This is a genomic window from Azospirillum agricola (assembly GCF_020005195.1).
GTDB classification, from domain to species: domain Bacteria; phylum Pseudomonadota; class Alphaproteobacteria; order Azospirillales; family Azospirillaceae; genus Azospirillum; species Azospirillum agricola.
In genome coordinates, this window is sequence record NZ_JAIFZR010000005.1 from 1,125,001 (window position 1) to 1,179,397 (window position 54,397).

Annotated in this window: 53 protein-coding genes, 1 tRNA gene, 2 rRNA genes and 1 pseudogene (2 of these 57 running past the window's edge); 23 read left to right on the top strand and 34 right to left on the bottom strand. The window is 69.7% G+C overall.

Annotated elements, in window-relative coordinates:
- The 3 genes from JN22_RS20275 to JN22_RS20285 all read left to right on the top strand — a co-directional run.
- Positions 1 to 741, top strand: a 23S ribosomal RNA gene (locus tag JN22_RS20275); it begins 2,002 nt to the left of the window's first position.
- A 151-nt stretch (positions 742 to 892) separates the two neighbouring features.
- Positions 893 to 1,008 (top strand): 5S ribosomal RNA (rrf, locus tag JN22_RS20280).
- Positions 1,009 to 1,099: 91 nt separating this feature from the next.
- Positions 1,100 to 1,176, top strand: a tRNA-Met gene (locus JN22_RS20285).
- Positions 1,177 to 1,230: 54 nt separating this feature from the next.
- Here JN22_RS20285 and JN22_RS20290 read toward each other — a convergent pair.
- Positions 1,231 to 2,172 (bottom strand): annotated as a pseudogene (locus JN22_RS20290) (IS256 family transposase); the annotation flags it as partial.
- A 192-nt stretch (positions 2,173 to 2,364) separates the two neighbouring features.
- Between JN22_RS20290 and JN22_RS20295 the strand changes: the two are divergent.
- Complete coding sequence (locus JN22_RS20295) at positions 2,365 to 2,934, top strand: GGDEF domain-containing protein (RefSeq protein WP_211099674.1); 570 nt, start codon at positions 2,365 to 2,367, stop codon at positions 2,932 to 2,934.
- Positions 2,935 to 2,962: 28 nt separating this feature from the next.
- Here the strand turns inward: JN22_RS20295 and JN22_RS20300 are convergent, their stop codons facing one another.
- The 3 genes from JN22_RS20300 to JN22_RS20310 all read right to left on the bottom strand — a co-directional run bounded on the left by JN22_RS20300 (position 2,963) and on the right by JN22_RS20310 (position 7,215).
- Positions 2,963 to 3,589 (bottom strand): LysE family translocator, encoded by a 627-nt coding sequence (locus JN22_RS20300; protein ID WP_085555659.1) that lies wholly within the window; start codon positions 3,587 to 3,589, stop codon positions 2,963 to 2,965.
- A gap of 88 nt (positions 3,590 to 3,677) precedes the next feature.
- Positions 3,678 to 5,699, bottom strand: coding sequence for an adenylate/guanylate cyclase domain-containing protein (locus tag JN22_RS20305; protein WP_223677810.1), 2,022 nt, complete (start codon positions 5,697 to 5,699; stop codon positions 3,678 to 3,680).
- Positions 5,700 to 5,748: 49 nt separating this feature from the next.
- On the bottom strand, positions 5,749 to 7,215 hold the full coding sequence (locus JN22_RS20310; protein ID WP_085555660.1) for a M48 family metalloprotease: 1,467 nt from the start codon (positions 7,213 to 7,215) through the stop codon (positions 5,749 to 5,751).
- 65 nt (positions 7,216 to 7,280) lie between these two features.
- Between JN22_RS20310 and JN22_RS20315 the strand changes: the two genes are divergently transcribed.
- The 3 genes from JN22_RS20315 to pip all read left to right on the top strand — a co-directional run bounded on the left by JN22_RS20315 (position 7,281) and on the right by pip (position 10,006).
- Complete coding sequence (locus JN22_RS20315) at positions 7,281 to 8,126, top strand: thermonuclease family protein (RefSeq protein ID WP_085555661.1); 846 nt, start codon at positions 7,281 to 7,283, stop codon at positions 8,124 to 8,126.
- Positions 8,123 to 8,959: a c-type cytochrome gene (locus JN22_RS20320; RefSeq protein WP_085555662.1), complete on the top strand. Its 837-nt coding sequence runs from the start codon at positions 8,123 to 8,125 to the stop codon at positions 8,957 to 8,959. Before JN22_RS20315 ends, JN22_RS20320 begins: the two co-directional genes overlap by 4 nt.
- 96 nt (positions 8,960 to 9,055) lie before the next feature.
- On the top strand, positions 9,056 to 10,006 hold the full coding sequence (gene pip / locus JN22_RS20325) for a prolyl aminopeptidase (RefSeq protein ID WP_085555663.1): 951 nt from the start codon (positions 9,056 to 9,058) through the stop codon (positions 10,004 to 10,006).
- Here the strand turns inward: pip and JN22_RS20330 are convergent.
- The gene (locus JN22_RS20330) at positions 9,990 to 10,874 is read right to left on the bottom strand and encodes a LysR family transcriptional regulator (RefSeq protein WP_085555664.1); all 885 of its coding nucleotides are present in this window, start codon (positions 10,872 to 10,874) and stop codon (positions 9,990 to 9,992) included. The two genes, pip and JN22_RS20330, sit on opposite strands and share 17 nt — an antisense overlap.
- Positions 10,875 to 11,026: 152 nt before the next feature.
- Between JN22_RS20330 and blaOXA the strand changes: the two genes are divergently transcribed.
- The 6 genes from blaOXA to JN22_RS20360 all read left to right on the top strand — a co-directional run bounded on the left by blaOXA (position 11,027) and on the right by JN22_RS20360 (position 17,078).
- On the top strand, positions 11,027 to 11,830 hold the full coding sequence (gene blaOXA / locus JN22_RS20335) for a class D beta-lactamase (protein ID WP_085555665.1): 804 nt from the start codon (positions 11,027 to 11,029) through the stop codon (positions 11,828 to 11,830).
- Positions 11,831 to 12,098: 268 nt separating this feature from the next.
- Entirely contained in the window at positions 12,099 to 12,299 is a 201-nt protein-coding gene (gene rpmI / locus JN22_RS20340) for a 50S ribosomal protein L35 (protein WP_085555666.1), read from the top strand.
- Between the two features lie 20 nt (positions 12,300 to 12,319).
- Positions 12,320 to 12,691 (top strand): 50S ribosomal protein L20, encoded by a 372-nt coding sequence (gene rplT, locus JN22_RS20345; RefSeq protein WP_085555667.1) that lies wholly within the window; start codon positions 12,320 to 12,322, stop codon positions 12,689 to 12,691.
- A 126-nt stretch (positions 12,692 to 12,817) separates the two neighbouring features.
- A complete protein-coding gene (gene pheS / locus JN22_RS20350) occupies positions 12,818 to 13,885 on the top strand; it encodes a phenylalanine--tRNA ligase subunit alpha (protein ID WP_085555668.1) in 1,068 nt (355 codons plus the stop codon).
- A gap of 12 nt (positions 13,886 to 13,897) precedes the next feature.
- On the top strand, positions 13,898 to 16,309 hold the full coding sequence (pheT, locus tag JN22_RS20355; protein WP_085555669.1) for a phenylalanine--tRNA ligase subunit beta: 2,412 nt from the start codon (positions 13,898 to 13,900) through the stop codon (positions 16,307 to 16,309).
- A gap of 418 nt (positions 16,310 to 16,727) precedes the next feature.
- Positions 16,728 to 17,078, top strand: a complete 351-nt coding sequence (locus tag JN22_RS20360) for a response regulator (RefSeq protein ID WP_223677811.1) — start codon at positions 16,728 to 16,730, stop codon at positions 17,076 to 17,078.
- 34 nt (positions 17,079 to 17,112) lie between these two features.
- On the opposite strand, the gene JN22_RS20365 is transcribed toward JN22_RS20360, so the two are convergent.
- From JN22_RS20365 to JN22_RS20375, 3 genes are all read right to left on the bottom strand, one after another.
- The gene (locus JN22_RS20365; protein ID WP_085555671.1) at positions 17,113 to 18,786 is read right to left on the bottom strand and encodes a DUF3369 domain-containing protein; all 1,674 of its coding nucleotides are present in this window, start codon (positions 18,784 to 18,786) and stop codon (positions 17,113 to 17,115) included.
- Between the two features lie 72 nt (positions 18,787 to 18,858).
- Positions 18,859 to 19,803, bottom strand: coding sequence for an SH3 domain-containing protein (locus JN22_RS20370; protein ID WP_085555672.1), 945 nt, complete (start codon positions 19,801 to 19,803; stop codon positions 18,859 to 18,861).
- Positions 19,800 to 20,693 carry a LysR substrate-binding domain-containing protein gene (locus JN22_RS20375; protein ID WP_223677812.1) on the bottom strand — a complete coding sequence of 298 codons (894 nt, stop codon included), beginning with the start codon at positions 20,691 to 20,693 and terminating at the stop codon, positions 19,800 to 19,802. Before JN22_RS20375 ends, JN22_RS20370 begins: the two co-directional genes overlap by 4 nt.
- 118 nt (positions 20,694 to 20,811) lie before the next feature.
- Here JN22_RS20375 and JN22_RS20380 point away from each other — a divergent pair, with 118 nt between their 5' ends.
- The 3 genes from JN22_RS20380 (at position 20,812) to JN22_RS20390 (ending at position 22,485) form a co-directional block, all read left to right on the top strand.
- A complete protein-coding gene (locus JN22_RS20380; protein WP_085555673.1) occupies positions 20,812 to 21,096 on the top strand; it encodes a hypothetical protein in 285 nt (94 codons plus the stop codon).
- 55 nt (positions 21,097 to 21,151) lie between these two features.
- Entirely contained in the window at positions 21,152 to 22,240 is a 1,089-nt protein-coding gene (locus JN22_RS20385) for an asparaginase domain-containing protein (protein WP_085555674.1), read from the top strand.
- Between the two features lie 116 nt (positions 22,241 to 22,356).
- Positions 22,357 to 22,485: a DUF1289 domain-containing protein gene (locus JN22_RS20390; RefSeq protein WP_085555675.1), complete on the top strand. Its 129-nt coding sequence runs from the start codon at positions 22,357 to 22,359 to the stop codon at positions 22,483 to 22,485.
- 362 nt (positions 22,486 to 22,847) lie between these two features.
- Here the strand turns inward: JN22_RS20390 and JN22_RS20395 are convergent, their stop codons facing one another.
- The gene (locus tag JN22_RS20395) at positions 22,848 to 23,300 is read right to left on the bottom strand and encodes a hypothetical protein (RefSeq protein ID WP_085555676.1); all 453 of its coding nucleotides are present in this window, start codon (positions 23,298 to 23,300) and stop codon (positions 22,848 to 22,850) included.
- Between the two features lie 112 nt (positions 23,301 to 23,412).
- Positions 23,413 to 23,637, bottom strand: a complete 225-nt coding sequence (locus tag JN22_RS20400; protein WP_143268369.1) for a hypothetical protein — start codon at positions 23,635 to 23,637, stop codon at positions 23,413 to 23,415.
- 151 nt (positions 23,638 to 23,788) lie between these two features.
- Here JN22_RS20400 and JN22_RS20405 point away from each other — a divergent pair, with 151 nt between their 5' ends.
- Complete coding sequence (locus tag JN22_RS20405) at positions 23,789 to 24,040, top strand: ribbon-helix-helix domain-containing protein (RefSeq protein WP_085555677.1); 252 nt, start codon at positions 23,789 to 23,791, stop codon at positions 24,038 to 24,040.
- 83 nt (positions 24,041 to 24,123) lie between these two features.
- On the opposite strand, the gene JN22_RS20410 is transcribed toward JN22_RS20405, so the two are convergent.
- The 4 genes from JN22_RS20410 to glgC form a co-directional block, all read right to left on the bottom strand.
- Positions 24,124 to 25,305, bottom strand: coding sequence for a YsnF/AvaK domain-containing protein (locus JN22_RS20410; protein ID WP_085555678.1), 1,182 nt, complete (start codon positions 25,303 to 25,305; stop codon positions 24,124 to 24,126).
- Positions 25,306 to 25,505: 200 nt separating this feature from the next.
- Entirely contained in the window at positions 25,506 to 27,308 is a 1,803-nt protein-coding gene (gene lepA, locus JN22_RS20415) for a translation elongation factor 4 (protein ID WP_085555679.1), read from the bottom strand.
- Between the two features lie 316 nt (positions 27,309 to 27,624).
- On the bottom strand, positions 27,625 to 29,097 hold the full coding sequence (gene glgA / locus JN22_RS20420) for a glycogen synthase GlgA (protein ID WP_085555680.1): 1,473 nt from the start codon (positions 29,095 to 29,097) through the stop codon (positions 27,625 to 27,627).
- Between the two features lie 112 nt (positions 29,098 to 29,209).
- A complete protein-coding gene (glgC, locus tag JN22_RS20425) occupies positions 29,210 to 30,481 on the bottom strand; it encodes a glucose-1-phosphate adenylyltransferase (RefSeq protein WP_085555681.1) in 1,272 nt (423 codons plus the stop codon).
- 597 nt (positions 30,482 to 31,078) lie between these two features.
- Between glgC and JN22_RS20430 the strand changes: the two genes are divergently transcribed.
- Positions 31,079 to 32,398, top strand: a complete 1,320-nt coding sequence (locus JN22_RS20430; RefSeq protein WP_085555682.1) for an ammonium transporter — start codon at positions 31,079 to 31,081, stop codon at positions 32,396 to 32,398.
- Positions 32,399 to 32,511: 113 nt separating this feature from the next.
- On the opposite strand, the gene JN22_RS20435 is transcribed toward JN22_RS20430, so the two are convergent.
- The 3 genes from JN22_RS20435 to JN22_RS20445 all read right to left on the bottom strand — a co-directional run bounded on the left by JN22_RS20435 (position 32,512) and on the right by JN22_RS20445 (position 36,010).
- On the bottom strand, positions 32,512 to 33,735 hold the full coding sequence (locus JN22_RS20435; RefSeq protein WP_085555683.1) for a class I SAM-dependent methyltransferase: 1,224 nt from the start codon (positions 33,733 to 33,735) through the stop codon (positions 32,512 to 32,514).
- A gap of 161 nt (positions 33,736 to 33,896) precedes the next feature.
- Positions 33,897 to 34,799, bottom strand: coding sequence for an AraC family transcriptional regulator (locus JN22_RS20440; RefSeq protein ID WP_085555684.1), 903 nt, complete (start codon positions 34,797 to 34,799; stop codon positions 33,897 to 33,899).
- A 95-nt stretch (positions 34,800 to 34,894) separates the two neighbouring features.
- The gene (locus JN22_RS20445; RefSeq protein WP_085555685.1) at positions 34,895 to 36,010 is read right to left on the bottom strand and encodes an asparaginase; all 1,116 of its coding nucleotides are present in this window, start codon (positions 36,008 to 36,010) and stop codon (positions 34,895 to 34,897) included.
- An 80-nt stretch (positions 36,011 to 36,090) separates the two neighbouring features.
- On the opposite strand from JN22_RS20445, the gene JN22_RS20450 reads away from it, so the two are divergent.
- The gene (locus JN22_RS20450; RefSeq protein ID WP_085555686.1) at positions 36,091 to 36,672 is read left to right on the top strand and encodes an RNA methyltransferase; all 582 of its coding nucleotides are present in this window, start codon (positions 36,091 to 36,093) and stop codon (positions 36,670 to 36,672) included.
- A 28-nt stretch (positions 36,673 to 36,700) separates the two neighbouring features.
- Here JN22_RS20450 and JN22_RS20455 read toward each other — a convergent pair whose 3' ends face one another.
- The 6 genes from JN22_RS20455 to JN22_RS20480 form a co-directional block, all read right to left on the bottom strand.
- On the bottom strand, positions 36,701 to 37,918 hold the full coding sequence (locus JN22_RS20455; protein WP_085555687.1) for an ABC transporter substrate-binding protein: 1,218 nt from the start codon (positions 37,916 to 37,918) through the stop codon (positions 36,701 to 36,703).
- 217 nt (positions 37,919 to 38,135) lie between these two features.
- On the bottom strand, positions 38,136 to 38,642 hold the full coding sequence (locus JN22_RS20460; protein ID WP_223677813.1) for a 3'-5' exonuclease family protein: 507 nt from the start codon (positions 38,640 to 38,642) through the stop codon (positions 38,136 to 38,138).
- A 10-nt stretch (positions 38,643 to 38,652) separates the two neighbouring features.
- Complete coding sequence (locus JN22_RS20465) at positions 38,653 to 40,521, bottom strand: DUF294 nucleotidyltransferase-like domain-containing protein (protein WP_223677814.1); 1,869 nt, start codon at positions 40,519 to 40,521, stop codon at positions 38,653 to 38,655.
- Positions 40,522 to 40,687: 166 nt separating this feature from the next.
- Entirely contained in the window at positions 40,688 to 42,397 is a 1,710-nt protein-coding gene (locus tag JN22_RS20470) for a cation acetate symporter (RefSeq protein WP_085555688.1), read from the bottom strand.
- Positions 42,397 to 42,699 (bottom strand): DUF485 domain-containing protein, encoded by a 303-nt coding sequence (locus tag JN22_RS20475; RefSeq protein WP_085555689.1) that lies wholly within the window; start codon positions 42,697 to 42,699, stop codon positions 42,397 to 42,399. The genes JN22_RS20470 and JN22_RS20475 overlap by 1 nt, the downstream gene beginning before the upstream one ends.
- A gap of 269 nt (positions 42,700 to 42,968) precedes the next feature.
- A complete protein-coding gene (locus JN22_RS20480; RefSeq protein WP_085555690.1) occupies positions 42,969 to 43,538 on the bottom strand; it encodes a DUF1178 family protein in 570 nt (189 codons plus the stop codon).
- Positions 43,539 to 43,711: 173 nt separating this feature from the next.
- Between JN22_RS20480 and JN22_RS20485 the strand changes: the two genes are divergently transcribed.
- Positions 43,712 to 44,332: a methyltransferase domain-containing protein gene (locus JN22_RS20485; RefSeq protein WP_085555691.1), complete on the top strand. Its 621-nt coding sequence runs from the start codon at positions 43,712 to 43,714 to the stop codon at positions 44,330 to 44,332.
- Between the two features lie 14 nt (positions 44,333 to 44,346).
- Here JN22_RS20485 and JN22_RS20490 read toward each other — a convergent pair whose 3' ends face one another.
- From JN22_RS20490 to JN22_RS20505, 4 genes are all read right to left on the bottom strand, one after another.
- Positions 44,347 to 45,183, bottom strand: a complete 837-nt coding sequence (locus JN22_RS20490; protein WP_085555692.1) for a carbon-nitrogen hydrolase family protein — start codon at positions 45,181 to 45,183, stop codon at positions 44,347 to 44,349.
- On the bottom strand, positions 45,180 to 45,443 hold the full coding sequence (grxC, locus tag JN22_RS20495) for a glutaredoxin 3 (protein WP_085555693.1): 264 nt from the start codon (positions 45,441 to 45,443) through the stop codon (positions 45,180 to 45,182). The genes JN22_RS20490 and grxC overlap by 4 nt, the downstream gene beginning before the upstream one ends.
- A gap of 138 nt (positions 45,444 to 45,581) precedes the next feature.
- Complete coding sequence (locus tag JN22_RS20500; RefSeq protein WP_223677815.1) at positions 45,582 to 46,340, bottom strand: ComF family protein; 759 nt, start codon at positions 46,338 to 46,340, stop codon at positions 45,582 to 45,584.
- A gap of 19 nt (positions 46,341 to 46,359) precedes the next feature.
- On the bottom strand, positions 46,360 to 46,626 hold the full coding sequence (locus tag JN22_RS20505; RefSeq protein WP_085555694.1) for a flagellar biosynthetic protein FliQ: 267 nt from the start codon (positions 46,624 to 46,626) through the stop codon (positions 46,360 to 46,362).
- Between the two features lie 89 nt (positions 46,627 to 46,715).
- Here JN22_RS20505 and JN22_RS20510 point away from each other — a divergent pair, with 89 nt between their 5' ends.
- Positions 46,716 to 47,603 carry a methyltransferase domain-containing protein gene (locus tag JN22_RS20510; protein WP_085555695.1) on the top strand — a complete coding sequence of 296 codons (888 nt, stop codon included), beginning with the start codon at positions 46,716 to 46,718 and terminating at the stop codon, positions 47,601 to 47,603.
- Positions 47,604 to 47,734: 131 nt separating this feature from the next.
- Here JN22_RS20510 and catB read toward each other — a convergent pair whose 3' ends face one another.
- From catB to JN22_RS20530, 4 genes are all read right to left on the bottom strand, one after another.
- A complete protein-coding gene (gene catB, locus JN22_RS20515) occupies positions 47,735 to 48,370 on the bottom strand; it encodes a type B chloramphenicol O-acetyltransferase (protein ID WP_085555696.1) in 636 nt (211 codons plus the stop codon).
- A 235-nt stretch (positions 48,371 to 48,605) separates the two neighbouring features.
- On the bottom strand, positions 48,606 to 49,376 hold the full coding sequence (locus JN22_RS20520; protein ID WP_085555697.1) for a sulfite exporter TauE/SafE family protein: 771 nt from the start codon (positions 49,374 to 49,376) through the stop codon (positions 48,606 to 48,608).
- A 129-nt stretch (positions 49,377 to 49,505) separates the two neighbouring features.
- Positions 49,506 to 50,141 (bottom strand): hypothetical protein, encoded by a 636-nt coding sequence (locus JN22_RS20525; RefSeq protein ID WP_085555698.1) that lies wholly within the window; start codon positions 50,139 to 50,141, stop codon positions 49,506 to 49,508.
- An 85-nt stretch (positions 50,142 to 50,226) separates the two neighbouring features.
- Positions 50,227 to 50,376, bottom strand: a complete 150-nt coding sequence (locus JN22_RS20530; RefSeq protein WP_179166197.1) for a hypothetical protein — start codon at positions 50,374 to 50,376, stop codon at positions 50,227 to 50,229.
- A gap of 115 nt (positions 50,377 to 50,491) precedes the next feature.
- On the opposite strand from JN22_RS20530, the gene JN22_RS20535 reads away from it, so the two are divergent.
- Entirely contained in the window at positions 50,492 to 51,055 is a 564-nt protein-coding gene (locus tag JN22_RS20535; protein ID WP_085555699.1) for an ankyrin repeat domain-containing protein, read from the top strand.
- A 19-nt stretch (positions 51,056 to 51,074) separates the two neighbouring features.
- On the top strand, positions 51,075 to 52,055 hold the full coding sequence (locus JN22_RS20540) for a cobalamin biosynthesis protein CobD/CbiB (RefSeq protein WP_085555700.1): 981 nt from the start codon (positions 51,075 to 51,077) through the stop codon (positions 52,053 to 52,055).
- Between the two features lie 150 nt (positions 52,056 to 52,205).
- Here the strand turns inward: JN22_RS20540 and JN22_RS20545 are convergent, their stop codons facing one another.
- The 3 genes from JN22_RS20545 to htpX form a co-directional block, all read right to left on the bottom strand.
- Entirely contained in the window at positions 52,206 to 52,922 is a 717-nt protein-coding gene (locus tag JN22_RS20545; RefSeq protein ID WP_085555701.1) for a hypothetical protein, read from the bottom strand.
- A gap of 17 nt (positions 52,923 to 52,939) precedes the next feature.
- Complete coding sequence (locus JN22_RS20550; protein ID WP_085555702.1) at positions 52,940 to 53,872, bottom strand: DHH family phosphoesterase; 933 nt, start codon at positions 53,870 to 53,872, stop codon at positions 52,940 to 52,942.
- Positions 53,873 to 53,967: 95 nt separating this feature from the next.
- A protein-coding gene (gene htpX / locus JN22_RS20555) for a zinc metalloprotease HtpX (protein ID WP_085555703.1) crosses the window boundary here: on the bottom strand, positions 53,968 to 54,397 show its final stretch. It continues 491 nt past the right edge of the window; 430 of the gene's 921 nt are visible here — the last part of the coding sequence; the start codon falls outside the window, past its right edge — the gene reads right to left on this strand; the stop codon is at positions 53,968 to 53,970.

A 54,397-nucleotide genomic window follows, 5' to 3' on the forward strand; every position in this document is an offset into this window, starting at 1 on the left:
AGCTCGTGTGGAGCCAACCTTGAAATACCACCCTTGAGGTCTCTGGCATCTAACCGCGGCCCGTTATCCGGGTCCGGGACCCTGCATGGCGGGTAGTTTGACTGGGGCGGTCGCCTCCCAAAGTGTAACGGAGGCGCGCGATGGTGGGCTCAGAGCGGTCGGAAATCGCTCGTCGAGTGCAATGGCATAAGCCCGCCTGACTGCAAGACTGACAAGTCGAGCAGAGACGAAAGTCGGCCATAGTGATCCGGTGGTTCCATGTGGACGGGCCATCGCTCAACGGATAAAAGGTACGCCGGGGATAACAGGCTGATGACGCCCAAGAGTCCATATCGACGGCGTCGTTTGGCACCTCGATGTCGGCTCATCACATCCTGGGGCTGGAGCAGGTCCCAAGGGTTCGGCTGTTCGCCGATTAAAGTGGTACGTGAGCTGGGTTTAGAACGTCGTGAGACAGTTCGGTCCCTATCTGCCGTGGGTGTAGGAGTTTTGCGAGGATCTGTCCCTAGTACGAGAGGACCGGGATGGACGCACCTCTGGTGCACCGGTTGTCACGCCAGTGGCATGGCCGGGTAGCTAAGTGCGGACGGGATAACCGCTGAAAGCATCTAAGCGGGAAACCCACCTCTAAACCAGACCTCCCTTGAGAGCCGTGACAGACCATCACGTCGATAGGAGGCGTGTGGAAGGGCGGCAACGCCCGAAGCTAAGCCTTACTAATCGCTCGATTGGCTTGATCCCTCACCGACAAAGCGCGCCGCGCGCAGCGGCAAGCCCGCTTCAAGCCCAGACGGCAAACGCCGTTTCGATCCTCAAAACACGTCACTTGCACGACAGCGCGAACGCGAAACGCTCCGGTTGGACGAGACGTCCGGTTCCTGTGCCTCGGTGACCTGGTGGTCATGGCGAGGTGACAAACACCCGATCCCATCCCGAACTCGGCCGTGAAAAGCCTCTGCGCCGATGGTACTGCGTCTTAAGGCGTGGGAGAGTAGGTCGCCGCCAGGTCTCCAAGGCACAGGGTCAAAACCAGACATCACAAAACTCTCCAAACCAAACGCTTCCGAAAACGCGCGCCATCTTCACGCACACCGGCAACCGCGGGGTGGAGCAGCCCGGTAGCTCGTCAGGCTCATAACCTGAAGGCCGCAGGTTCAAATCCTGCCCCCGCAACCAAACCAAAGCCCCTGAAAGCAACAAGCTTTCAGGGGCTTTTTCTTGTTTCTATCCAGAGAGCACGTCGAACTCGGCCTCGTCCATCAAGGCGGCCAGTTTGGAGAAGCGCGGCCGCAGGCTGTCGGCGACGTGTCGCCACTGCTCGTGGGCGGCCTGGGCGGTCTCCTGGGCAAAGGCGGTGCGGATGGTGGCGGCGACCATCGTCTGGTGCGCCTTGCCGACGCAGGCCAGGAGGTTCCTCATGCAATGAACACGACACCGTTGGAGTGTCGCGCCCAGCACCTTGGAAGCGGCGGCCTTCAGCCCGAGATGAGCATCGGCGATCACCAGTTTCACTCCGCGCAGCCCCCGGCGCGTCAAGGAGCGCAGGAACTCGCTCCAGAAGATTTCGGCTTCCGACAGCCCGAGACCGAGCCCCAGCACCTCGCGCCGGCCATCGGTGGTGACGCCGATGGCGAGTATGGCGGCAACCGAGACGATGCGGCCGTCCTGGCGCACTTTGACATAGGTGGCGTCCAGCCACACAAAGGGCCAGTCACCCTCCAGCGGCCGGTTCAAAAACGCCTGGACGCGCTCGTCGATGTCCTGGCACAGGCGGCTGACCTGGCTCTTCGAGATGCCGGTCATGCCCATCGCCTTGACCAAGTCATCGACGTTGCGCGTCGAGATGCCCTGCACGTAGGCCTCCTGGATCACCGCGACCAGCGCCTTCTCCGCCGTGCGCCGTGGCTCCAGGAAGGCCGGGAAGTAGGAGCCGCGCCGAAGCTTGGGGATCCGAAGGTCGATGGCCCCGGCGCGGGTTTCCCAGCTCCGCTCGCGATACCCGTTGCGCTTGGTCTGCCGCTCGTCCGTGCGCTCGCCGTAACCGGCGCCGCACAAGGTTTCGACCTCCAGTTCCATCAGCCGCTGGGCGGCGAAACCGACCATCTCGCGCAGGAAGTCAGCGTCGGCGCTCTTCCCAATCAGGTCCTGAAGAGCGATCCTGTCCTCGGTCATCGTGGTCTCCGTCACAGTTGATGGTCGTCAAGCAACCTCAACTTACCGAAGACACACGGTGACCGCCTGCTTCCGAACGGCTGGCCCGCCTGCGCCAGCTAGGGGGGAGCGCTCCGGCGGGCCAGCCTCACGTTCGGACACCACTCACCGGGACGCGACCAGCACATCCAGCGGGAGCAGCTGCTGGAACAGTTGCAGAAGGCGAACGCGGCGCTGGAGGCGGAATCCTCCACCGATGCCCTGACGGGGCTGCCGAACCGGCGCTTCGCCCTCATGGCGCTGGGGCGCATGTTCACCCTGGCGGAGAGGACGGGGCAGCGGGTGCTGATCGCCTTCATCGATCTCGACGAGTTCAAGAGCATCAACGACACCTACGGGCATGACGCCGGCGATGCGTTCCTCATCGAGGTCGGGCATCGCCTGTCCGGCGGGCTGCGCACCGGTGACGTGCTCGGGCGGCTCGGGGGCGACGAGTTCATCGTCGTCGGTCTGGTGCCGTCGGGCGAGATGGCGGGAGCGTCGGTGGCCGAGGCGACGCGTCGGAGGCTGGCGTCCCTGATCGAAGGCGAGTTCGCTCTCGGCCCGTGCAGCTTCGCGTATCCGGGGGCGAGCTTCGGCGTGCTCCACGCCGACCCCGTCTCGACATCGCCCGAGCAGGCGCTGCGCGACGCCGATGCGCTGATGTATGCCGACAAGCGGGAACGGCGCCGGGAGGTCGATCGCTTCCGGGCGCGGATCGCGGGGGTGCGCGAACGCGCGTAGCCTGTCCGGGAGGTGGTGGGACCGGGCGTCAGACCCGGTTTGCCGTCGCCATCAGCCCGCCGATGCCGACGAAGGTGCCGCCGGTGACGCGGTTGAACCAGCGCCCATGGCGGCCGAGCCAGGGGGTGATGCGCTGGGCCATGCCGGCCAGCACCAGTTCGTAACAGAATTCCGTCAGGGCGAAGGTGCCGCCGAGAACGGCGAATTGCAGCCAGAATGACGCGCCCGGAACCATGAACTGGGGCAGGAAGGCGGCGAAGAAGATCATCGCCTTCGGGTTCGACGCGGCGACCAGGAAGCCCTGGGCGAACAGCCGCAGCGGGCTGGCGTGCCTCGCGGTTCCCGCATCGGCGTCGGCGCTGACGGTTGCGCCCGGCGCCCGCCACAAGCGGATGCCGAGATAGACCAGATAGGCGGCGCCGATCCATTTGGCGATGGTGAAGGCGGTTTCGGAGGCAGCCAGCAGCGCGCCCATGCCGGCCAGCGACGCCGCGACCAGCACCAGGAAACCGCAGACGCCGCCGAGCACCGTGAAGACGGTGCGGGCGAAGCCGAAACGCACGCCATGGGTCAGCGACAGCAGGCCGTTCGGTCCCGGCGTCAGCGACAGGCCGATGGCCGCGAGCGCGTAGACGATCCAGAGTTCGAGCGTCACGGCGGTATCCTCATCCGATGGGCAAGGGGAAAGGGCTTGGACGCGCACTATGGCACCGGCGCGCCCGGGCCGCCATCCCGCAGCTGGGCTACCGTGCCGAGGGGGGAAATCCGGCGGTTTCGGAGAGCCCGGCGTCCGCCGTGTCCGCCGCAGGCCTGTTCATTCCCGCTGCGTCGGCACCGGCCGCGACCAGCCGCCACAGCTCGGTCATCCCGGTGCGGCCGCGCAGGGAACGCCCGCCCTGGCGCACCAGCGGGGCCGCGCCGCCGCCCTTGGCCGCGGTGACGCCGCTGGTCAGGATAATCACCTCCGCCTCGCCCTGGAGGGCGGCGGACAACTCCTCGATGCGCGCCGCGACGTTCACCGTGTCGCCGATGATGGTGTAGTTCATCCGGTTGTCCGAGCCGATGTTGCCGACCACCACCGGGCCGCTGTGCAGCCCGATCCGCATCTGGATCGGCGCCTGCCCGGCGGCGGCCCGGCGCCGGTTGTCGGCGCACACCGCGTGGTGGATGGCCTGGGCGGCGCGCAACGCGCGGGCGGCGTGGTCCTCCTGTGCTTCCGGCGCGCCCCAGAAGGCCATCAGCGAATCGCCGATGAACTTGTCCACCGTGCCGCCCTCCGCCTCGATGCAGGCGGCGAGCAGGGTGAAATGCTCGTTCAGCAAGGCGGCGGTGTCGGCGGCGGCCATGCGCTCGGCCATGCGGGAAAAGCCGCGGATGTCGGTGAACATCACCGTCACCTCGCGCTGCACCGAGGCCAACCCGCCTCCACCGGCGTCGCCGGGCAGCCCCTCGCGCTGGCGCATCAGCCGCAGGACCAGGGCCTTGGGGACGTAGGTCTCGAACCAGCGCAGGCCGGCGACCATGGCGTTGAAGGCGCTCGCGGCGCGGGCCATCTCGCGCAGACGGGAATCGGGGAGTTCCGGGATGGTGCGGAACTCGAAGGCGCGGACGCGGTCGGCGGCCTCGGCCAGCCGTGCGACCTGCCGGCTGATCTTGCGCCCGACGTACAGCGCCACCCCGACCGAGACCAGCAGGATGGCGAGCCCGACCAGTCCGGTCTTGTAGAGCCGGCGGACCTCGCCGTTCATCTCGCTTTCACGAAAACCGATGCCGATGATCCAGTCCTGCTGGCCGTAGCCGGACATGGCGCGCATCAGGAACAGGTAATCGTCGCCCATGACGCTGACGGCCTTGCCTTCGACCCGCTTCTTCAGCGCCTGCACCGGCGTGCCGCTGGTCCACAGCGCCGCCAGGGCCGGGTCGTCGACCTGGTCGGTGCGCGGCAGGGGGGGGCCGTCCGGCTTGTTGGAGAAGTCGAAGCTGCGGCCGACCAGCGCCGGATGGGCCAGCACATGGGAGTGATCGTAGAGGACGAAGGCGTTCAGCCCCTGCTCGACATAGAGCAGAGACAGGAAGCGTGACAGGTCTCCGAGCGACACCGCGACCGCGAGCTGCCCCAGATAGCGACCGTCGCGCCGCACCGGCTGGTAGAGCGAAACGAAGCTGTTCGACGCCTCCTTCGACCAGCGCGGATCGACCCAGGTGGCGGCGCTGCGGTTGGGGCCGTCCAGAACCTCCGGCGGGATGTCGGGTTCCCCCTGCATGTCGAAAGGACCGGCGACCAGCCCGCCGTTCAGCCGCCCGGCCCGCAGGCCGGTCAGGTCGGGGCGGAGGAAGGCGACGCCGGTCACATCGGGTGCCGCCGCCAGGGCGCCGCGCAGCGTCATGAGCATCGCGTTCGAGTCGGCGGGGTCGAGGTCGGCGCGCTCGATCAGGTTGGCGAGGAAGCGTGCCATGTCACGCGCCGGGTCGAGCTGGTGGCGGACCCGCACCTCGACCCCGGCCAGAGCCAGATCGGCCTTGTCGTTCAGCAGGGCGAAGGTGTTGGTTCCGGCGCTGACCAGCCCCAGCACCAGCACGCTGGCCACCGCCAGCAGCATCAGCGAGCCGAAACCGGCGACCAGAACCGCCGCGATGGGCAGCCGCAGCCGTTTGCGGGCGGCCCGGCCGGCTCCCGCTCCGGCCGCCATCCTGGCTGCCCGCGCGCTGTCCGCCGGGGGTGCTGTTGGGGCGTCGACCATGGCCGGCAGGGTACCCAGGCGCACCGGCGGGAGCAACCGTCGCGCGACGCGAAATCTGTAACAGGGAAACCCGTCAGCGGCTCTCGATCAGCTTCACCGCCTGTCCGGGAGCCAGAGGCGTTCCCGGTGGCAGATCATTGATGATCCGGAACAGTTCTTCCGCATAGGGCTCCTGCGGCATGCGGCGGACGAACGTCTCGACGCTGTCGCCCGGCCGGACGGCGACGACCCGGAGGCGGCGTGGTTGAAGCTGCGCCGCCTCCTGCCGGGTCAGCCGGTGGAAGCTGTTGGCGGTGGCCTGGAAATCGCGGTCGGCGCGCGCCAGCCCGCCGGCCGGGGCCAGGAAGGTGAAGCGATAGAATGTATCGTTATCGAAACGGATGGCGACCAGCCGGATGTCGGCGGCTTCCCCGCCGGTTTCCCCACGGGTCACGGCGGTCGCGGCGGGCAGGCCGCCGATGGTGGTCGCCTGGAGGCCCTGGAGGCTGGCGCCCTTGCCCCAGACCCGCGCCAGATAATCGGCCGGGTCGCGGACGCCGCCCGCCGGGCCGCCGTCGAAGGCGAGCGCGGCGCCGCTCTTGCTCTTGGCGATGACCTGATCGGCTCCGTTCAACAGGCTGTATCCTTCCGGAACCGAAAAGGAGATGCCGAGGCCGGGATGGGCGAAGGTCCGGCCACGGACGAAGCCGTTCTCCGGGCTGTCGCCGTAGATCATGCCGTCGATGGCGGCGAGGTAGGGCTCGCGCGGCCGGGCGCCGCCGGGCGGGCGGGCGCGGGCCAGGTCGGCGGCGTGGCGGACTCGGTCCTCGGTCTGCGGGTGGCTGGCGAAGAAGTCGAAGCCGCCGTCGGTCCTCCGGCCTTCCCGCAGGCCCGCGTACTGGCTGTCGCGGCGCAGCGTCTCCAGGAAGGTCGCCATGGCGAAGGGATCGTAGCCGGCGCGCTCCAGCGTGGCGACGCCCAGCTCGTCGGCCTCGGTCTCCTGCTCGCGCGAGTAGCTGGCGACCAGCGCGGTGCCGCCGAGCCCGGCGAGCTGGGCGACCGTTTCGTCGCCGAACAGAAGACCGGCTCCGGCGGCCAGCAGCCCGGCGATGGTTTCGCGGGTCTGGCGTTGGGCGGAGTGATGGGCGGTGACGTGGCCGATCTCGTGGGCCAGCACGCCGGCGACCTCGGCCTCGTCCTTGGCGAGCGCCAGCAGGCCGCGGGTGACGTAGATGTAGCCGCCGGGCAGGGCGAAGGCGTTGACAACCTCGCTGTCCAGCACGGTGAAGGTCCAGGGATCGCGAGCGCGTTCGGTGGTGGCGGCCAGCCGGCGGCCGAGCTGGTCGATGTAGCCCTGGAGCCGGGCGTCCTTCACGGCGCCGCCGAACTGCGCCAGGATCTTCGGGTGCTCCTGGGCGCCGACGGCCTGTTCGTTGCCGTCGAACAGGCCGGCCTGGGCGGGGGATGGCGGGGCCGCGACCAGCCACAGCGCGGCCATGCCGGCGGCCAGGGTGCTGGCGATGGAACGGCGGAGGTTGCGGTTGGATTGGAAGCTCGGCATACCGATCAGAACCCCGCCGTGCGGCGGTTGTTCCCACCCGACTCCGTGGCTCCCGATCGACCGCCATGCGCCGCTTCTGCCTGCTCGCGCTCAGCCTGTTGCTGGCGGCCGCCGCGCCGGTGGAGCGCTGGCGCGTGACCGCTGTTCTCGACGGCGACACGCTGGAGCTGGAGGACGGGCGCCGGATCCGGCTCGCCGGCATCGAGGCCGCCAAGCCGCCGCGCAACGCGCCTTCCGACGAGGAACGGCGCTGGCCGCTGGCCGAGGCGGCGGCGGCGGCCCTGTCGGAGCTGGCGCTCGGCCGGCTGGTGACGACGCATGGCGAGACCGCGCCGGACCGGCACGGCCGGACGATGGCGCATCTGCTGCGCGACGACGGGCTGTGGCTCCAGGCGGAGATGCTGGCGCGCGGCCATGCCCGCGTCCACACGCGGCCGGACGCGCGGGCCTACGCCCGCGAGATGCTGGCGACGGAGGACGGCGCGCGCGGCGCGCGGCGCGGGCTGTGGCGGACCCGCGTCTACGCCGTGCGCGATGCCGATCCCGGAACGCTGGCGCGCGACCGCGACAGCTTCCAGATCGTCGAGGGGCGTGTGCTGCGCGTCTCCAAGACCGGCGGCGAGGCGTATCTCGATTTCGGCGAGGACTGGCGCACCGACGTGACGGTCCACATTTCGCGCCCGGTGATGCGCGATTTCGCCAAGGCCGGCATCGATCCGCTGTCCTACGAGGGGCGGCGCGTCCGCGTTCGCGGCTGGATCGGCCTGCGCAGCGGCCCCATGATCGACATCACCCACCCGGAGCAGATCGAGCGGCTGGAGGGCGGCGCGGCGCCGGCGCGGCCTTCCGTGCCGCGCGCGGGCGCCGGTGCCGCCACGGACGAGGACGTCGAAGAGGAGGATTCCGAATGAACATACGCTTGCTGGCTGCCTGCTGGCTGCTCCTCGCGGCGATGGTCCCGGCCCCGGCATCGGCCGGCGGGCCGGAGCTGACCGTCGCCGTCGGCGGGATCGAGCGGAGGTTCGACCGCGACGCTCTGCTGGCCCGCCCCGACGCGGTGACGGTGGACATTCCGGCTGACGTCTCCTACGGCCGTCCGATGCGCTACCGCGCGGTGCCGCTGGCCAGCCTGATCGGTCTCGACCGTTTTCCGGCCGACGCGGTGCTGGAGGGGGTGGCGAGCGACGGCTTCGCCGCGACCCTGCCGCCGGAGCTGTGCCTGCAAACCGACGACCGGGGGTCGGTCGCCTTCCTGGCGGTGGAACCGGCCGACCGGCCCTGGCCGCAACTGCCCGGCAAGACGGTGTCGGCCGGCCCCTTCTATCTGGTCTGGGTGCGGCCGGAGGCGTCGGGCGTCCGCAGCGAGCAGTGGCCCTACCAGCTCGCCCGCCTCGTCAGTGTCGACGACCCGCTGAAGCGCTGGCCGCAGCTCGCGGTGGACGCCGCGTTGCCCGCCGACTCGCCCGCCCGTGCCGGGCAGGCGGTGTTCGTCACGCAATGCATGGCCTGCCACCGGCTGAGCGGCGCCGGGAGCGCCGAGGTCGGGCCGGACCTGAACCGGCCGATGAACCCGACCGAGTATCTGACCCCGGCCGGGCTGGCCCGGCTGATCCGCGACCCGCGTTCGGTGCGGAGCTGGCCGGAGCAGAGGATGCCCGGCTTCGACCCGGCGATGCTGAGCGACGCCGACCTGGAGCGGGTGGTCGCCTATCTCGGGCACATGGCCGGACGGAAGGCCCCGTAAGCGCCGCGGTCCGGGCGTCCGTTGAGGGCTTTCCACTCTGGCGCAAGGTGCGGCCGGTCCTCTACACTCGATCACCGCATCACAGGACCGACCACCATGCCCCGCAGCGAATTCTACCCGCCCATCGACCCGTACCAGACCGGCACGCTGGCCGTGGACGGCCTCCACACGGTCTATTGGGAGCAGGCGGGCAACCCGCGCGGGGTGCCGGTGATGTTCCTGCATGGCGGGCCGGGGGCGGGCGCCTCGCCGACCCACCGCCGCTTCTTCGACCCGGCCCATTACCGCGTCGTGGTGATGGACCAGCGCGGCGCCGGCCGCTCCACCCCGCTCGGCGAGATCCGCGAGAACACCACCGAGCGGCTGGTCGAGGACATCGAGACGCTGCGCCGCCATCTGGGGATCGAGCGCTGGCATCTGTTCGGCGGCTCCTGGGGCTCGACCCTGGCGCTGGCCTACGCCCAGACCCATCCGGAGCGCTGCCTGGGGCTGATCCTGCGCGGCATCTTTCTGATGCGGAAGAGCGAGATCGACTGGTTCCTCTATTCGATGCGCGTGCTGTTCCCGGAGGCCTGGGCCGCCTTCACCGCCCACATCCCGGAGGCCGAGCGCGGCGATCTGCTGGAGGCCTACTGGAGGCGGCTCGACTCGCCCGACCGGCTGGTGCGCATGGCGGCGGCGCGGGTGTGGAGCGTCTATGAGGGGAGCTGCTCGTCGCTGCTGCCCTCGCCCGAGCTGATCGCGGCGAGCGGCGAGGACACCCACGCGCTGGGGCTGGCGCGGATCGAGGCGCATTACTTCCGCTCCAACCGTTTCGAGCCGGAGGACAAGCTGCTGCGCGACGTCCACCGCATCCGCCACATCCCCGGCATCATCGTGCAGGGGCGCTACGACGTGGTCTGTCCGCCCATTTCGGCCGACGAGCTGCACCGGGCCTGGCCGGAGGCCGATTACCGGATCATTCCCGACGCCGGCCATTCGGCGATGGAGCCGGGCATCCGCGCGGCGCTGGTGCAGGCGACGGAGCGCTTCAAGGAGTACCGTTGACCCCGTTGGCCTGGGCCAGCATCCAGGCGCGGAAGGCACGCATCGCGGGCGTGACGTGGCGGGATTTCAGCCAGGTCAGCCAATAGGCGCCCAGCGACACCTCGACGGCGAAGGGGCGGACGATCCGCCCCGCCTCCAGCGGGCGGGCGAACATCAGCGGCGGCGCCAGCGCGACGCCGTCGCCCTCGATCGCCGTCTCCACCATCATCCAGGACGAATCGAACACGGTTCCCCGGATCGGCGGCGCCTCCAGCCCGGCCGCCGCGAACCAGCGCGGCCATTCGTCGGAGCGGTAGGAGCGCAGCAGCGTCTCCCCCAGCAGATCGGCCGGGCCGGTCAGCCGCCCGGCGATGGCCGGCGCGCAGAGCGGCGACAGCGGGGCGTCGAACAGCGGCTCCGCCTCCATTCCGTGCCACGCCCCGTCGCCGAAGCGGATGGCGCAGTCGAGCCCCTCGGCGGCGATGTCGACCCGGTTGTTGTTGGTCATCAGCCGCAGGTCGATGAAGGGGTGCGCCCCGGTGAAGCCGCGCAGCCGGGGCAGCAGCCAGCCGACCGCGAAGGTCCCCACCGCGCCCACCGTCAGCACCTCGCGGACATGCCCGGTCTCGAAACGTTCCAGCAGGTCGCCGATGCGGTCGAAGGAGTCGCGCAGCACCGGCAGCAGCGCCAGCCCTTCGTCGGTCAGGGCGAGGCCGCGCGGCAGGCGGCGGAACAGCACCGCGCCCAGCCGCTGCTCCAGCGTCTTCACCTGATGGCTGACCGCCGCCTGGGTGACGCACAGCTCGATGGCGGCCTTGGTGAAGCTGAGGTGGCGGGCGGAGGCCTCGAAGGCCCGCAGGGCGTTCAGCGGCAGATGGGGGCGGACCATGCTCCGATCCAAATTTTTCTAGGGGCTCGCCCGATTTATCATCGTTTGCCGCTGCCCATCCAGCCCCGTATCCCTGTGCCGGGCCACCAGCGAGGAGAAAAAAGGTGATCGACCGGCGTCAACTCACAAAGGGAATTTGCATCGGGCTGGGGATGGGGGCGTTGGGAGCGCCGCTTGGCGCGCTGGCGGCCGAGGCCACCCGCAAGTCGGCCAAGGCCGTCGACAGGATCGTCTGCTCGGTGGTGCTCGACGCGGCGTCGGGGGCCGTGCTGTTCCGCGAGGGGCCGTGCGGGACGCGCTTCAGCCCGGCCTCGACCTTCAAGGTTCCGCTGGCGCTGATGGGCTATGATTCCGGCATCCTGGAGGACGAGCACCGCCCGGTCTGGGACTACCGGCCGGAGTTCAACGCCACCGACCGCGAGAAGAAGACCACCGACCCGACGATCTGGGAACGCGACTCCATCGTCTGGTATTCGCAGGAGATCACGCGCCGGCTCGGCATGAAGCGCTTCCAGGGCTACATCGACCGTTTCGACTACGGCAACCGCGACCTGACCGGCGATCCCGCCAGGAAGGACGGCCTGACCAGGTCCTGGCTGATGTCGTCGCTGGCGGTGTCGCCCGACGAGCAGGCTCGGCTGCTGAAGCGGCTGCTGGACGGCGCCCTGCCGGTGTCGGAGCGGGCGCAGCGGATGACGATGGCGATCCTGCCGCAATTCGCCGCCGCCGACGGCTGGGCGGTGCGCGGCAAGACCGGCAGCGGCTGGCTGCGCAACGCCTCGGGCGTCAAGGATCCGACCCTCCAACTGGGCTGGTTCGTCGGCTGGGCCGAGCGCGAGGGCCAGCGCGTCGTCTTCGCCCGGCTGGAATCCGGCGCCATCCAGTCCGACAAGTTCGCCGGCCTAGTCGTGCGCGAGGCGCTGCTCGCCGGGTTGCCGGGGATGATCGCCCGCTGACGGGGATCGGTGGCCGGAGCGGTATCCGACACGGATGAACACGGATGCCGGCTTCGCCGGTGCACGGATGAACGGGATCAGGACGAAACAAAATCCGTGTTCATCCGTGGATATCCGTGTTCATCCGCGTCTCCGGACGATGCCTCTTGTGATCGGCGATCCTAAAGCGTATAAGGCGACCCTTCCACGGGCGGCGAGGCTGGACCGCAAGGCCCAGGGCATGCCCAACCGTCCGCTGGAAGTCGACCCTATCCGATAGGAACCCAAAATGCCCAAGCTGAAGACCAAGAGCGGCGCCAAGAAGCGTTTCAAGGTGACCGCGACCGGCAAGGTCCGCGCCCAGGCGGCCTTCAAGCGCCACTGCCTCGAGCAGAAGTCTCCGACCATGAAGCGCAACGCGCGCGGCATGATGACCCTGTGCGACGCCAACGCGCGCACGGTGTTGAAGAACTGGCTGCGCAACGCCTGATACTGGGAAGGATCTGACTTATGGCTCGTGTTAAGCGCGGCGTCACCACGCACGCCCGTCACCGCAAGATTCTGAAGCTCGCCAAGGGCTACCGGGGTCGCAACTCCAAGAACTTCCGCATTGCGATCGAGAAGGTCGAAAAGGCGCTTCGTTACGCCTACCGCGACCGCCGCAACAAGAAGCGCGATTTCCGCGGCCTGTGGATCCAGCGCATCAACGCCGGCGTCCGTCAGTACGGCCTGACCTACTCGCGCTTCATCAACGGCATCAAGCTCGCCGGCATCGAGATCGACCGCAAGGTTCTCTCCGATCTGGCCGCGCGCGAGCCGGAGGCCTTTAAGACCTTGGTGGATCAGGCCCAGGCCGCGCTCGCCTCCAAGGCCGCCGCGTAAGGCATCCGCGATCGCGCGGACGCTTTCCACAAGGCGCCAGATGACAAGAAGGGAGCCGGGCCGCTGGGTCCGGCTCCCTTTTTTGTGTTTTTTGCTCTTCCGTCCCCACGTTTGCCGGGAACCGCCATGCTCGACGCGCTGAAAGACGAACTCCTGTCGATGGTCAACGCCGCCGCCGATCTGCCGGCGCTGGACGAGGTGCGCGTCAACGCGCTCGGCAAGAAGGGGCGCATCACCGGCTTCATGAAGGAACTCGGCGGCCTCGGCCCCGAGGAGCGCAAGGAGCGCGGCCAGGCGCTGAACGCGCTGAAGGACGAGATCGCCGCGGCGCTCGACGCCCGCAAGGCCGACCTCGCCGCCGCCCACCTGAAGGCGCGGCTCGAGGCCGAGCGCGTGGACGTCACCCTGCCGGTGCGTCCGGAGACCGAGGGCCGCATCCACCCGATCAGCCAGACCATGGACGAGATGGTCGCCATCTTCGCCGAGATGGGCTTCGCGGTCGCGGAAGGGCCGGACATCGAGGACGACTTCCACAACTTCACGGCCCTGAACTTCCCGCCCGGCCACCCGGCGCGCGACATGCACGACACCTTCTATCTGCCGGATGCCGGCGATAAGAGGATGCTGCTGCGCACCCACACCAGCCCGGTGCAGGTCCGCACCATGCTGAACCAGAAGCCGCCGATCCGTATCATCGCGCCGGGCCGGACCTACCGCTCCGACTACGACATGACCCACACCCCGATGTTCCACCAGATCGAGGGGCTGGTCATCGACGAGGCGACCAACATGGGGCACCTGAAGGGCTGCCTCGTGGAGTTCTGCCGCGCCTTCTTCGACGTGGACGACCTGCCGCTGCGCTTCCGTCCCAGCTTCTTCCCCTTCACCGAACCCTCGGCGGAGGTCGACATCGGCTGCTCGCGCCGGGGGGGCGAGCTGAAGCTCGGCAATTACGGCGACTGGCTGGAGATCCTCGGCTGCGGCATGGTGCACCCCAACGTGCTGGAAGCTTGCGGCATCGACAGCACAAAGTACCAGGGCTTCGCCTTCGGCATGGGGGTGGAGCGCGTGGCGATGCTGAAATACGGCATCCCCGACCTGCGCACCTTCTTCGAAGCCGATCTGCGCTGGCTGAAGCATTACGGCTTCGTGCCGCTCGACATCCCCAACATCGCCCAAGGCCTGACGCGGTAAGGAGCCAAAGCCATGAAGTTCACGCTGTCCTGGCTGAAGGACCATCTCGACACCGACGCCACGCTCGACCGGATCACCGAGACGCTGACCGCTCTCGGGCTGGAGGTCGAAGGCGTCCACGACCGCTCCAAGGAGCTGGCTCCCTTCCGCGTCGCCCACGTCGTCTCGGCGGAGAAGCACCCGGACGCCGACAAGCTGCGCGTGCTGGTCGTCGACACCGGCACCGAGAAGCTCCAGGTCGTCTGCGGCGCCCCCAACGCGCGCGCCGGCCTGAAGGGCGTCTTCGCCGCCGAGGGCGCCTACATCCCCGGCTCCGACATCACGCTGAAGAAGGGCGTCATCCGCGGCGTCGAATCCAATGGCATGATGTGCTCCAAGCGCGAGCTGAAGCTGTCCGACGAGCATGACGGCATCATCGAGCTGCCCGAGGACGCGCCGGTCGGCGCCAGCTTCGCCGAGTATGCCGGGCTGAACGACCCGGTCATCGACATCAACCTGACGCCCGACCGCGCCGACTGCGCCGGCGTGCGCGGCATCGCCCGCGATCTGGCGGCGGCCGGGCTCGGCACGTTGAAGCCGCAGACCGGGGGGCGCATCGACGCCACGCCGGTGCCGGGCGCCTTCCCCAGCCCGATCGGCGTGACCATCGAGGCGCCGGACGCCTGCCCGATGTATGTCGGCCGCACCATCCGCGGCGTGAGGAATGGCCCGTCGCCGCAGTGGATGCAGGACAAGCTGACCGCCATCGGCCTGCGCCCGATCTCGGCGCTGGTCGACGTGACCAACTACATCACCTTTGACCTGTCGCGCCCGCTGCACGCCTTCGACGCCGACAAGGTGACGGGCGGCATCGTCGTGCGCATGGCGCGGGAGGGCGAGACGCTGGTCGCGCTGAACGGCAAGGAGTACGCGCTCGACCCCGCCATGACGGTCATCGCCGACCATGAGAAGGCCGAGGCGCTGGCCGGCATCATCGGCGGCGAGGCGTCGGGCTGCACCGAGACGACCACCACCCTGTTCCTCGAAGCGGCGATCTTCGACACCGTGCGCACCGCGCAGACCGGCCGCCGGCTCGGCGTCGAGTCGGACGCGCGCTACCGGCTGGAACGCGGCGTCGATCCGGCGGCCGTCGTCTCCGGCGTCGAGCGCGCCACCCGCCTGATCCTGGAGATCTGCGGCGGCGAGGCGTCGGAGCTGGTGATCGCCGGCGCCGAGCCGGCGTGGCGCCGCACCCTGACCCTGCGCCCCGGCCGGGTGAAGAGCCTGGGGGGCGTCGATCTGGAGCAGGGCGAACAGGTCCGCATCCTGACCGATCTCGGCTTCACCATCGAGGGCGAGGACGACAACGGCACCCTGCATGTCGGCGTCCCCTCCTGGCGCGCCGACGTTCATGGCGAGGCGGATCTGGTGGAGGAGGTGCTGCGCGTCCACGGCTTCGACGCCATCCCGGCGACGCCGCTGCCGCGCGAGACCGTGCTGGCCCGCCCGGCCCTGACGCTGAGGCAGCGCCGCGTCGCGCTGGCCAAGCGCGCGCTGGCGTCGCGCGGCCTGTCGGAGGCGGTGACCTGGTCCTTCCTGGCGTCGCCGGTCGCGGCGCTGTTCGGGGCGGAGAATGAGGGGCTGCGGCTGGTCAACCCGATCAGCAGCGACCTCGACGTCATGCGCCCGTCGATCCTGCCCAACCTGATCCAGGCCGCCGGCCGCAACGCCGACCGTGGCATCGCCGACGTCCGGCTGTTCGAGGTCGGCGCCGCCTTCCGCAGCCCGGCCCCCGACGGCCAGGACACGGTCGCCGCCGGCATCCGCGCCGGCAACGCCGTGCCGCGCCATTGGGCCGAGAAGGCGCGCGTCGTCGATGTCTTCGACGCCAAGGCCGACGCCCTGGCGGTGCTGGAAGCGGCCGGCGCCCCGACCGCCAACCTCCAGGTCACCACCGACGCGCCGGGCTGGTACCACCCCGGCCGTTCGGGCGTGCTGCGGCTCGGCCCCACGGTGATGGCCCGCTTCGGCGAGATCCACCCGTCGGTGCTGGAGACGCTGGGCGTCAAGGGGCCGGTCGTCGGTTTCGAGGTGATGCTCGACGCCGTGCCGCTGCCCAAGAAGAAGGGCGGCACCGCCAAGCCGATGGTGCAGCTGCCGGCCTTCCAGCCGGTCGAGCGCGACTTCGCCTTCCTGGTCGGCCGGCAGGTCGAGGCCGACAAGATCCTGCGCGCGGTGAAGGCCGCCGACAAGGCGCTGGTCAAGGACGTCGCCGTGTTCGACGTCTACCAGGGGCCGGGCGTCGGCGAGGGGCAGAAGTCCGTCGCGGTGTCCGTCACCTACCAGCCGACCACCGCCACCCTGACCGACGAGGCGATCGAGGCGGTCGGGCAAAAGATTGTCGCGGCGGTGGTGAAGGCGACGGGCGGCTCTTTGCGCGCCTGACCCGTCTATCCATTTGTTTGCAAAAGGCCTCTGCTTCGGCGGAGGCCTTTTTTTATGCCGCTTTCAGTTGCAAAGTCCTTGTTCCTGAGAATGCACGCATATGCAATTTTTCGGAATTGAGAGTCTTTGCCATGAGATTATAAGGGATGATGCTTGAAGTTTTGCGAATTGGCATAAAGGACGTTCTGAATCCTTGGATTAAAATTTCCAAACCTTTGATATATTTTTTCTTCCAAACGTACGAATCAGTCAATATCACGAAAAAGCCACAGCCATTGGTCTGATTGCTCATCTTTCCTTGTTTTAGCCTAAAAAGTGTCGAATGGATCGGGGGAACCGGACGATGGCGGACGACGCGGAAGAGCGGGCGGCGGGTGACGGTGATTCTCGCGCGGATTTACCGTCTTTGGTTGTCGTGGTGGACGATGACCGGGCGATCGTCGAGGGTCTGTCCCTGCTTCTCGACGGCTGGGGCTACGAGGTGTTGGCGGCCCTGAGCTTCGACGCGCTGGAGCACGCGCTGCCGGGCTTGCACCGTCCGCCGGGGCTGATCATCGCCGACCATTTCCTGCCCGCCGGACGCACCGGGGCCGAGGCGGTCGAGCGGCTGCGCGAATTTACCGGAATCCAGGTGCCTGCGATCATCCTGACCGGCGACACCACGCCCGAGCGCCAGGACGAGGCACGCCAGCACCGCTGCACGCTGCTGCACAAGCCGGTGCAGGTCGCTCCCCTGCGCGACGCGGTGGAGCGGCTGGCCCGCCACTGAGCGCCCCGTCCAAGTCCTGGCCGTGCCGGAGCGGTCAGGACGCCGCCAGATCCGGCGCGATGATCAGGAAGGCATCGACCACGGCGGGGTCGAAGCGGCTGCCCGCCTGCTCCCGAATCTCGGCAACGGCCCGCTCATGGCCCAGCGCGGCGCGGTAGGGCCGGTCGCGGGTCATCGCGTCGTAGGCGTCGGCCACCGCGACGATGCGGGCGGCGACCGGGATCGCCTCCCCGCTCAGCCGGTCGGGATAGCCGGTGCCGTCCCAGTTCTCGTGATGCCAGCGCGCCACCTCGGCGCCCAGATGCAGGTGGGTGTGGCCCTCGGCCAGACGGCTGGCGCGGTCCAGCAGCAGGGATCCGGCGATGGTGTGCCGCTGCATGGCGGTGCGCTCCGCCTCGGTCAGGGGGCCCGGTTTGCCCAGTATGGCCGGATCGATGGTGGCGTTGCCGACATCGTGCAGCACCGCCGCCAGCCCGATGATCGCCAGGAAGGCGTCGTCGACGAGGCCGGGGAAGCGGTTCTCCTCCTGGAGGCGCCGGGCGATGCGTTCCGTGATGGTGGCGATGCGCAGCGAGCGGGCGAAACGGGACTCGTCGCCCGCTCCGCCGTCCTCCGGCCCGCCGTCCCCCTCCCAGTCCGGCTCCCCGCCCCGCTGGCGCTCGGCCAGGTCGGCGAGCGCCGCCAGCGTGCCCTGCTGGGCGCGGTGGAGTTGCTCGTAGAGGTGCAGGTTGTCGAAGCCGACGGAGATCCGGCCGCAGAACACCTCGATCAGTTCGCGGTCGAGGTCGGACAGCGGCCGGTCGGAGCGCAGATAGACCACGTTCTCGCGGTCGTTGGGGGTGCGGATGTAGAGGGTGCAGTGGTCGGCGGCGTACTGGTTGGCGCGGCTTTCCAGGCAGGCCACCACCGCCGCCAGGACCGCGGGTTCGACATGCTCGCAGGCCGGCTCGTTGATGACCGTCTCGAAGCGGCCGGACCCGGCCAGCACATACAGCCCGTCGCTGGCGGCGCCCAGCACGGACCCGCGCTGCACGCAGAGGATGGCGTCGGGGCCGACGGCCAGCAGGCCGGAGAGTTGCGTCAACACCCCCGCCGCGAACAGCTTCATCGAACGCGCCTGGAACAGGGAGGAGGACGCCTCGATGATCTTCTCCAGGCCGCGGCGGTTGGCCTCGATGGCCATGATGTCCTCGTAGGACCGCAGCGCCGCGACCGTGGTGGTGAAGAGCTGCTGGGCGGTGAGCTGCGTCTTCGCCTTGTAGTCGTTGATGTCGTAGTCGAGGATGACCGCCCGCTCCGGCGCCTGCCCCGGCTGGCCGGTGCGCAGGATGATGCGGACGTGGCGGTTCTTCAGCTCCTCGCGGATGTGGTGGACGAGCTGGAGGCCGGCGTCCTCGGTCTCCATCACCACGTCCAGCAGGATCATGGCGATGTCGGTCTCGCGCGCCAGGATCTCCCGCGCCTCCGCCGCCGAATGGGCGGAGATGAAGTGCGCCGGGCGCCCCTTGTAGGAGAAGTCGGACAGCACGAGCTTGGTGATCGAGTGGACTTCCGGCTCGTCGTCGACGATCAGCATCTTCCAGCGGTTGCCGATGCCCGGCGGCGCCGTTCTCGGTTCATCCGTGGAGGAGGCACCGTCCCCATCGTCCAGGAAGAAGAGATCGTCGTCGCTGGCGTCATCGGGGGCAGGCGTGTCGGCGTGGGGCATGACGAACCGTCCGGAGGGCAGGGCCGCAACACAATGGCCACCAAACCTTAAGGAATCATGGTTTAACGAGTCTCAAAACGTGTCCAACTCGATCACCGTGCAATCCAGCCCACGCTGCGCCAAGGTGCCGCAGGCGGTGTCGACCTGCAAGCGTGTGAAAGGGCCGACCCCGATGTCGTAGAGCGTGCGGGCGCCCTTGAAGACCGGCCAGACCATCGGCGGCAGATCGCGGTAGGCGCTGCCGGGACCGGCGGTGAACTCCTGCCAGGCGCGCAGCCCCTCGCCGTAGCTGACATACTCGCCGAGCTTGGCGGCGTAGAGCATCCCCGGCTCGATCGGCGGCATGCCGGGCAGCGGGTAGGGGGCGACCACCCCGACCAGCCCGTCCACCGGCGCCGTCGCGCGGGTTCCGGCGGGAAGCGCCAGCGTCGCCTGCCCGCTGGCGACGCTGATGACGCCGACGACGTCGCCCTTGCGCAAGGTGAAGCCGCGCCGCTTCTTGTTGCTGAGGAACTCGGTGGCGCCGACCGGCTTGGCGGCGACGACGTAGCCCTGGGCGGGAACCTGCGCCGCCTTGTCCCACGCCTCGCGCGGGACGACGGCGGCGGTTCGGCCGCTGGTCGCCGGTTCGGCCGGCTTGCCGGCGGCGGGCCTGGCCGGGCGCGGCCCCTCGCCGCCGACGGCGGGGCGGCCGGTGACCATCAGGGCCGGGTCCAGGCTGTCGGCCGGGACATAGCCGATCGGCTGGCCGCCGATGGCGACCTCGGTCCAGTAGGTGCCGCGCGGCGTGCCCAGCGCGTTCAGCGCCTTGCCCTGCTTCAGGGTCATGACGATGCGGGCGTCCTCGTTGGGGCCGATCCGCACCTCGATGTCGCGGTTCAGGATGACCTCGCCGGTCAGCGGGGCGCCGGTGGCGACCGGGCTCTGCGCCCACGCCGCTGGGGAGGCCGCCAGGGAGGCCGCCAGGAACAGGACGGCCAGCAGGGCGATTCGCGGGAGCGCCGCGCGGCGTCTCATCGCGCGGTCTCCCCCACCAGATCGTGGATGGCGTCGGCCAGCAGCCGGACCGGCTTCGCCAGTTGGCCGGGGGCCCGGTGCAGGGCGATGTGGATGTCGGGCAGCTCGGGAAAGCCGTCGGCCGGGCCGATCCGCCGCAGCGAGGGCGGCACCGTGCATTCCTCCATCGCCGTCACCCCCAGCCCGCCGAGGATGGCGCCGTGCACGGCGACGACGCTCTTGCTGGTGAAGGCGACGCGCCAGTCGCGGCCGATGCGGTCGAGCGCGTCGACGGCGAGGTCGCGCACGACGCAGCCCTTGGGAAACAGCGCCAGCGGCAGGGGATCGCACTGTTCCACCGGCCGCACCCCGGGCGCCATGGCCGGGTCGAGCGGCGGCGCCACCCAGGCGACCGGCTCGCGCCGCACCAGTTCGCCGGCGCGGTCGTCGGAGCGGCGGGTGACCAGCGCCAGATCGTAGCGGCCCTTGTCGATCTCGGCGACCAGATCGGGGCTGTTGTCGCAGACCACCTCGACCATCACATCGGGGTAGCTGGCGTTGAAGCGGGCCAGCACCTCGGGCAGCAGCATGGTGGCGTAGTCGTCGGGCGTGCCGATGCGCACGCTGGCGACGGTGGTGGTCCGGCGCATCAGCGCCATCACCTCGTCGTTCAGGGTCAGCATGCGCCGGGCGTAGGCCAGCAGCACCTCGCCGTCGCGGGTCAGGCGGACGCCGTGGGTGTCACGCTCGAACACGCGCTTGGCGACGGTGTCCTCCAGCCGGCGGACCTGCTGGCTGACCGCCGCCTGGGTGCGGCCGAGCCGTTCGCCCGCGCGGGTGAAGCTGAGCTGTTCGGCGACGGCGACGAAGGCGCGCAGCAGGTCGGTGTCGAGATTCGCGAGCATGGCCATGGGACCGGAAGTTGCCTCCCATTCAAGCAGAGGCGCCCGGCCGCCGCAACGGCTGGTCATCACGAATCGTAATGACCTCATAATGCCTATTCGTTTCCAAGGGAATGCGCGCCGCCCCATGTTCCGTCTCCAAGACATCCCCAAGACCTGCGAGACGATCATGCTGCTGACCATGGCCCTGACCAGCGTGGTGCTGGAGGCCGCCCGCCTCGACCGCCCGCGCGACCGCCCGCGCGACCGCCCCGCGCGCCCGGCGGCCGAGCGGGAACCCTTCCGGCTGGCCTACGCGCCCGCCATCGCCCCGCGCGCGGAGCCCGGCCCCTCCATGGCCTTCTGTTCGATGGTGTCCCCGGCACCGGCCGCTTCCGCCCGGCTGCACGGCCGCGTGCTTGTTGAGGACTGAAACGCTCCGTCGTATCGTTCGCGCTCGCGACGGGCGAGCGGCAAGGGGGCGAACGATGGCGAAGGTCCATGTCCTGTACACCGGCGGCACCATCGGCTGCGTTCCCGACGCCCAGGGGGCGCTGGCCCCGGTTCCCGGTCCGGAGTTCGAACGGCTCGTCCTCTCGATGCCCGGCCTGTCCGGACACCGGGTGGCCGATCATCCCGGCCTGACCTGGACGATGGGTTGGCTCGACCGGACGCTCGACAGTTCGGCGATGACGCCGGCGGACTGGATCGTCATCGCCCGCCGCATCCTGGACGTCTACGACGAGTATGACGGCTTCGTCGTGCTGCACGGCACCGACAGCATGGCCTACACGGCCTCGGCCCTGTCCTTCCTGCTGCCCGGCCTGTCCAAGCCGGTGATCCTCGGCGGTTCCCAGGTGCCGCTGACCGTCGCCCTGAGCGATGCGCTGCCCAATCTGGTCGGCGCCCTGGCGCTGGCCGGAACCCTGCCGGTGCCGGAGGTCTGCGTCTTCTTCGACACGCTGCTGCTGCGCGGCAACCGGGCGCGGAAAATCGACGCCAACCGCTTCGCCGGTTTCGGGTCGCCCAACTTCCCGCCGCTGGCGACGGTGGGGAGTTTCGTCGCCCGGAACGGCGCGCTGTGGCTGCCGATGCCCGGTGACGACGCCGCGCTGTCGGTGCCGGCGAACCGCGCCGGGCGCCGGGAGGAGTTGGACGCCCAGGCGGCGGCGCTGGATGGGTTCTCCGTGCCGATGCTGTGGCTCCATCCTGGCATCCGGGCCTCGACGGTGTCCGCCATGCTGTCGGGCACCGTCCCGGCGGCGAAGGGGCTGGTGCTGCTGGCCTTCGGCGAGGGCAACGGCCCGACCGATCCGGCCTTCCTCGCGGCGCTGGCCGGCGCCGACCGGTCCGGCGTGGTGGTGATGGACAACACCCAGGTCCAGGCCGGCGCGGTGCTGCCCGGCGCCTACGCCACCGGGCTGGGCGCGGTCGGGGCGGTCGGCGCCTACGACATGACGCCGGAGGCGTCCTACGCCAAGCTGGTCTGCCTGCTCGCCGCCGGCCTCGATCCGGTCGCGGTCAAGGGGCTGATGGCGACGCCGCTCGCCGGTGAGCTGACCGTCATCGACGCCTGACGGGGCGTGCGCGACCGGCGCGTCTCCGGTGACGGAATGGGCATGGCGCGCAACGCGGCGCGTCGGCAGAATGACGGTTGTCCAGCGGCTTTCACAGGGCTTGAGGTGTCCACGGAATGAGCGACAATCCCGATTGCCTGGGCATGTGCGCCATCGACGGCGATGTCTGCACCGGCTGCGGCCGGACCCTCGACCAGATCAACGCCGCGCTCGGCGATGAGGACGACGAAGCGCCGGAGGGGTGACGGCCCTTTCCATGCAGCCGGCGATTGCGCAGGCGCCCGGATTCCATTGAAGCCTTGACCGGCGGAAGGGGAAGCGCAATATCGGGGGTAGGCGTGCCGAGGCTCCAATCCCCGGCACGCCCGCCCGATCTTAGTGCAGACGGTCAAGCAGCCGCTTGACGATCTCCAGCACCAGGATCAGGAGAGTGAGGATTCTGTCCATCCTCTTGCCCTCCGTCAGTGCGGCGCGGGCGGTGGCCATTCCGCCGCCCCGACCGCCCCCTCAATCTGACGAAACGCTCCGCCTCCTGCGGGCGAAAAGCGCGGATGTTTTTCATCCGGGCGCTGTGCCGGCGCTGCGGAAAGGGGCTTCCTTGACGCCCTTACTTGATGGTGCCCAGGCTCCCCGCACCCGTCGCCGCCGCACCGCCCGAGGAACTGCCGGAGCCCGTGGCGCCCTGGCGCTCGTACTGGGCGCGCTGGTCGAGCGCGCTGGGGTCGTGCATGACGACGACGCTGTCGCCGCGTCGTTCGAAGTCGGAGGCGCCGAGCATCAGCGGACGGTCGTCGTTCGGCCGCTTCAGCGCGATGACCGCCTGGCCGTCGGAACCGGTGGTGACGTCCTGGATGGTGCCGGCGACCGGACCGCCATGGCGATGGACCACCGGCTTGCCGATCAGGTCGCGCGAGGGCACGAGGTCGCGGGCGCCGGTGTCCATGGTGCCGGCGGCCACGGCCTCGGCCTTGCTCGGGGGCGTGGCGGTCTGGGCCTGACCCGGCATGGCGGTCATCAGCAACAGAAGGGCCGGGACGGCGGCGGCGAAAAGCGTGCGCATGTCATGCTCCCATGTCGGACGGAACGGGCCGCGCGGTGGCGGCGCTTGTCCAGGCATTGACACGCCGGCGCCCGATTCGTTGCATGCGGGCTGCGTCTTTCCCTCAAAAAGCTCAACCGCGCGTGCGGTTGCGCGGACCGCCGCGTCCGGTCGGCTTCGTCTTGAGTTCACCCAAGCCATGGGCCTGAAAATAATCGGCAAGCGCCGATGTCAGCACCCCTTGTATGGACCCGCGTGCGGAGTCGCCGCTCATCTTCAGAGCGAGGGCGTGCTCATGGACAACGCGCCAGTCGTCACGTTCGAGCTTTACAGTCAGGGCAACAAGGTCATCCGCCATGCGGAGACGATGCATCAGCGAATTTTTGAAAGCAATTAATTAGCATACTAAGTAAATACGCAAAACTCAAACATATAAAGTATCAAACTACGTACTTACGGAGAATATACACGCTGTGGTACACCCATCCATCGCTTGAAGGAGGCGCTGCATGGTGAGCCGCGTGTTGACCCTCGACGGCACGCCCGTCACGGTGAGCCTGGAGCCGATCTTTTGGGAGTTGCTCCAGGCGCGGAGCGCGCGGGAGGGGCTTTCGGCGGACCGCTACGTTGAGCGGAATGCGCCGACCCGAAACCCGGCGGCCCTGGCCCGCTGGGTTCGAACCACCTGCGTCAACGATCTGCGGGAACGGGTGGAGAGGATGCGGAACCGACTTGACCGGCGGGGCGGCACGGCCCGATAACCCCGTCCGGTCGGGAAAAGCGGTGGGTGGTAAGGGCGGCCCGCCGGTCGCGACGCACCGCCCTCCCTTCGCACTGATGGGGATCAGCGGTGACGCTCGATCCGCTGCGTCTCGACCTCGGTCCGGCGGACGGTGTCGCGGATGGTTTCCTGGCGCTCCTGGCTGTCCTTGGTGATCTCGACCTCACCGATCAGGCGGGCGGCCTTGCGGATCTCGGCCTCCTCCGAGACACCGGTCACCTCGACCGTCTGTTCCTGGAAGGCGGCCTCGGCCTCCTCCGGGCTGAGGTCGCGGCCGGCGTCGCGGCGGCGGGCCTGGACCGTCTCGTCCTTCAGGGTCACCGTCTTGTGGACCGGGCGCTCGGTGACCGTGCTGCGGGCGCGGACGCCGGTGGTCACGCTCGTCTTCGCCACGTCGATGCTCTCCTCGGCTTCGGGCAGGACCAGCCGCTCCTCGTCCGGCCCGTCGAAGACGTCGGTCCCTTCCGCGCCGTTCTCCGTCATGATCTCGACAACCGCCTCGGCCCGGTCGGCGGACACCCGCGCGGTGACGACCAGCGCCCGCCGGTCCAGAGAGCCGGCGAGGGCCTGGATGTCCGCGTCGTCGATCTCCAGACCGGACAGCGAGGCCCGCAGATCGGCCGCCGTCCCGTCGCCGCCGGAGCCGAAGATCCGGATGTCCGCCCCGCCGTCGCCAAGGGCATGGAACGCCTTCCGGGCTTGATGGGCGGCGGTGGCGTCGGTGAAAAGACCGATGATCGTCGTCATGGCTGTTCTCCTGAGGACGGGGGCAGGCGCGGCGGCCGCCCCGTCACGGGCGTTGTCGTGGGTGTCGTTGCTGGTGTGGTCGTTGGTATGGTGGTGGGCTCTGATGGCGGTGCCGTCGGCGGCGATGGCCTCGATCTCAGCCCGTTCGCGGCGCACGGGAACGGCGGTGCGCAGGGGGCGGATGGAGGATCGCCGCGTCACATGGATTTCCTCGACCAGCCGCAGGCGGGTCTCGATGACGGCGACCTCCTCGACGATGGGGATGATCGTCGTGTCGCCCTCCTGGCGCTGGCGGGGCGCCTCGTCGATCCAGCGGCCGGCCGGGACGCGGCGGACGGTGACCTCCTGGGTCCTCACCGTCTCGTCGATGTCCTGGAGGGTTTCCTGGACCGTCTTGCGCACCCGCACGCCGCCAGAGGCGCGGGCGGTCTTGTGGACGGTCGCGATTTCTTCGGCAAGGGGAACGATCACCCGCTCCCCGGTCGATCCGGTGTCCATGATGGTCCCTGCCACGATGATGGTCGGAAGCGTCGGCGGGGGCGGCGCCTCGGCGCCCGCGTCCCTGCACCCGACAACAGGGCGTCCGGACGATCATCTCGCGGGTGCGAAAGAATCATGGTTTCTTTTTTGCGCATGCACACAAACGAAAAAGGCGGGCCTGAGCCCGCCTTCCCGTCATCCGATCGCTGATCGCCCGGTCATTCGTCGCCCATCTTGAGCGCGGCGATGAAGGCGCTCTGCGGGATCTCCACCTGGCCGAACTGGCGCATGCGCTTCTTGCCTTCCTTCTGCTTGTCCAGCAGCTTGCGCTTGCGGCTGATGTCGCCGCCGTAGCACTTGGCGAGCACGTCCTTGCGCATGGCGCTGATGGTCTCGCGGGCGATGACGCGGCCGCCGATGGCGGCCTGCACCGCGATCTTGAAGAGCTGGCGCGGGATCAGCTCCTTCAGACGCTCGCAGAGCTGGCGGCCGCGGCGCTCGGCCTGGCTGCGGTGGACAATCATCGACAGGGCGTCGACCGGCTCGGCGTTGACCATGATCGCCAGCTTGACGAGGTCGCCTTCCTCGTAGCTGTCCATCTGGTAGTCGAAGCTGGCGTAGCCCCGGCTGATCGACTTCAGCCGGTCGTAGAAGTCGAAGACCACCTCGTTCAGCGGCAGCCGGTAGACCAGCATGGCGCGGGCGCCGGCGTAGGTCAGCTCGATCTGCTGGCCGCGACGCTCGGTGCAGAGCTGGAGGATGCCGCCGAGATACTCGTCGGGCAGCATGATGGTGGCCTTGATCCACGGCTCGTCGATGTGGTCGATCTTCACCACGTCGGGCATGTCGGCCGGGTTGTGCAGGTCCTGCACCGTCCCGTCGGTCATGGTCAGCTTGTAGACCACCGAGGGGGCGGTGGTGATGAGGTCGAGGTTGAACTCGCGCTCCAGCCGCTCCTGGATGATTTCCAGATGCAGCAGCCCGAGGAAGCCGCAGCGGAAGCCGAAGCCCAGCGCCGCCGAGGTCTCGGCCTCGTAATGGAAGCTGGCGTCGTTCAGCTTCAGCTTGCCCAGGCTGTCGCGCAGCCGCTCGAAATCGGCGGCGTCGACCGGGAACAGGCCGCACCACACCACGGGAACCGACGGCTTGAAGCCGGCCAGCGGCTCGGCCGCCGGCTTGCGCTCCTCGGTGATGGTGTCGCCGACCTTGGTCTGGGTGATGTCCTTGATCGCGGCGGTGATGAAGCCCATCTCGCCGGGCCGCAACTCGCCGGTCAGCAGCGCCTTCGGCGTGAAGACGCCGACGCGCTCCACGTCGTGGGAGCTGCCGGCCGCCATGAAGCGGACCTTCTGGTTCACCTTGAGGACGCCGTCGACCACGCGCACCAGAATGACGACGCCGAGGTAGGGATCGTACCAGCTATCGACCAGCAGCGCCTTCAGCGGCGCGTCGGCGTCGCCCTTGGGCGCCGGCAGTCGCTTGACGACGGCCTCCAGCACGGCGGCGATGTTCAGGCCGGTTTTGGCCGAGATCTCCACCGCGTCGGTGGCGTCCAGCCCGATGACGTCCTCGATCTGCTGCTTGATGCGGTCCGGCTCGGCGGCGGGCAGGTCGATCTTGTTGAGGACCGGGATGATCTCGTGGTTGTTGTCGATCGCCTGATAGACGTTGGCGAGCGTCTGCGCTTCCACGCCCTGGGAGGCGTCGACCACCAGGATCGAGCCCTCGCAGGCCGACAAGGACCGGCTGACCTCATAGGCGAAGTCGACGTGGCCGGGGGTGTCCATCAGGTTCAGGGTGTACTGCTTGCCGTCCTCGGCCTTGTAGAGCAGGCGGACGGTCTGGGCCTTGATGGTGATCCCGCGCTCGCGCTCGATGTCCATGCTGTCGAGCACCTGCTCGCGCATCTCGCGCGCGTCGAGGCCGCCGCACTGCTGGATCAACCGGTCGGCGAGCGTCGACTTGCCGTGGTCGATGTGGGCGATGATCGAGAAATTGCGGATGTGCGAAAGGTCAGTCATCGGGGCCCGGGACTTTAAGAGTTTGCCGGGGAACATAGGGCGGACGCGGGATGGGCGCAACGACGCTGTGCGCGGGCGAAGTGCCTGATCGCGCGCAGGCCGGCGCTTCGGCACGGCCATCATGACGATACGGGGAGAATACCGGACGGGTAGAGCCGACGGTCATCACCGTTCATCTGTGTCTATCTGTGTTCATCTGTGTCAAACAAAACGGCTATCCCGAGCAGACTCTGGCCGGGCAGGAAGTTTTTGACACAGATGAACACAGATGAACGAAAATGATTGATCGTGGTCTGATGGTCGGCTTCTTTGTCCGTTACGAGCGGCCGGCGATTCCCCGGTACAATTCCATGTACTCCTCCGCCGGGCCGTGCCAGCCGAAATCGCGGGTCATGGCGCGGCGCTGCATGGCCTGCCAGCGTTCGGGCTTGCGGTAGAGGTTCATGGCGCGGCGCAGCGACCACAGAAGCTCCTGGGCGCTGGCGTTGACGAACTGGAAGCCGGTGGCGCTGCCGTCGTTGGCCGCCGCCGGGTTGGCGTCGATCACCGTGTCGGCGAGACCGCCGGTGCGGCGGACCAGCGGCAGGGTGCCGTACTTCAGCGCGTACATCTGGGTCAGGCCGCAGGGCTCCGACCGCGAGGGCACCAGGAACAGGTCGGAGCCCGCCTGGATGCGGTGCGACAGCGGCTCGTCGTAGCCGATGCGCACGCCGACCGAATGGGAGTGCCATTGCGCGAGGTGGCGGAAGCCGGTCTCGCTCGCCGCGTCGCCGCTGCCCAGCACCACCAGCTGCCCGCCCCAGGCGACCCATTGCGCCGCCGCCTCCAGCACGAGGTCGAGGCCCTTGTGCCAGGTCAGCCGGCTGACCACGGCGGCGAGCGGCGCGTCGGGGCGGCGCTCCAGACCGAAGGCGGATTGCAGGTCGGCCTTGCAGGCGTCCTTCCCGCCGAGATCGTCGGGGGTGTAGCGGGCGGCGATGTGCGGGTCGCGCGACGGATCCCAGATGCCGTAATCGACGCCGTTCAGGATTCCGGTCAGGTCGTCGGAGCGGGTGGCGAGCAGCCCCTGCAACCCGGTGCCGTGCTCCGGCGTCTGGATCTCGTGGGCGTAGGTCGGGCTGACCGTGGTCAGGCGGTCGGCGTAGTAGCAGCCGGCCTTCAGGTAGCCGATGTTGCCGTAATACTCGACGCCGTCGATGCGGAAGGCGGCGGAGGGCAGGCCGAGGTCGCCCATCATCCACGGCCCGACAAGGCCCTGGTAGGCGATGTTGTGGATGGTCAGCGCGGTGCCGGGGCGGAAGGGGCCGGCGAAGCGGTCGGGGCGCAGCGCGAGGTAGGCGGGGATCAGCCCGGCCTGCCAGTCGTGCCCGTGCAGCACGTCGGGCCGCCACCAGGGATCGTAGCTGTCCTCGGCGGCGAAGCCGGCGGCGGCCCAGGCGAGCGCGGCGAAGCGCAGGGCGTTGTCCGGCCAGTCCTGGCCGTCCGGTCCCAGATAGGGGTTGCCGGGACGGTTGTAGAGCGACGGCGCGTCCAGCGCGTAGGCCATCACCCCGTCCGCCGTGCGGCCGACCAGCAGCCGGGCGCGGTCGCAGCCGGGCAGGTCGGTGATCAGGTCGCCGACCTCGTGCAGGTTCGACAGGCCGTTCAGCACCGCCGGATAGCCGGGCAGCAGCAGGCGGACGTCGGCCCCGGCGGCGTTCAGCGCCGGCGGCAGGGCGGCGGACACGTCCGCCAGCCCCCCCGTCTTCACCAGCGGGTAGCATTCGGACGTGACGTAGAGGACGCGCATCGGGACGGCACTCGCGGCGGGGCAGGGGAAGCGGCCGGGGAAAGGCCGCACCCTTATAGCGCCATTCCCGCGCGGGCGGGAATGGCGGGAGGACGGAAAAGCGAAGGGGAACTCACTCCTTCGGCAGCGCCTCGATCATCTCGCGGGTGATCAGCACGACACCGCCCTCGCTGCGGAAGAAGCGCTTGGCGTCCGCCTCCGCGTCCTCGCCGACGACCAGCCCGTTGGGGATGCTGACGCCACGGTCGATGACCACCTTCTTCAGGCGGCAATGGCGGCCGATGTCGCACTCCGGCAGCACCACCGCCTCGTACAGCTCGCTGTATGAGTTCACGCGCACCGAGCTGAACAGCAGCGAGCGCCGCACCGTCGAGCCGGAGATGATGCAGCCGCCCGAGACGAGGCTGTCCACCGCCATGCCGCGCCGGTCCTCGTCGTCGAAGACGAACTTGGCGGGGGGAAGCTGCTCCTGGTAGGTGAAGATCGGCCAGTCGCGGTTGTACATGTTCAACTGCGGCGTGACGTGGCAGAGGTCGAGGTTGGCCTCCCAATAGGCGTCGATGGTGCCGACGTCGCGCCAGTAGGGGGTGTCGTCCGGCGCGTCGATCACCGCGCTGTCGGCGTAGTTGTGCGCCATGATGCGGGCGCCGCTCTTGACCAGATGCGGGATGATGTCCTTGCCGAAATCGCGGCTCGACCCCGGCGTCGCGACGTCGCGCTCGAGCTGGTCATAGAGGAACTGGGCGTTGAAGACGTAGATGCCCATGCTGGCCAGCGCCATGTCGGGCTTGCCGGGCATCGGCGGCGGGTCGGCCGGCTTCTCGACGAAGTCGATGATGCGGCGCTCCTCGTCGACGTGCATGACGCCGAAGCCGGTCGCCTGCTCGCGCGGGACCTCGACGCAGGGCACCGTCACGTCGGCCTGCCGGGCGATGTGGTCGAGCAGCAGCGCGCCGTAATCCATCTTGTAGATGTGGTCGCCGGCCAGGATCAGGACATATTCCGGCTCGTGGTCGCGCAGGATGTCGAGATTCTGGTACACCGCGTCGGCGGTGCCCTGGTACCAGGAGGTCTCGTCGATGCGCTGCTGCGCCGGCAGCAGGTCGCAGAACTCGTTCATCTCGCCGCGGAAGAAGTTCCAGCCGCGTTGCAGGTGGCGCAACAGGCTGTGCGACTTGTACTGGGTGATCACGCCGATGCGGCGGAAGCCGGAATTCACGCAGTTCGACAGGGCGAAGTCGATGATGCGGAACTTGCCGCCGAAATAGGTCGCCGGCTTGGCGCGGCGGTCGGTCAGTTGTTTCAGACGGCTGCCCCGTCCCCCGGCCAGCACCAGCGCCACCGCGCGGCGCGGCGCCAGACGCAGATCACGTTTGTCGAGCATGGCCGACACTCCCCCTGCCTTATTCGTCTTGAGGCCGTTCTTGGTGCCACCGGTCGTGTGCGAACGACCGCATGGGGCAACGACGGTGCCACATCTGCGCCGCCCGGCCAATAGGCGCAGCGGACGGTGGGCGCATAGACCGCAGCTCCGGACTGGTCCTAGATCGAATGGTTTCCCGGCGGCCGTCTGCGCAAGAGTGCGGCGCACCAAATGCCTATTTTTTGTTCATCCGCCAAAAAAGAAGCCTGACCGGGGCGCGACGTGGTGCAGCGGCGGTGTTTCAAGGATCAAAAACCCGAAAATTGCTTTCCTTTGGTCAGGGCGGCACCTGCCTTTTTTCTGGGCAAAGCAGCCCCGCGACTCGAAAGGGGATGCCCGATCGGGGGGCCGGGGCTTCGACAACCCTGACGATTCCCCGCCATTTTCGGCTGGCACGCTTCTTGTAGAGGTTGGGGCGTCCTTGGTCCCGTCCGCCGCCCCGTCTTCGCCGGGGACGGGGCGACCGGGACGGGGTCGCCCCTCGCGGCGTCCATTCGGCAAGGCTTCGGATGGACGCCGCGAGGGGCGGGAGCGATTTTGAAGAAATGAGGAGCCTCGATGAACCGTCTGTTCCTTCTGGCCGCACCCATGATGGCGGTTGCCCTGGGCCTGGTGGCCGGCGTGCCCACCGACGCCCTCGCCCAGGACGCGGCCGCCGCCGCGCCGGCGCCGACGCTCAGCCCCGGTGACACCGCCTGGATGCTGATGTCGACGGTCCTGGTCCTGTTCATGACCATTCCGGGCCTGGCCCTGTTCTACGGCGGCATGGTCCGCAAGATGAACGTGCTGTCCACGGTCATGCAGAGCTTCGCGATCTGCTGCCTGATGTCGATCCTGTGGATCGTCGCCGGCTACAGCATCGCCTTCACCGAGGGCACCCCGTATTTCGGCGGCCTCAGCAAGGTGCTGCTGAACGGCCTGACCAAGGACAGCCTGACCGGCGTGATCCCGGAGACGGTCTTCATCACCTTCCAGATGACCTTCGCCATCATCACCCCGGCGCTCATCACCGGCGCCTTCGCCGACCGCATGAAGTTCTCCTCCATGCTGGTGTTCATGACCGTCTGGTCGCTGCTGGTCTACGCGCCGATCACCCACTGGGTCTGGGGTCCGGGCGGCTATCTGGCGGGCGACGGCGTGCTCGACTACGCCGGCGGCACCGTGGTGCACATCAATGCTGGCGTCGCCGGTCTGGTCGCCGCCATCGTGCTCGGCAAGCGCAAGGGCTACCCGAAGGAGAACTTCGCTCCGCACAACCTCGTGCTGAGCCTCGTCGGCGCCGCCATGCTGTGGGTTGGCTGGTTCGGCTTCAACGCCGGTTCGGCCGCCGCCGCCGACGGCCGTGCGGGCATGGCCATGCTGGTCACGCAGATCGCCGCGTCGGCCGCCGCGCTGAGCTGGCTGTTCGCCGAGTGGGTCATCAAGGGCAAGCCCTCGGTGCTGGGCATCATCTCGGGCGCCGTCGCCGGTCTGGTCGCCATCACCCCGGCCTCGGGCTTCGTCGGTCCGATGGGCGCGCTGGTCATCGGTGTGGTCGCCGGCATCGTCTGCTACTGGGGCGCCACCGGCCTGAAGCGCGCTCTCGGCTATGACGACTCGCTGGACGCCTTCGGCGTGCACGGCATCGGCGGCATCGTCGGCGCCGTCCTGACCGGCGTCTTCGCCCAGGAAGCCATCGGCGGCACCGCCGGCCTGCTGGAAGGCAACGCCGGCCAGGTCGTGACGCAGCTCTACGGCATCGTCGCCACCATCGTGTACTCGGGCATCGCCAGCTTCATCATCCTGAAGGTGATCGACGTGGTGATGGGCCTGCGCGTCGACGAGGACGTCGAGCGCGACGGTCTCGACCTCGCCCTGCACGGCGAGAGCATCCACTAAGCCCGCAAGGCTTGGACGGACGAAAGGCCGCCGGGGCTTCCCCCGGCGGCCTTTCGTTTTTGTGGGCCTTTCGCTTTCGGGCCTTCCGGGTTCGGGCGCGCGCGGGCCTGCGTTCAGCGGCGCAGGTGCATCTTGCCGACGCCGCCCAGCGCCTTGAAGAGTTGTTGGAACTGGAGCAGGAAGGCGTCCCAGGTCACTCCGGCGGTGGCGGCGACGGCGGCGTGAATCTCGCCCAGCGTCGCCCGGCCGTCCGCCCGCGCCAGGATAGGGCCGGCGAGGCGGGGCAGGGGAAGCGCCACGAAGACGCCCTGCAACTCCACCTCCAGGCTGCCGCCGGGCGGCATGGACTTGGCGAGCGCCGCGCCGTCGAGGTCGCGCAGCACCGGCACGACGTCGGGCCCGTCGGGCTGGGCGATCGCTCCGGCGAGGTCGGCGGGGCGCAGCAGATAGGCGATGTGCTTGGTCATGCCGCCGGTGATCCGTTCGGTCCAGGCGGCGCGCTCCAGCCAGGATATCCCGTCGAGCCGCTTCAGGATGCGCGGATCCTTGATCCAGGTCGCCGGCTCGTAGCGCGCCGGGTCGATCAGCGCGCCGACGGCGAGCCCGGCGCTTTCGGCCAGGGCCGCCAGCTCGCCGACGCTGTAGGGCCGGTCGCAGGAATGCAGCAGCAGATCGTAGAGGTTGGCGTCGGCCTGCCGGTGGTCGGTGACAAAGGGGTTGTTGAGCAGCCAGTTGGAGGCCGGCAGCTGCTGGATCAGCCGGCGGGCCAGCGCCACCTTCTCCGCCGGGGGCAGCCCCTCGGTCATGCCGCGCAGGGCCTCCTGCATCGGGTAGACGCCGGTGCGGCCGAGCGGCGCGTAGACCATCATCCCGATCCCGCCGCCCGGCGCCAGCGCCCCCGCCAGCGAGCGCAGCCCCGCCGCCGGATCGTCCAGATGGTGCAGCACGCCGCAGCAATCGATGTAGTCGAACGGTCCGAGCCCCTCCAGCTCCAGCAGGGACCCGCGCTGGAACGTGATGTTGGTCAGGCCGCGCGCCGCCGCCCGCGCCTCGGCAATGGCGCGGCTGGCGTCGGACAGGTCGAGGTAGGTGACGTGGCCGGCGTGGCCGGCGTCGGCGAGCTGCTGCGCCAGCATGATCGCGCCGTCGCCGGTGCCGCCGCCGGCGATCAGCACGCGCAGCGGGCGCGAACGGTCGAGCCGTCCGCCGAAGACGTAATGGATCACCTCGTCGAGATGGCTGGGCGAGCCGGTGATCAGGCGCTTCTTCTCGTCGGCCGGGTCGCGCGCCGGGTAGGGGTAGGCCTCGTACTGGGCGCGCAGGTCGTCGATGCTCATGGGCGGAGGCTCGCGGGAAGAGGGGCGGACGGACCGGGTGACGGTCGGGCGGGACCTTAGCACCCGTGCCGGCCGGTGGGCAGCCCTTGGCGGCGTTCCATCCGCGTTGCCCCCCGCCCCTCCCCCGCCCGGCGGGGGAGGGCTAGGGTGGAGCGAGTGCCCTACGCCAGCGGCACGCAGATTCGGGTCAGCCATTCCTCCGGCGGCAGGCTGCGCGGGTCGTTCAGGTATTCCTCGTAGCAGGGCTGGTCGGCCGGGACATGGCCGCTGGCCGGGAGCCAGTCGCGGTAGAGGCGGCGGTAGACTCCTCCCAGCTCCGCGTAGGGACCCTTGTGGACGAGGACGGCGTAACGGCCGGCGGGAAGCGTCACCGACCGTGCTCCACCGTCAGCCGGCAGATCGGGGGACGTCACCAGCCCGGCGAAGGAGCGCAGCGCCTCCGGGGCCACCGATTCCGGATCGTCGTAATAGATGGCGGCGCTGCGCGCGCCCGGGCCGATCAGGCCGCGCCCGGCCGCCCAGGCGAGCATGCGGTCGAAGGCGGCGCCGATCCCCATGTAGGGGCCGCGGTGGTCGAAGCCGGTCAGGTGGAGCGCCGGCTGGCTCTCGATGGTGACGGTCTGCATGGCATCCTCCGTTCGGGTGTGGGGCCAGGCGAACGGCGTCAGATGGCCCCGGCGGCGGTAGGTGGCCGGGGGAATGCCGTAAGCCTGGACGAAGGCGCGCGTGAAGGCCGCGACGCTGCCGTAGCCGGCCCGCCGGGCGATGCCGGCGATGCCCGTCCCGCCCTCCGCCCCGCCCCGGACCAGTTCGCCGGCCGCGCGGTGCAGGCGCTGGCGGCGCAGGGTGTCCGCCACCGTTTCCCCGGTCATCGCCCGGTAGAGGCGGTGGAAGTGGTAGGGCGAGAAGCAGGCGACTTCCGACAGGATCTCCAGGTCGAGCGGATCGTCGAGATGGGTGGCGATGTGCGCCGCCACCCGTTCGATCCGCCGCCCATAGTCCAGCCGCGTGTCGGGTTTGGCCGGCCTGCCGGCCGACGTCCTGCTCGTCAGCGTCGTGCTCATTGTCGGGCGCCTCCAGTCCCGCAACCTACCCCGCTCCGGCTTGATCGCGCTTGCGGAGTTCCGCAGGGCGACGCCCGGCCATCAGGATGTTGGCGTCAGGACGCCGCCGGCCAGGCTCCGGCGGCGCGGATGGTCCCGACCTCCAGCCCGGCGCGGTTGGTGATCGGCGTCGCCAGCAGGCCGGCGGCGCGCGTCCACTGCTCCTCGGTCAGCGCGTTGGTCGAACGGATCAGCGCCGCCAGCGCCACCTCGCGGGCACGGGCGCCGCCGTCCTCGATCTTCAGCGCGATGCCGATCCCGGACTCGGGGAACACGACGCAGCCGACGCCTTCCGCCCCGCCCTTGACCAGGACGCGGCCGTCCGACGCCTGCATCATCGCGGTGTCGAAGGTGTCCTTGCCGCTGATCAGGTAAGGGTGCGCCCTCCAGGCGGCGGCGATGCGGGTCACCGCCTCGGCCCGCGCGTCGGGCAGGTCGACCGGGTCGGCGATGCGCGCCATGGCGTAGGCGATGGCGCCGAGCGGAACACCGATGGTCGGGATCGAGCAGCCGTCGACGCCCCAGGGAGCCCGCGACAGATCCTGCCCGGTCATCTGCTCCATCACGCCGAGGATCCGCTGCTGCACCGGGTGGTCGAAGCGGACATAGCCCTTCGTCGGTTCGCCCTTGTGGCGGGCGGTGGTCAGGAAGCCGGCGTGCTTGCCCGAGCAGTTGTTGTGGAAGGCGGTCGGCGCCTCTCCGGCGCGGACCAGGGCGGCGGCGGTGTCGGGGTCGTAGGGGATCTGCGCCCCGCACTCGTAATCCTCGACGCTCAAACCGATGCGGGCGATCCAGGCCGCGACCCGCCGGGTGTGCTCGACCTCGCCGTTGTGTGAGGAGCAGGCGAGCGCCAGCTCCTCGTCGCCCAGCCCGAAGGCGTCGAGCGCCCCGCTCTCCACCAGCGGAATCGCCTGGAGCGACTTGATGGCCGAGCGCGGGTAGACCGGCGCGTCGATGTCGCCCCAGCGGGCCAGCACATGGCCGGCGGCGTCGACGATGCAGGCGCGGGCGCGGTGGACGGATTCCACCATGGCGCCGCGCGTCACCTCGACGACGATGGGACTTTCGGCCGGGCCGGACAGGTCGGCGGCGCCGGTGGCGGGATGGGCGTGGTCATGGCCGTGGTGGTCATGGCCATGGCCGCCGCAGCAGGAGGAAGGATCGTGGGTCATGGCGGCAAGCTTGCCTCCGCCGGTCCCGCGAGGCAAGCTCCCGCCCGCCCTGTCCTTACCTCTGTCCCACGGTTCCCTTCATGCGCGGTTATTTCGCCATCGGCGTCGAACGCATCAGCAAGCCCGGCAACGTCGGCAACCTGATGCGCACCGCCCACGCCTTCGGCGCCTCCTTCTTCTTCGCCATCGATCCGGAGCCCGATCTGCGGGAGACCAAGCTGGTCGACACCTCGGGCGCGACGATGCACCTGCCGCTCTACGTTCACGACCGGGTCGCCGACCTCACCCTGCCCAGGGACTGCGCGCTGGTCGGGGTTGAGCTGACCGACGACGCCATCGAGCTGCCCAGCTTCCGCCACCCGAGCCGCGCCGCCTATGTGCTGGGGCCGGAGCGCGCCAGCCTGTCGCAGCCGCTGATCGACCGCTGCGACTTCGTGGTGAAGATCCCGATGGCCTTCTGCATCAACGTCGGGGTCGCCGGGGCGCTGGTGATGTACGACCGCATGATCTCGCTGGGCCGCTTCGCCGAGCGCCCGGTGCGGCCGGGCGGCCCGCTGGAGGCCCCCTCGGCGCACCGGCACGGCCGGCAGATCATGCGCAGCGCCGACCGCCGCCGCCGGATCCGCGGCGAACAGAAGCCGGTGGAGGACGGGGAGGAGTAGCCTCCTCCCCTCCGGCTTCCCCGGCCTCTTACTTCTTGACCAGCGGGCACTGGCTGTCGGCGATCGGCAGGAACGCCTCCTCGGCCGGGATGGTGCGCAGGATCTTGTAATAGTCCCACGGCGCCTTCGAGTCCGCCGGGCTCTTCACCTGGGCCAGATACATGTCGTGGACCATGCGGCCGTCCTCGCGGATGCGGCCGTTGCGGGCGAAGAAGTCCTCGACCTTGGTCTCCTTCATCTTGGCGACGACTTTGTCGGTGTCGTCGGTGCCGGTCGCCTCGACCGCCTTGAAGTAATGCATCAGCGAGGAATAGACGCCGGCCTGCACCATGGTCGGCATCTTGCCGGTCTTCTCGAAGAAGCGCTTGGACCAGGCGCGGGTCTTGTCGTCGAAGTCCCAGTAGAAGCCGGTCGTCAGGTTCAGCCCCTTGGCGGTCTCCAGGCCCAGCGAGTGGATGTCGGAGATGAAGACCAGCAGGCCGGCCAGCCGCTGCCCGGCCTCGACGATGCCGAACTCCTTGGCGGCCTTGATGGCGTTGATGGTGTCGGCGCCGGCGTTGGCGAGACCGATGACGTTCGCCTTCGACGCCTGGGCCTGGAGCAGGAAGGACGAGAAGTCGGACGCCGGGAAGGGATGCTTGACCGAGCCGACCACCGTGCCGCCGCTGGCCTTCACCACCTTCGACACGTCGTCCTGCAAATTCTGGCCGAAGGCGTAGTCGGCGGTCAGGAAGTACCAGCTCTTGCCGCCCTCCTGCACCACGGCGCTGCCGGTGCCGATGGCCATGGCGTAGGTGTCGTAGGTCCAGTGGATGCCGCCCTTGAAGCAGTCCTGGTTGGTGATGCGCGAGGAGGCGGTTCCGGAGATCAGGCTGATCTTGTTGTTGGTCTTGGCGATCTCGTTGACCGCCAGCGCGACCGAGGTCGTCACCAGCTCGGCGAAGACGTCGACCTTTTCGGTGTCGGCCCATTCGCGGGCCTTGTTGGCGGCGATGTCGGCCTTGTTCTGATGGTCGGCGGTCAGCAGCACGATCGGCTTGCCGGCGACCTTGCCGCCCATGTCGTCGATGGCGAGCTTCGCGGCGGCGATGGCGCCCGGCCCGGCGACGTCGGAATAGGCGCCGGTCATGTCGGTCAGCAGGCCGATCTTCACCGCGTCGCCGGAAATCTGTGCCTGCGCCGTGGCGGCGCCGGCCAGCAGGGCGCCGGCGGTGGCGCCCAGCGCCAGGGCGGTCTTGAAGCGCATGTGCGTGTACTCCCAGTTCGTTGTTCTTGTCGGTTCTGTGTTCTTGCCGGTTCGGCGTCGTCACCGCTGCGCGCGGCGGAACGGCTCCACCGGCCACCGGAAACTATCCGTATGAAAGATTGTGCGCCACACCATCTTTGTGAGCGGATGTTAGCCGGCAATCTTTGCGGAAATGTGTCTGGTGCCGACGTTCGTGTGCGGCGTGCCGAACGAGCCGTCAGCGCTCGTCCTGGGTCAGCGTCAGCCACGCCATCGCGGCGGCCAGCGCCGCGCCGCGCGCGTCCTCGGCGCGCACCGGCAGGCCGAGGTCGCGGATCAGGCTGTCCAGCCGCAGATCGACGGCGCTTTTCGAGGCGCTGCGGACCTTGCGGTCGTAATAGAGGCCGGACACCTCGACGCGCTCGTTGGGCAGCGGCGTGCCGGCCAGCCGCTCCGCCATCGCGGCCGAGAAATCCAGGAAGTAGCCGACCAGCGGGCGGTCGGCGACAAAGCGCCGCAGCCGCTCGCCGACCATGGCGGCGGACCCGTCCACGCCGGGCCGCAGGTCGAGTGCCTGCCCGGTCAGGATGCGGTCGCCGCGGATGCGCAGGGCGACGACCCGCAACGGCTGGGCGTTGGCGGCGTCGAAGCTGGTCGCCTCGCAATGGAGGGCGATGCGGTCCTCGGGCCGCGTGGCGGTGCTGGCGGCGGTGCTGCCGGCGGCCGAAATAGCGGTGGTCGGCATCGCCGGCCCCTCAGTGGTTCAGACGGAAGTGATAGGCGATGGTGTCCTTGAAGCTCTTCACCAACGCCAGGCAGTCCTTGAACTGGTCGCGGTCGAGCTTGCCCAGGGTTTCCAGGCGGACGAGGTTGTCGATGGCGAGTTCCGTCCCCGCTTCGCCGTCGGCCGGGGAATCGACCCGCGCCTTCAGGCGGATGGTGGAGAGGATGGCGAAGGCCTCCGCCAGGTCGCCGGCCAGCTTGCGGTCGAGCGCGCCCAGCTCGGCCAGCGCCCAGATGCGGGCCACCGTGTTGGTTTCCGTCATGCGCTTTTCCAGCGCCAGGGCGCGGACGCCGTGGACGATCGGGAAGATGCCGGCCTTCTTGATGTCGACCGGCTCGGCCCGGCGCCGCTCGAACAGCGCGGCGAACAGCCCCGACGGCGTGTCGAAGGCCAGCGTCGGCCGGGCGAAATGGGTGAAGAACATCTGGTTGTCCTGAAGGCGTCCCAGCAGGTAGCCCTTGGCCTCGTCGAGCAGCGCCGGATCGCCGGCCACGGCGGCGGCGTCGTAGAAGATGGCGAGGTTCATCTGCGCCGCCTCGTCCGGGCGGTGGATCCAGTGGAAGATCGCGTCCTTGTAGGCGGCGAGCGGCCGGGTCCAGTCCGGGTTGGAGACCATGATGCCGCCGGGGCAGGGCGGGTAGCCGAAGGCCACCAGATGGCGGCTGAAGTCGGCGGCGATGCGCGGCAGATCGGGGCAATGGTAGCCGTCGCGCAGGATCAGCCCGTTGTCCTGGTCGGTCTTCAGCAGCTGCTCGCCGCGCCCCTCGCTGCCCATCACGATCAGGCAGGAGTTCGCCAGCAGGTCGGGCGGGGCCAGCAGCTCGAACAGCTTGCGGAAGATGCGGCGGTTCAGCTCGGTCACCAGGTCGGCGATGAAGGCGACCTTCACCCCGGTGGCGTGCAGCGTGCGGATCAGCTCGACGGTCGACAGGCTGGCGCGGCGCAGATCCTCGGGATCGGTGGCGTGCTCGACCTGGAGGCCGATGACCTGGGAATGGTTGGACAGCACCGCCAGCAGGTCGCTTTGGCCCAGCAGGCCGACGACGGCGCCGTTCTCGGTCACGACGATTCGGCGCACGGCGTGCTTGGTCATCAACACCAGCGCGTTGAACAGCAGGTCGTCGCGGTCGAGCGTCAGCAGCCCGTAGCGGGCCAGCGGCCCGACCGGCGCGTCCACCGAGCGTCCCTCCAGCACCACGAGGTCGCGCAGGTCGGTGCCGGTCAGGATGCCGATGCGCTCGCCGCCATCCGGCCCGGAGTCGCGGACCAGCACGCTGCTCGCCTTGCCGCGCTTCATGGCGTCGGCGGCGTCGCGCAGGCTGGCGGTGCCGGGGACGAACAGCGGCGGGTGCAGGTAGGCCTGCCGGATGCGGGCCATGGTCAGCGCCGCCATCTCGCGGTTGGAGCGCTCGCCGGCGAGGTCGCTCATGCGCTGGGCGAAGGCGCCGAGCACGGCGGCGCCGAAGGCCGGGTTGTCGCGGGCCGCCGCCTCCAGCGCCGGGCGCGGGATCAGGTGGCAGACGGTGTCCTCCGCCGCGACGAAGCTCCGTGCCGGCCCGGCGCCGTAGAGCGCCGCCAGGTCGAAGCGGTCGCCCGGCCCGTGCAGCGCCGCGGCCTCGCCGCCGTGACGCTCCAGCACCGAGCCGCGCAGCACGACGAACAGGGCGTCGACCGGCTCGTCGCGGGTCAACAGGGGGCGGCCCTTGGCGTAGATCCCGATGTCGAGCGCCGACGCCAGCCCCTCGCGCTCCCCGGCGGTCAGCAGGTCGAAGGGTGGCAGGCCGAAGTCGAATTCGGCCGGATGGATGGAGGAAGAGGGGGCGGAAGGAATGTCGGACAAGCGGCCCGCTCCGTCGGTGGCGAGGTTGCGCGTGTGTCGGGCAGAAAGAGGTCGTGCAAAAAAAGACGCCCCTGGATGATCCAGGGGCGCTTCAGGCTACACCCGCCCCGCAGGGCGCGAAAGCGGGTGCGACAATTGGCGTGCGACGCGGGCGTCGCGCGGTTCGTTAGTGGGCCGAGGCACCCTCGGCGCCCAGGCCGGTCTGCGACCGGATGTACTGGGCCTCGAAGGCGCGGCGCTCGTTCTTCGCGGTCTCGCTGTTGTCGGTGATCGAGAAGAACCAGATCGCGACGAAGGACAGCGGGATGGTGAAGAAGCCGGGGTTGTCGTACGGGAAGATCGCTTCCGGGTGACCCAGCACGGCCTTCCACACGGTCGGGCCGAGGATCAGCAGCGTGACCGCCGAGATCAGGCCGAGCGCACCGCCGATGACGGCGCCCCGCGTGGTCATCTTGCCCCAGAACATCGACATCAGCAGGATCGGGAAGTTCGCCGAGGCCGCGATGACGAAGGCGAGGCCGACCATGAAGGCCACGTTCTGGTTCTCGAAGGCGACGCCGAGGAAGATCGAGACGATGCCGATGACCACCGTGGTGATCTTCGACACGCGGATCTCGTCCGCTTCGGTGGCGCGGCCCTTGGCGAAGACCGAGGCGTAGAGGTCATGGGAGACCGCCGAGGCGCCGGCCAGCGTCAGGCCGGCGACCACCGCCAGGATGGTGGCGAAGGCGACCGCCGAGATGAAGCCGTAGAACAGCGAGCCGCCGACCGCGTTGGCGGTGTGGATGGCCGCCATGTTGGTGCCGCCGATGATGCTGGTGACCACCGCCTTGGCGCCGGCCGCCGGGGCCGCCGTCAGGAACGGATAGGCGCCGGTGGCGTCGGGGCGCAGGATCATCAGGATCGCGCCGAAGCCGATGATGAAGGTCAGGATGTAGAAGTAGCCGATGAAGCCCGTGGCGTAGAAGACCGACTTGCGGGCTTCCTTGGCGTCCGACACCGTGAAGAAGCGCATCAGGATGTGCGGCAGGCCGGCGGTGCCGAACATCAGCGCCATGCCCAGCGAGATCGCCGAGATCGGGTCGGTGACCAGGGCGCCCGGCGACATGATCGCCAGACCCTTCGGGTGGACGTCGACGGCGGCCTTGAACATCGCCTCGGGGCTGAAGTTGAACTGGGCCAGGATCATGAAGGCCATGAAGGAGGCGCCCGACAGCAGCATCACCGCCTTGATGATCTGCACCCAGGTCGTCGCCAGCATGCCGCCGAAGGTCACGTAGCCGATCATCAGCACGCCGACCAGGATCACCGCGACGATGTAGTCGAGGCCGAACAGCAGCTGGATCAGCTTGCCGGCGCCGACCATCTGGGCGATCAGGTAGAAGGTGACGGTCGCCAGCGAGCCGCAGGCCGCCATGGTGCGGATCGGCATCTGCTGGAAGCGGTAGGAGGCGACGTCGGCGAAGGTGTATTTGCCGAGGTTGCGCAGGCGTTCCGCGACCAGGAACAGGATGATCGGCCAGCCGACCAGCCAGCCCACCGAATAGATCAGCCCGTCGAAGCCCGAGGCGTAGACGAGGCCGGCGATGCCGAGGAAGGAGGCCGCCGACATGTAGTCGCCGGCGATGGCCAGACCGTTCTGGAAGCCGGTGATGCCGCCGCCGGCCGCGTAGAAGTCCTTCGCCGATTTCGTCCGGCGCGCCGCCCAATACGTGATGCCCAACGTGGCCAACACGAAGATCAGGAACATGATGATGGCTTCCCAGTTCGTCGCCTGCTTCTGCACGGCGCCGCCGATGGCGTCCGCGAAGGCGGTGACGGGAAGCAGGGCGGCGGCCGCTGCGGTCGCGGCGGCGATGCGGTTGATGGCGCGCATCACTTCGACTCCTCCAGGATCTGGCGGTTCAGCTCGTCGAACTCGCCGTTCGCCCGCCGGACATAGATGCCGGTCAGGATGAAGGCGGAGACGATGGTGAAGACGCCGATGGGAATGCCCCAGGTGGTCACGCCGGAACCGATGGGCGTGCCGAGAAAACCCTTCCCGAAGGCCACCAGCAGAACGAAACCAAAGTAGATGACAAGCATGGCGATCGACAGCGTCCAGGCGAAGGCCGACCGCTTGGCGATCAGCTCCTGGAATTTTGGATTGTTTACAATCCGTTGTGCGTTTTGACTCATAGTGCGTCCCCTCGCGAGTGCCGAGCGATTGTTCGACGGTCCTTTAAGACACTCGGGCTGTACCGTCCTTACGTACGCCCTTGATCCACCCAATTGTTTGATACAGATCACTGTTGGGTGCACCCCCGACCTTGGTCGGTGGGCGGGCTCCGGCGGCATGGGCGGGCGCGGATGCGCGAAAGGCGTCCCCGTTCCCGGGGACGCCTTGCAAACAGTCGGCTTTTCAAATGGTTTCGGGTGGAATCAACCCGTGCCGGCGCGGGAGGGCGTCAGGAATCGGTGCGCGGCAGCCAGGGGATGCGGTGAAATGCCACACCTTCCTCATGGAGCTCCTCGACCTCGTCGGACGAGGCCTCGCCGTAGATGCCGCGCGGATCGGTCTCGCCGTAATGGATGCGGCGGGCCTCCTCGGCGAAACGGTCGCCGACATAGTCGCAGTTCTTCTCCACCGTGCGGCGGACCTCGGCGAGCTGGCGCATCACCTCGGCCACCGCCTCGCGCTGGGCGTCGTTCAGCGAGGGCGGCAGGGAGGCGACGACATCGGCCGGGGCGGGCAGCGCGGCGGGGGCCGGAACCGGCAGCTGGGCGGAGGGCCGGGCGGCGGGCGGCGCCGACTCGGCGGCCGGCTGGGCTGCGTCCTCCGGCGGGCGGTTGCGGTCGGCGGCCTTGGCGACGCCCTTGGCGATGCGCGGCGCCATCGGGGCCTTGGTGATGAGGGTGTCGCCGCAGACCGGGCAGGCGATCTGGTGGGATGCGGCCTGCTCCTCGTAGGCGGCGCCGTTGCGGAACCACGCTTCGAAGCGATGCTCGGCCGTGCATTTCAACGCGAAGAGGATCATGTCCCCACCAACTTCCTGACGGTCACACGAAAAAGCCGGGCCGGGTTGCGGCCCGGTCTGAAAACGGCTTAATTCAGCACGCCGGACGCGCGCCGTCAAACGACATGCCGTTCGATTTCGAAACATCCTTGCGGGCCATGGACCACGGACCGCGACAAGGACGCCCCGCCGCCATGCCGACCCCTTCGCCGCACGCCGCCCTGACGCCGCCCTCGCCCTGGGTGGCCCGGTTCGCGCCGCTGGTCGCCGCGGGCGGCGCCGTGCTGGATGTGGCCTGCGGGTCGGGGCGTCATCTGCGGCTGTTCCACGGTCGTGGCCATCCGGTGGTCGGGCTCGACCGCGACCTGCGCGGGGTCGCCGATCTGGCCGGCGCCGCCGGGGTCGAACTGGTCGAGGCCGATCTGGAGGCCGATCCGGAGGGCGGGAATTCCTGGCCCCTGCCGTCGGGACGCCGCTTCGCCGGGATCGTCGTCACCAACTACCTGCACCGTCCCCTGCTGCCGCGCCTGCTCGACGCGCTGGAGCCGGGCGGCGTGCTGCTCTACGAGACCTTCGCGGTCGGCAACGCCCGTTTCGGCCGCCCGTCCTCGCCGGCCTTCCTGCTGCGCAGCGGCGAACTGCTGGAACTGGCGCGCGGCCGGCTCCAGGTCGTCGGTTTCGAGCAGGGGGAGGTCGCGTCGCCGAAGGCGGCGGTGGTGCAGCGGCTCTGCGCGGTCAACGACCTTGCCCCCGGCGCCGGTCTGGACACCGGGTCAGGGGGCGATCCGGAACCGAGGCCGCTGCCCGCATCGTAAGCGCCCGCGCCGGCTCAGAAGCCCTCGCGCACGACCTCGAAGCCGCGGTCGTGGGTCAGCGCCGGCACCATGCGGCGGGCCTCCTCGACCCGCGCCATGTCGAGGTCGGCGACGACGAAGCCGACACCCTCCCCGGCGTCGGCCAGCACCTCGCCCCAGGGGGCGACGATCAGCGAATGGCCGTAGGTCTGGCGCCCCTCGTCGTGGGTGCCGGTCTGCGCCGGGGCGATCACGAAGCAGCCGGTCTCGATGGCGCGGGCGCGCAGCAGCGTGTGCCAGTGCGCCCGGCCGGTCGGCACCGTGAAGGCGGCCGGCGCGGTCAGGATCGAGGCCCCGGCCTTGGCCAGCGCGCGGTGCAGGTAGGGGAAGCGCACGTCGTAGCAGATGGTCATGCCGACGCCGCCCCAGGGCGTGGCGGCGACCACCGCGCGCTCGCCGGGCCGGAAGGTCGCCGATTCGCGGTAGCTCTCGCCGTCCTTCAGGTCGACGTCGAACATGTGGATCTTGTCGTACTGCGCGACGGCGCGGCCCCGCGGGTCGAACAGGTAGCTGCGGTTGGCGACCCGCTGCTCGTCGAGCAGGACGTGCAGGGTGCCGGACAGCAGCCACGCTCCCGTCTCGCGCGCCAGACCGGCGAAGAAGGGCACGCCGGGGTGCTCGGCCTCGCTTTTCACCCGCGCCATCGTCTTGGCGCGGCCCTGGACGATCCAGCCGACATTCTCCGGCAGAGCGATGAAGTCGGCGCCGGCGTCGCGCGCGCGGCGGACCAGATCGCCCGCCGCCGCGAGGTTCGGTTCCAGCTCGGTGCCCGCGCTGACCTGGACGCAGGCGGCCTTCAGAACGCCGCTCATGCCGGCAGGCCGAGCAGCGGGTTGAGCTTGCCGGCGCGGTCCAGCGCGTGGATGTCGTCGCTGCCGCCGTAGGGCCGGCCGTCGATGAAGATCTGCGGGACGGTGGTGCGGCCCTCGGCGCGCTCGATCATCTCGCTGCGGCGGCCGGGCTGGACGTAGAGGTCGATCTCCTCGTACTGGACGCCCTTGCTCTGCAACAGGCTCTTGGCCCGCGAGCAGTAGGGGCAGAAGGGCGTGGTGTAGATGACGACATCGGCCATGGGGCTCGGCTCCTGGGGAGTGTTGGAACAAACTATAGGATCAACACCCCCGGGGCACCAGACGTCGCGCCGGACGCCGCGCCGCCGGTCTGCCATGCCGTCCCGCCGCCTTGTTGCCGCGGCCCTCCCACCCCGTTCTCAGCTCTCCTTGACCACGCGGGCGAGCGTCAGGACGTCGACCCGCGCCGCCCCCGCCCGTCCCAGCACCCGCGCGCATTCGGCCAGCGTCGCCCCGGTGGTCAGCACGTCGTCCACCAGCACCACCCGCTTGCCCTCCACCGACGCCGGGCCGCAGCGCAGGCGGAAGGCGCCCCGGACGTTGCGGTGCCGGCCCTCGCGGTTCAGCCCGCCCTGGGTCGGGGTGGCGCGCTGGCGCAGCAGCAGGTCGGGGACAGCCGGGACGCCGCTCCGCTTCGCGAGCGCCTGCGCCAGCAGGGCGGCCTGGTTGTAGCGGCGGCGGAACAGGCGGCCCCGGTGCAGCGGGACCGGGGCCAGCAGGTCGGCGTCGGCCAGCAGCTCCTTGCCGGCGCGGGCGAGCCAGCCTCCATAGGCGTCGGCGGCGTGGATGCGGTCGCCGTGCTTGAAGCCCAGGACCAGAGGGCGGCTGCCGTCGTCGTACACCAGCACGGCGCGGGCGCGGGCGAAGGCGGGCGGGGCGGCCAGACAGGCGCCGCAGACGTTGCCCTCCTGCGCCGCGTACTCGAAGGGCAGGCCGCAGCGGGCGCAGAAGGGCGGGGCGATGAAGCTCAGGCCGCTCCAGCAGCCGGGGCACAGGCCGCCCTGCCGGTCCACCGCCGTGCCGCAGCACAGGCAGCGCGGTGGCAGCAGCGCGTCGAGCAGGGCGCCGGACGCGGCGGCGGCGAGGCGGCGGAGCGACGGCATGGTCGGCATGGGCATGGGCGAGGGCCCGCGCCGGCTATTGCAGCATGGCGATGCGTTCGAAGATCAGCAGGGTGTAGTCGCGCAGCGCGATGAAGATCGCCGGGCCGGTGACGAACAGGATGGCCAGCGTCGTGAACAGCTTCAGATCCTGCTGGATCGAGGCCTCGTTGATGTTGGTCACCGACTGGAAGATGGTCAGGATCGCGGCGAGCGCGGTGGTGATCGCCAGCGCCGGGAAGGTGATCTTGATGATGACGATCAGCGCCTCGTAGGTGACGCCGATGGCTTCCTCGATGCCCATGCGAATCCGCATCCCTGCCGGTCGGTGAAGGTGGGGGTGTCCCATGGTAGCACGGTTGTCGCCCGTCGGCGCTGGGGTATAGTGCGGCCATGGCCAGTTCCGACAGCATGACCGTCTTCGACCGCGCGCTCGTTCGCCGCCGCCGCGACCGCGCCGTCTCCGAATTCACCAACCATTCCTTCCTGTTCGACGAGATCGCCGAGCGTCTGGCCGACCGGCTGGAGGATGTGCTGCGCCCCTTCCCGATGGCGCTCGACGTCGGCTGCCACGATGGGGCGGTCGGCCGGGCGCTGGCCGGGCGCAAGGGGATCGAGCGTCTCGTCGCCTGCGACCTGTCGCCCGGCTTCGCGCGGGTGGCGCGCGGGATCGCCGCCGACGAGGAGTTCCTGCCCTTCGCCCCCGGCAGCTTCGATCTGGTGGTGAGCAACCTCAGCCTTCACTGGGTCAACGACCTGCCGGGGGCGCTGGTGCAGATGCGGCAGGCGCTGAAGCCGGACGGCTTCTTCTGCGGCGCGATGCTGGGCGGGGAGACACTGTTCGAGCTGCGCCGCTGCCTGTACGAGGCGGAACTCGAACAGGCCGGCGGCGTGTCGCCGCGCGTGTCGCCCTTCGCCGAGATCAAGGACGCCGGCGGCCTGCTCCAGCGCGCCGGCTTCGCCCTGCCGGTGGTGGACAGCGACACGCTGACCGTCACCTACTCCGACGCCTTCGCCCTGATGCGCGAACTGCGCGGCATGGGCGAGACGAACACGGTGCTGGCCCGCCGCAAGGTTCCGGCGACGCGCGGGCTGCTGTTCGACGCGGCGCGGCGCTACGCCGAGCTGTACGCCGAGCCGGACGGGCGCATCCCGGTGACCTTCCAGATCCTCTATCTGGCCGGCTGGTCGCCGCACGAAAGCCAGCAGCAGCCCCTCAAGCCGGGCAGCGGCGAAATCCCGCTCGGGCAGGCGTTGAAGAGCGGGCGCGCGACGCACTGAGGATTCGGGCGGAAACCACCGTTCCGTTTGGCCGTTCCGTTTGGCCGCTCCGTTTCCCGGCGGACGCCCGCCGGTGCCGGTTGTGCCCGCCCAGCTCCCGGCCGAACGGGAGCGGAGCGGGCACGGCCGCGTCAGCTGCGCTTGATCGCGTCTTGCCAGTGACGGTGAAGCGCCGCGACGTCGCCGCTGGTCAGGATCGGCATGGCGCCCCGCAACTGGTCGTCGGACCAGTCCCACCATTTCATCTCAAGAAGCAACGCGACGAGGCCGTCGTCGAAGCGTTTCCGGATCACCCTGGCCGGGTTGCCGCCCACGATGGCGTAGGGCTCGACGTCCCGCGTCACCAGAGCCCTCGTGCCGATCACGGCGCCGTCGCCGATGGTGACGCCGGGCATGACGATCGCCTCCGAGCCGATCCAGACGTCGTTGCCGACCACCGTGTCGCCCGCCGGCCGATAGCCGTTCCGCGCGCCGGCGAATGCCGGCGCCTCGGGCATCCAGAAGAAGGGAAAGGTGCTGATCCAGTCGTTCCGGTGGCCCTGGTTGCCGGCCATGATGAACGCCGCGCCGGACCCGATCGAGCAGAAGCTGCCGATCACCAGCCTGTCGACGCCTTCGTCCGGCAGAAGGAAGCGGGCGCAGTCATCGAAACTGTGGCCATGATAATAGCCGGAATAATAGCTGTACCGGCCGACGATGATGTTCGGGTTGGTAACCTGCTGTTCCAGCGGGATGCCCTTGAACGGGCTTTCGAAGACGTTTTCCATGTGAGCCACTCACTGCGTGTGAGGCGCCGAACCGGCGGCGTCCCGCCTGCGCGTGGGCGCAGGCGACCAGCGCGGGCAACCTTGCTAGGCCGCTCGCGTTCACGCTCTCCGCGTCAGGCGCGTGAGAGCGGGATGCAGGTGGTACTTGGGCTCGCCTTCATAAGGGGCAGGTGTACACCGGGGAGGGCCGCTCACCAAGGGCAAAGCTTTGCGCACCGGGTCCGGAGGAAAGGGGTCAGGCGACCAGCTTCCAGGCCATCCAGCCGAGCACGCCCGCGTTGACCAGCATGATCGCCGGCGCGACGCGGGCGACCGCCGTCCTCCAGGTCCGCCCGGCGAGGTGCCCGGCGAGACCGACCGCCAGCAGGCCCGGCACCGTGCCGACGGCGAAGGCGGCCATGCCGAGCGCGCCGGTCAGCGCGCTGCCGCTGGCCGCCGCGACGGCGACCGCGCCGTAGAGAAGCCCGCAGGGGATGAAGCCCAGCGCCACCCCCAGCCCGTAGCCGCGCCACCCCGTCGGGTTGCCGAACAGCGGGCGGGCGAGGCGCGACACCCGGTCGCCCCACCAGCGCTGGAACGGCGCGCCGGATGCGATCCGGAGCCGGGGCAGCCACGCCGCCAGGCTCTTCGCCGCGTAGCCGAGGAAGAACAGCGCGGCGAAGGCCAGAAGCCCGACCGACAGCCAGCGCAGGCCGGGCAGGGCGCCGACATGGCCGGCGACCGAGGCGGCGACCGCGCCGATCAGCGCGTAGGTCGTCCCGCGCCCGAGATGGTAGGGAAGAACGGCCGCCCCGGTCAGGCGGTGGAGCTCCGACATGCGCGCCGCCGGGACATGCTCCAGCCGGGCGGAAACCTGGGCCAGCACGAAGGGGCCGCACATGCCGCTGCAATGGGTGGCGCCGCCGACCAGCCCGGCCGACAGCAGGGCCAGCAGGAAGCCGCCGTCGCGGTCGATGACCAGGGCGCAGTGGTTGAGGCCGTCTTGCAGCAGCGACAGGGCGTCCAAGGGGGGATCTCCGGATGCGATCCCCGGACCATAGCGCAAGGGTGCGCCGCGCACCCATGACGTGGGTCAATGGGCTGCCCGGCGCGCTCCGCAGGGCTTCTCCGGCACCCGGCAGGGCTTCTGGCGGACTCAGTCGGACCCGGCCTGGGCGACCTCGTGGACCTCGGCCGGGCGGACGGCGTGGCGGTTCAGGATCTCGACCGCCGCCCGCTCGCGCGCCGCGTCGCCGATGTTGACCCACAGCAGGATGCCGCCCTTGTCGAGATGCTGGAGCATCGGCTCGTTGCGCTTGTCGGTCAGCCATTGCGACAGGTAGGAGCCGGCCGCGCCGCTGCCCACCCCGGCCGCCGCCGCCGCCGCCGCCGCCGCCAGCGCGGTGCCGCCGGTCGCCAGCACGGCGCCGGTCGCCAGGATCGCGCCGACATAGGCGGGGAAGCCGACCGCGACGCCCTGGCCGCTGCCGATGTCCTCCGGCGAGACGAAGGACTGGCGCGGGGCGTCGGGGTCGTGGGCGAGATCATCGACCCGCTGCGGGACATGGCCCAGCCGGTCGCGGATGGTCTGGTCGTTGGCGAGCAGGCTCAACTCGTGGCGCTGGAAGCCGGCCATCGTCAGGTCGTCGATGGCCTGCTGGAGGGAATCGCGGCTGTCGAAGACGGCGACCGCCTCGCGGATGCTGCCGCGCGGCGCGGCTCCGCCGGTCTCCGCCTCGCCCGTCCAGGCGCTGGAATCGATGGTCTGGTTGGTGTCGGTGCTGTCGGCCATGCTTCCACCCCTCCGTTCGCGTGCTCGTTCCGTCGGCCCGAATCCAACGGCCCGAATCCAACCCGCCGGACGCGCGGAGGTTCCGTCAGGGCTTCCCGGCGGCAGCGGGCGGCGGCGGTGCCGCGCCGCGCGGCTCCGGCATGGAGGCCAGGAACCACCAGAGGCCGAGCGCGATCAGCGCGGCCTTGACCAGCAGGAACAGCGCGATGTGACGGGCGAGCGGGTTGCGCGGCATGATATCCGTCGGGCGAAGGTGGACAAGACCGGGCCGGCCGAGCATAGATCCTTTTGAGGGTCGGCCCTTTTGGCTAGTATCCGGCTTATCTCGCTGTCAAGGAAGGACACCCGCCATGAAGCGGCTGCTGATTGCGTGCCTGTTCGCCGCCGGGCTGAGCGTTTCGGCCCACGTCCCGGCCCATGCCCAGATCAGCCTGTTCCAGGACACCGGCGTCATGCAGGCGGTGAACCAGGGCGACCTGTCCAAGCTGAAGTCGGCGCTGCTGCGGGGCGACAACCCCAACCAGACCGACATCCACGGGCGCACCGCCCTGCTGACCTCGGTCATCGCCGGGAACCCGTCGATCGTCGGCACGCTGCTGGACGGCGGCGCCAACGTCAACCGCGCCGACAAGGCCGGCAACACGCCGCTGCTGGCGGCGGTGGAGGGCGGGCATTTCGAGATCGTCGACCTGCTGCTGAAGAAGGGCGCCAAGATCGACCAGGACAACCGCGAGGGCATGACTCCGCTGATGGCCGCCGCGCGCGGCGGCCGGGCCGACCTCGTCGACCGGCTGCTGAAGGGCGGGGCCAAGGTGGACCGCTCCGACTTCACCGGGCGCACGGCGATGAACTGGGCCGAGGACGGCCGCAACGCCCGCGTGACCAGCCTGCTGCGCCAGGCCGGCGCGCGCTGACGCCACGGGAGAGGCGGCGATGTTCGGCACAGCCTTCGGCGGTCCCGGCCCGCTGCTGATCCTGCTTCTGGCGCTGGCGATCGAGGCGGTCTTCGGCGACTGGCTCGACCGGATCCTGCCCGATCCGGCGCGGCTCGCCGTCCGCTTCTGCAACGCGGCCGACGCGCGGCTGAACCGGGCCGGGCGCGGCGACACCGACCGGATGGTGCGCGGCGCGCTGGTGGTGCTGGCGCTGGTGCTGATGGCCGTCGGGGCCGGGCTGGCCGTCGAGTGGATCGGCTCGTTCGGGCGCGGCTGGCTGCTGGAATTGCTGGTCCTGCTGTGCGGCCTGCGCGGGCGCGCCGCCTGGACCAGGGTGCGCGCGGTGCGGCGCGCCCTGGAAACGGGCGGGGTCAACACCGGGCAGGAGGCGGTCCAGGGGCTGACCCGGCGCCACGCCTACGGGCTGGACGAGCATGGCGTCGCCCGCGCTGCGGTGGAGGCCGCCGCCCGCGCCTTCGACCGCAAGCTGGTGGCGCCGGTCTTCGCCTACGCGCTGCTCGGCGTGCCGGGGCTGCTGGTGTGGACGGCGATGGACGGGGCCGACGCGGCGCTGGGCAGCCCCGGCGTGCGGCACCGGCGCTTCGGCTCGACCGCCGCGACGCTGGACGACGCGCTGAACGCGCTGCCGGCGCGGCTGGCGGCGCTGCTGCTGGCGCTAGCGGCCCCCTTCGTCTCGGCCAAGGGCGGCGGCGCCTTCCGCGCCCTGGCGCGCGACGCCCGCAAGCACCCGTCGCTGAACATGGGCTGGCCGATCGCGGCGATGGCCGGCGCGCTCGGGCTGTCGCTGGGCGGTCCGCACCGCGACGGCGGCGTGGTCATCACCGAGGCGTGGATCGGCGACGGCCGCGCCCGCGTCACCCCGGTCGACATCGGGCGGGCGCTGGCGCTCTACGCGGTGGCCGCGCTGATCCTGGTTGGGCTGGTCGCCCTGCTGCTGTGGGGCGTGGCGGGGATTTGACGCTTGGATTTTTCCTGAACACAGATAGACACGGATTTAAGTAAGCACAGTTTTTTAGCGATACGGCCTGTGTCTCGAAGAAAAATTTATCGGTGTCTATCTGTGTTCATCTGTGTCTAAAAATAATGGACAATCCAGACGGAGGCCAATTCAAGCCGCCTCCACCCCACCCGCCGGCCCGACGTCCTCAACCACATAGTGCGACCCGCGCCGGTCCTCGCCGATGCGCAGGATGAAGCGGTTGCGACCACCCGCCTTCATCGTCCACAGGCCGTCATGCCCGTCGAGCGGACGCAGATCCAGCTCCGCCGGAATCGGGCTCTCGCCCAGCCGCTTCAGCGCGCGGTCGGCGCGGACGCGGTCGGCGGCGCTGAGGCTCTGGAGGGCGCGGGCGTCGAAGCGGTTGCTCTTCACATAGCGGGTGCCGTAGCCCTGGATCGGGCTGGACGGACCGCCGGGATCGGCCAGGACCCGCAGCGCCATCAGCCGCCAGCGCGCCGCGCCGCAATGAAGCGCGGCCTCCGCGTGCGCGGGACGGATGCGGTCGAGCAGCGGCGGGAACAGCGGCATCAGCTCCCGCCGCTTGAAGGCGACCCGCTGCATGACGTCGTGGACGGCGCTGTCCGCCGCCTCGGCCGCCCGCGGCAGCCCCTCGGTTTCCGTGCGCAGCAGCGGGGTGATGTGGGCCGGGTCGCCGCTGGCGCCCAGCGCCTCCGCCTGGGCGCGCCACTGGCCGAGGGCCTCGGCGATCCGCCGCAGCGCCGCGTCGATCACCGGCCGGGCGCTGTCGAGAGCCCGCTCACGGGGCGTGTCGGCCGACAGGTCGGCCAGCCACGCCTCGGAGAAGAGGCGGTGGGTGGTCAGCATGATGGGGTGTGAAAGGGTCAGCCGTCCGCCCGCATGCGGGCGACGATGGCGTCGAGCGCCGCCTCGGCCTGGTCGTTGGGAACCTGGCAGGTGCCGGCCGCCTGATGGCCGCCGCCGCCATACTCCAGCATCAGCGGGCCGATGTCGGTCTTCGACGAGCGGTTGATGATCGACTTGCCGCAGGCCAGCACGGTGTTCTGCTGCTTCAGGCCCCACAGCACGTGGATCGACACGTTGGTGTCGGGATACAGCGCGTAGATCATGAAGCGGTTGCCGGCGTAGATCGTTTCCTCGTTGCGCAGGTCGAGGACGACGACGTTGCCGCGCACGGTCGAGCAGCGCTTGAGCTGGTCGACGAACGGCCCGGCGTGCTGGCTGTACAGCTCGACCCGCTCCCTGACGTCGGGCAGGGCCAGGATCTCGTCGATGCTGTGGTTCCGGCAATAGTCGATGAGGTCCATCATCAACTGGTAGTTCGACACGCGGAACTCGCGGAAGCGGCCGAGCCCGGTGCGCGCGTCCATCAGGAAGTTCAGCAGGGTCCAGCCGGTCGGGTTCAGGATGTCGTCGCGGTCGTAGCGCGCGGAATCGGCCTGATCGACCGCCCGCATCATCTCGTCGGAGATGGTCGGGAAACGCTCCTTGCCGCCGTAGTAATCGTAGACGACGCGCGCCGCCGAGGGGGCCTTGGGGTCGATGACGTAGTTCGGCTTCTCGCCGACGCGGATGGTTTCCGACAGATGGTGGTCGAAGACCAGATGGGCGCCGTCGACGTAGGGCAGGTTGGTGGTGATGTCGCGGTCGGTGATCTCGATCTTGCCGTCCTGCATGTCCTTGGGGTGGACGAACTTGATCTCGTCCAGGATGCCCAGTTCCTTCAGCAGGACGGCGCAGACCAGACCGTCGAAGTCGGAACGGGTGACGAGCCGGTATTTCTCGGCGACGGACATGCGGGCGACCCCTGGCGGACATGGTGGTTGTGCGGTGCCGGAAAGGTAGTCGCCAACCCCTCCGGCGCGCAATCCCCTAACCGCCGGGGCCCGCCTCAGCCCCAGGGGCCGGGGCGGTTCTGGCGCTGGGGCATGAAGCCGCCGCGCGGCTGGGCGTAGCCCGTCGGGGGGACCGCCATCGCCCGCAGGCGGCGCACCCGCTCGCCCATGTCGGGGTGGGTGGAGAACAGGCCCGACAGGCCGGTGGCGGCCAGCGGGTTGGCGATGAACAGGTGGGCGGTGGCCGGATGGGCGGCGGCCTGGTAGTTCGGGATCTGGTTGGCGGCGTTGTGGATGTTGGTCAGCGCGTCGGCCAGCCACAGGGGGCGGCCGCAGATCTCGGCGCCGATGCGGTCGGCCTCGTACTCGCGGGTGCGGCTGATCGCCATCTGCACCAGCGAGGCGGCGACCGGCGCCAGCACCGCCGCCAGGACGGCGCCGACCATGCCCAGCGGGTTGCTGCGCCCGTCGTTGCTCGACCCGCCG

Excerpts from the sequence above, each read along its gene's own strand:
- JN22_RS20310 (WP_085555660.1), bottom strand. The coding sequence starts at position 7,215 with ATGCCGAGCTTCCAATCCAACCGCAACCTCCGCCGTTCCATCGCCAGC.
- pip (WP_085555663.1), top strand. The coding sequence starts at position 9,056 with ATGCCCCGCAGCGAATTCTACCCGCCCATCGACCCGTACCAGACCGGC.
- JN22_RS20410 (WP_085555678.1), bottom strand. The coding sequence starts at position 25,305 with ATGGACACCGGATCGACCGGGGAGCGGGTGATCGTTCCCCTTGCCGAA.
- JN22_RS20395 (WP_085555676.1), bottom strand. The coding sequence starts at position 23,300 with ATGCGCACGCTTTTCGCCGCCGCCGTCCCGGCCCTTCTGTTGCTGATG.
- rplT (WP_085555667.1), top strand. The coding sequence starts at position 12,320 with ATGGCTCGTGTTAAGCGCGGCGTCACCACGCACGCCCGTCACCGCAAG.
- JN22_RS20385 (WP_085555674.1), top strand. The coding sequence starts at position 21,152 with ATGGCGAAGGTCCATGTCCTGTACACCGGCGGCACCATCGGCTGCGTT.
- JN22_RS20440 (WP_085555684.1), bottom strand. The coding sequence starts at position 34,799 with ATGAGCACGACGCTGACGAGCAGGACGTCGGCCGGCAGGCCGGCCAAA.
- JN22_RS20540 (WP_085555700.1), top strand. The coding sequence starts at position 51,075 with ATGTTCGGCACAGCCTTCGGCGGTCCCGGCCCGCTGCTGATCCTGCTT.
- JN22_RS20450 (WP_085555686.1), top strand. The coding sequence starts at position 36,091 with ATGCGCGGTTATTTCGCCATCGGCGTCGAACGCATCAGCAAGCCCGGC.
- JN22_RS20535 (WP_085555699.1), top strand. The coding sequence starts at position 50,492 with ATGAAGCGGCTGCTGATTGCGTGCCTGTTCGCCGCCGGGCTGAGCGTT.
- JN22_RS20330 (WP_085555664.1), bottom strand. The coding sequence starts at position 10,874 with ATGGTCCGCCCCCATCTGCCGCTGAACGCCCTGCGGGCCTTCGAGGCC.
- JN22_RS20490 (WP_085555692.1), bottom strand. The coding sequence starts at position 45,183 with ATGAGCGGCGTTCTGAAGGCCGCCTGCGTCCAGGTCAGCGCGGGCACC.
- glgC (WP_085555681.1), bottom strand. The coding sequence starts at position 30,481 with ATGCTCGACAAACGTGATCTGCGTCTGGCGCCGCGCCGCGCGGTGGCG.
- JN22_RS20405 (WP_085555677.1), top strand. The coding sequence starts at position 23,789 with ATGGTGAGCCGCGTGTTGACCCTCGACGGCACGCCCGTCACGGTGAGC.
- JN22_RS20460 (WP_223677813.1), bottom strand. The coding sequence starts at position 38,642 with ATGCCGACCACCGCTATTTCGGCCGCCGGCAGCACCGCCGCCAGCACC.
- JN22_RS20370 (WP_085555672.1), bottom strand. The coding sequence starts at position 19,803 with ATGAGACGCCGCGCGGCGCTCCCGCGAATCGCCCTGCTGGCCGTCCTG.
- JN22_RS20380 (WP_085555673.1), top strand. The coding sequence starts at position 20,812 with ATGTTCCGTCTCCAAGACATCCCCAAGACCTGCGAGACGATCATGCTG.
- blaOXA (WP_085555665.1), top strand. The coding sequence starts at position 11,027 with ATGGGGGCGTTGGGAGCGCCGCTTGGCGCGCTGGCGGCCGAGGCCACC.
- JN22_RS20550 (WP_085555702.1), bottom strand. The coding sequence starts at position 53,872 with ATGTCCGTCGCCGAGAAATACCGGCTCGTCACCCGTTCCGACTTCGAC.
- JN22_RS20390 (WP_085555675.1), top strand. The coding sequence starts at position 22,357 with ATGAGCGACAATCCCGATTGCCTGGGCATGTGCGCCATCGACGGCGAT.
- JN22_RS20445 (WP_085555685.1), bottom strand. The coding sequence starts at position 36,010 with ATGACCCACGATCCTTCCTCCTGCTGCGGCGGCCATGGCCATGACCAC.
- JN22_RS20375 (WP_223677812.1), bottom strand. The coding sequence starts at position 20,693 with ATGGCCATGCTCGCGAATCTCGACACCGACCTGCTGCGCGCCTTCGTC.
- catB (WP_085555696.1), bottom strand. The coding sequence starts at position 48,370 with ATGGAAAACGTCTTCGAAAGCCCGTTCAAGGGCATCCCGCTGGAACAG.
- JN22_RS20430 (WP_085555682.1), top strand. The coding sequence starts at position 31,079 with ATGAACCGTCTGTTCCTTCTGGCCGCACCCATGATGGCGGTTGCCCTG.
- JN22_RS20530 (WP_179166197.1), bottom strand. The coding sequence starts at position 50,376 with ATGCCGCGCAACCCGCTCGCCCGTCACATCGCGCTGTTCCTGCTGGTC.
- JN22_RS20400 (WP_143268369.1), bottom strand. The coding sequence starts at position 23,637 with ATGGCGGATGACCTTGTTGCCCTGACTGTAAAGCTCGAACGTGACGAC.
- pheS (WP_085555668.1), top strand. The coding sequence starts at position 12,818 with ATGCTCGACGCGCTGAAAGACGAACTCCTGTCGATGGTCAACGCCGCC.
- JN22_RS20475 (WP_085555689.1), bottom strand. The coding sequence starts at position 42,699 with ATGAGTCAAAACGCACAACGGATTGTAAACAATCCAAAATTCCAGGAG.
- JN22_RS20505 (WP_085555694.1), bottom strand. The coding sequence starts at position 46,626 with ATGGGCATCGAGGAAGCCATCGGCGTCACCTACGAGGCGCTGATCGTC.
- glgA (WP_085555680.1), bottom strand. The coding sequence starts at position 29,097 with ATGCGCGTCCTCTACGTCACGTCCGAATGCTACCCGCTGGTGAAGACG.
- lepA (WP_085555679.1), bottom strand. The coding sequence starts at position 27,308 with ATGACTGACCTTTCGCACATCCGCAATTTCTCGATCATCGCCCACATC.
- JN22_RS20500 (WP_223677815.1), bottom strand. The coding sequence starts at position 46,340 with ATGCCCATGCCGACCATGCCGTCGCTCCGCCGCCTCGCCGCCGCCGCG.
- JN22_RS20480 (WP_085555690.1), bottom strand. The coding sequence starts at position 43,538 with ATGATCCTCTTCGCGTTGAAATGCACGGCCGAGCATCGCTTCGAAGCG.
- JN22_RS20315 (WP_085555661.1), top strand. The coding sequence starts at position 7,281 with ATGCGCCGCTTCTGCCTGCTCGCGCTCAGCCTGTTGCTGGCGGCCGCC.
- JN22_RS20435 (WP_085555683.1), bottom strand. The coding sequence starts at position 33,735 with ATGAGCATCGACGACCTGCGCGCCCAGTACGAGGCCTACCCCTACCCG.
- JN22_RS20320 (WP_085555662.1), top strand. The coding sequence starts at position 8,123 with ATGAACATACGCTTGCTGGCTGCCTGCTGGCTGCTCCTCGCGGCGATG.
- rpmI (WP_085555666.1), top strand. The coding sequence starts at position 12,099 with ATGCCCAAGCTGAAGACCAAGAGCGGCGCCAAGAAGCGTTTCAAGGTG.
- pheT (WP_085555669.1), top strand. The coding sequence starts at position 13,898 with ATGAAGTTCACGCTGTCCTGGCTGAAGGACCATCTCGACACCGACGCC.
- JN22_RS20510 (WP_085555695.1), top strand. The coding sequence starts at position 46,716 with ATGGCCAGTTCCGACAGCATGACCGTCTTCGACCGCGCGCTCGTTCGC.
- JN22_RS20470 (WP_085555688.1), bottom strand. The coding sequence starts at position 42,397 with ATGCGCGCCATCAACCGCATCGCCGCCGCGACCGCAGCGGCCGCCGCC.
- JN22_RS20545 (WP_085555701.1), bottom strand. The coding sequence starts at position 52,922 with ATGCTGACCACCCACCGCCTCTTCTCCGAGGCGTGGCTGGCCGACCTG.
- grxC (WP_085555693.1), bottom strand. The coding sequence starts at position 45,443 with ATGGCCGATGTCGTCATCTACACCACGCCCTTCTGCCCCTACTGCTCG.
- JN22_RS20365 (WP_085555671.1), bottom strand. The coding sequence starts at position 18,786 with ATGCCCCACGCCGACACGCCTGCCCCCGATGACGCCAGCGACGACGAT.
- JN22_RS20455 (WP_085555687.1), bottom strand. The coding sequence starts at position 37,918 with ATGCGCTTCAAGACCGCCCTGGCGCTGGGCGCCACCGCCGGCGCCCTG.
- JN22_RS20525 (WP_085555698.1), bottom strand. The coding sequence starts at position 50,141 with ATGGCCGACAGCACCGACACCAACCAGACCATCGATTCCAGCGCCTGG.
- JN22_RS20485 (WP_085555691.1), top strand. The coding sequence starts at position 43,712 with ATGCCGACCCCTTCGCCGCACGCCGCCCTGACGCCGCCCTCGCCCTGG.